49 protein-coding genes, 1 pseudogene and 1 riboswitch are annotated in these 52,706 nt (G+C 52.6%); of the genes and pseudogenes, 23 read left to right on the top strand and 27 right to left on the bottom strand.

The genetic code is table 11. The features are described from left to right. From ACKI61_RS08525 to nadA, 5 genes are all read right to left on the bottom strand, one after another. The coding region (locus ACKI61_RS08525) for a helix-hairpin-helix domain-containing protein (RefSeq protein WP_407457318.1) at positions 1–881 on the bottom strand (881 nt) is incomplete at its 3' end. Continuing rightward, a complete protein-coding gene (locus ACKI61_RS08520) occupies positions 882–2,417 on the bottom strand; it encodes a carbon starvation protein A (protein WP_407457317.1) in 1,536 nt (511 codons plus the stop codon). A gap of 53 nt (positions 2,418–2,470) precedes the next feature. Next, positions 2,471–3,712 carry a DUF6588 family protein gene (locus tag ACKI61_RS08515; RefSeq protein ID WP_407457316.1) on the bottom strand — a complete coding sequence of 414 codons (1,242 nt, stop codon included), beginning with the start codon at positions 3,710–3,712 and terminating at the stop codon, positions 2,471–2,473. Between the two features lie 32 nt (positions 3,713–3,744). Then, positions 3,745–4,413, bottom strand: a complete 669-nt coding sequence (locus ACKI61_RS08510) for an outer membrane beta-barrel protein (RefSeq protein ID WP_407457315.1) — start codon at positions 4,411–4,413, stop codon at positions 3,745–3,747. A 33-nt stretch (positions 4,414–4,446) separates the two neighbouring features. Further along, positions 4,447–5,463, bottom strand: coding sequence for a quinolinate synthase NadA (gene nadA, locus ACKI61_RS08505; RefSeq protein ID WP_407457314.1), 1,017 nt, complete (start codon positions 5,461–5,463; stop codon positions 4,447–4,449). A 39-nt stretch (positions 5,464–5,502) separates the two neighbouring features. Next, a riboswitch (cobalamin riboswitch) is annotated at positions 5,503–5,723 on the top strand. A 3-nt stretch (positions 5,724–5,726) separates the two neighbouring features. On the opposite strand from nadA, the gene ACKI61_RS08500 reads away from it, so the two are divergent. Together ACKI61_RS08500 and ACKI61_RS08495 are read left to right on the top strand one after the other, a co-directional pair. Continuing rightward, positions 5,727–7,718: a TonB-dependent receptor gene (locus ACKI61_RS08500; protein ID WP_407457313.1), complete on the top strand. Its 1,992-nt coding sequence runs from the start codon at positions 5,727–5,729 to the stop codon at positions 7,716–7,718. Positions 7,719–7,757: 39 nt separating this feature from the next. Beyond that, complete coding sequence (locus ACKI61_RS08495) at positions 7,758–8,888, top strand: hypothetical protein (RefSeq protein ID WP_407457312.1); 1,131 nt, start codon at positions 7,758–7,760, stop codon at positions 8,886–8,888. Positions 8,889–8,918: 30 nt separating this feature from the next. Here ACKI61_RS08495 and dusA read toward each other — a convergent pair whose 3' ends face one another. Together dusA and ACKI61_RS08485 are read right to left on the bottom strand one after the other, a co-directional pair. Next, positions 8,919–9,929: a tRNA dihydrouridine(20/20a) synthase DusA gene (dusA, locus tag ACKI61_RS08490; RefSeq protein WP_407457311.1), complete on the bottom strand. Its 1,011-nt coding sequence runs from the start codon at positions 9,927–9,929 to the stop codon at positions 8,919–8,921. A 114-nt stretch (positions 9,930–10,043) separates the two neighbouring features. Then, the gene (locus ACKI61_RS08485; RefSeq protein WP_407457310.1) at positions 10,044–10,868 is read right to left on the bottom strand and encodes a tetratricopeptide repeat protein; all 825 of its coding nucleotides are present in this window, start codon (positions 10,866–10,868) and stop codon (positions 10,044–10,046) included. Between the two features lie 182 nt (positions 10,869–11,050). Here ACKI61_RS08485 and ACKI61_RS08480 point away from each other — a divergent pair, with 182 nt between their 5' ends. From ACKI61_RS08480 to ACKI61_RS08455, 6 genes are all read left to right on the top strand, one after another. After that, a complete protein-coding gene (locus ACKI61_RS08480; RefSeq protein ID WP_407457309.1) occupies positions 11,051–11,572 on the top strand; it encodes a hypothetical protein in 522 nt (173 codons plus the stop codon). After that, complete coding sequence (locus tag ACKI61_RS08475; protein WP_407457308.1) at positions 11,565–12,302, top strand: hypothetical protein; 738 nt, start codon at positions 11,565–11,567, stop codon at positions 12,300–12,302. The genes ACKI61_RS08480 and ACKI61_RS08475 overlap by 8 nt, the downstream gene beginning before the upstream one ends. Next, complete coding sequence (locus tag ACKI61_RS08470) at positions 12,299–13,231, top strand: helix-turn-helix domain-containing protein (RefSeq protein ID WP_407457307.1); 933 nt, start codon at positions 12,299–12,301, stop codon at positions 13,229–13,231. The genes ACKI61_RS08475 and ACKI61_RS08470 overlap by 4 nt, the downstream gene beginning before the upstream one ends. Before the next feature lie 22 nt (positions 13,232–13,253). Beyond that, positions 13,254–14,351, top strand: coding sequence for an AI-2E family transporter (locus ACKI61_RS08465; RefSeq protein WP_407457306.1), 1,098 nt, complete (start codon positions 13,254–13,256; stop codon positions 14,349–14,351). A gap of 119 nt (positions 14,352–14,470) precedes the next feature. Continuing rightward, positions 14,471–14,770 carry an HU family DNA-binding protein gene (locus ACKI61_RS08460; protein ID WP_072976487.1) on the top strand — a complete coding sequence of 100 codons (300 nt, stop codon included), beginning with the start codon at positions 14,471–14,473 and terminating at the stop codon, positions 14,768–14,770. Between the two features lie 137 nt (positions 14,771–14,907). Continuing rightward, entirely contained in the window at positions 14,908–15,099 is a 192-nt protein-coding gene (locus ACKI61_RS08455; protein ID WP_407457305.1) for a hypothetical protein, read from the top strand. 50 nt (positions 15,100–15,149) lie between these two features. On the opposite strand, the gene ACKI61_RS08450 is transcribed toward ACKI61_RS08455, so the two are convergent. Continuing rightward, on the bottom strand, positions 15,150–15,377 hold the full coding sequence (locus ACKI61_RS08450) for a hypothetical protein (RefSeq protein ID WP_407457304.1): 228 nt from the start codon (positions 15,375–15,377) through the stop codon (positions 15,150–15,152). A gap of 45 nt (positions 15,378–15,422) precedes the next feature. Between ACKI61_RS08450 and carB the strand changes: the two genes are divergently transcribed. From carB to ACKI61_RS08435, 3 genes are all read left to right on the top strand, one after another. Beyond that, positions 15,423–18,641: a carbamoyl-phosphate synthase large subunit gene (gene carB, locus ACKI61_RS08445; RefSeq protein ID WP_407457303.1), complete on the top strand. Its 3,219-nt coding sequence runs from the start codon at positions 15,423–15,425 to the stop codon at positions 18,639–18,641. A 339-nt stretch (positions 18,642–18,980) separates the two neighbouring features. After that, positions 18,981–20,597 carry a hypothetical protein gene (locus ACKI61_RS08440; protein ID WP_407457302.1) on the top strand — a complete coding sequence of 539 codons (1,617 nt, stop codon included), beginning with the start codon at positions 18,981–18,983 and terminating at the stop codon, positions 20,595–20,597. Between the two features lie 532 nt (positions 20,598–21,129). Further along, entirely contained in the window at positions 21,130–21,276 is a 147-nt protein-coding gene (locus ACKI61_RS08435; RefSeq protein WP_407457301.1) for a hypothetical protein, read from the top strand. 284 nt (positions 21,277–21,560) lie between these two features. Here ACKI61_RS08435 and bioB read toward each other — a convergent pair whose 3' ends face one another. Next, a complete protein-coding gene (gene bioB, locus ACKI61_RS08430) occupies positions 21,561–22,532 on the bottom strand; it encodes a biotin synthase BioB (RefSeq protein WP_407457300.1) in 972 nt (323 codons plus the stop codon). A 190-nt stretch (positions 22,533–22,722) separates the two neighbouring features. Between bioB and ACKI61_RS08425 the strand changes: the two genes are divergently transcribed. Genes ACKI61_RS08425 through ACKI61_RS08415 form a run of 3 tightly spaced genes read left to right on the top strand, consistent with a single transcriptional unit; the run spans position 22,723 to position 27,018 of the window. Further along, positions 22,723–24,957, top strand: a complete 2,235-nt coding sequence (locus tag ACKI61_RS08425) for an inorganic phosphate transporter (protein ID WP_407457299.1) — start codon at positions 22,723–22,725, stop codon at positions 24,955–24,957. 16 nt (positions 24,958–24,973) lie between these two features. Then, positions 24,974–25,651: a winged helix-turn-helix domain-containing protein gene (locus tag ACKI61_RS08420; RefSeq protein ID WP_407457298.1), complete on the top strand. Its 678-nt coding sequence runs from the start codon at positions 24,974–24,976 to the stop codon at positions 25,649–25,651. Beyond that, positions 25,648–27,018: an ATP-binding protein gene (locus ACKI61_RS08415; protein WP_407457297.1), complete on the top strand. Its 1,371-nt coding sequence runs from the start codon at positions 25,648–25,650 to the stop codon at positions 27,016–27,018. The genes ACKI61_RS08420 and ACKI61_RS08415 overlap by 4 nt, the downstream gene beginning before the upstream one ends. 91 nt (positions 27,019–27,109) lie before the next feature. On the opposite strand, the gene argF is transcribed toward ACKI61_RS08415, so the two are convergent. The 3 genes from argF to ACKI61_RS08400 all read right to left on the bottom strand — a co-directional run bounded on the left by argF (position 27,110) and on the right by ACKI61_RS08400 (position 31,079). Continuing rightward, entirely contained in the window at positions 27,110–28,069 is a 960-nt protein-coding gene (argF, locus tag ACKI61_RS08410; protein WP_407457296.1) for an ornithine carbamoyltransferase, read from the bottom strand. A 370-nt stretch (positions 28,070–28,439) separates the two neighbouring features. Beyond that, positions 28,440–30,047 (bottom strand): hypothetical protein, encoded by a 1,608-nt coding sequence (locus ACKI61_RS08405; RefSeq protein ID WP_407457295.1) that lies wholly within the window; start codon positions 30,045–30,047, stop codon positions 28,440–28,442. A gap of 114 nt (positions 30,048–30,161) precedes the next feature. Next, the gene (locus ACKI61_RS08400; RefSeq protein WP_407457294.1) at positions 30,162–31,079 is read right to left on the bottom strand and encodes a DMT family transporter; all 918 of its coding nucleotides are present in this window, start codon (positions 31,077–31,079) and stop codon (positions 30,162–30,164) included. 35 nt (positions 31,080–31,114) lie between these two features. On the opposite strand from ACKI61_RS08400, the gene ACKI61_RS08395 reads away from it, so the two are divergent. Genes ACKI61_RS08395 through ACKI61_RS08385 form a run of 3 tightly spaced genes read left to right on the top strand, consistent with a single transcriptional unit; the run spans position 31,115 to position 33,933 of the window. Beyond that, the gene (locus ACKI61_RS08395; RefSeq protein ID WP_407457293.1) at positions 31,115–31,957 is read left to right on the top strand and encodes a type III pantothenate kinase; all 843 of its coding nucleotides are present in this window, start codon (positions 31,115–31,117) and stop codon (positions 31,955–31,957) included. A 20-nt stretch (positions 31,958–31,977) separates the two neighbouring features. After that, on the top strand, positions 31,978–32,919 hold the full coding sequence (locus tag ACKI61_RS08390) for a UDP-glucuronic acid decarboxylase family protein (protein WP_407457292.1): 942 nt from the start codon (positions 31,978–31,980) through the stop codon (positions 32,917–32,919). 12 nt (positions 32,920–32,931) lie between these two features. Further along, entirely contained in the window at positions 32,932–33,933 is a 1,002-nt protein-coding gene (locus ACKI61_RS08385; protein ID WP_407457291.1) for a tryptophan--tRNA ligase, read from the top strand. A gap of 150 nt (positions 33,934–34,083) precedes the next feature. On the opposite strand, the gene ACKI61_RS08380 is transcribed toward ACKI61_RS08385, so the two are convergent. The 3 genes from ACKI61_RS08380 to ACKI61_RS08370 are packed head-to-tail and all read right to left on the bottom strand — an operon-like array spanning position 34,084 to position 38,905. Beyond that, on the bottom strand, positions 34,084–35,256 hold the full coding sequence (locus ACKI61_RS08380; protein ID WP_407457290.1) for a glycoside hydrolase family 3 N-terminal domain-containing protein: 1,173 nt from the start codon (positions 35,254–35,256) through the stop codon (positions 34,084–34,086). Positions 35,257–35,264: 8 nt separating this feature from the next. After that, complete coding sequence (locus tag ACKI61_RS08375) at positions 35,265–37,769, bottom strand: DNA topoisomerase III (protein ID WP_407457289.1); 2,505 nt, start codon at positions 37,767–37,769, stop codon at positions 35,265–35,267. 2 nt (positions 37,770–37,771) lie between these two features. Next, positions 37,772–38,905, bottom strand: a complete 1,134-nt coding sequence (locus ACKI61_RS08370; RefSeq protein ID WP_407457288.1) for a glycosyltransferase — start codon at positions 38,903–38,905, stop codon at positions 37,772–37,774. A gap of 141 nt (positions 38,906–39,046) precedes the next feature. Here ACKI61_RS08370 and sstT point away from each other — a divergent pair, with 141 nt between their 5' ends. Then, the gene (gene sstT, locus ACKI61_RS08365; RefSeq protein ID WP_407457287.1) at positions 39,047–40,315 is read left to right on the top strand and encodes a serine/threonine transporter SstT; all 1,269 of its coding nucleotides are present in this window, start codon (positions 39,047–39,049) and stop codon (positions 40,313–40,315) included. Between the two features lie 29 nt (positions 40,316–40,344). Here the strand turns inward: sstT and ACKI61_RS08360 are convergent, their stop codons facing one another. Continuing rightward, complete coding sequence (locus tag ACKI61_RS08360) at positions 40,345–41,382, bottom strand: NAD-dependent epimerase/dehydratase family protein (RefSeq protein WP_407457286.1); 1,038 nt, start codon at positions 41,380–41,382, stop codon at positions 40,345–40,347. Positions 41,383–41,410: 28 nt separating this feature from the next. Between ACKI61_RS08360 and ACKI61_RS08355 the strand changes: the two genes are divergently transcribed. Then, entirely contained in the window at positions 41,411–41,962 is a 552-nt protein-coding gene (locus ACKI61_RS08355; RefSeq protein ID WP_407457285.1) for a pseudouridine synthase, read from the top strand. A 178-nt stretch (positions 41,963–42,140) separates the two neighbouring features. On the opposite strand, the gene ACKI61_RS08350 is transcribed toward ACKI61_RS08355, so the two are convergent. Further along, positions 42,141–43,643 (bottom strand): B12-binding domain-containing radical SAM protein, encoded by a 1,503-nt coding sequence (locus ACKI61_RS08350; protein WP_407457284.1) that lies wholly within the window; start codon positions 43,641–43,643, stop codon positions 42,141–42,143. 51 nt (positions 43,644–43,694) lie between these two features. Between ACKI61_RS08350 and ACKI61_RS08345 the strand changes: the two genes are divergently transcribed. Further along, entirely contained in the window at positions 43,695–44,336 is a 642-nt protein-coding gene (locus tag ACKI61_RS08345; protein WP_407457283.1) for a toxin-antitoxin system YwqK family antitoxin, read from the top strand. Here the strand turns inward: ACKI61_RS08345 and ACKI61_RS08340 are convergent, their stop codons facing one another. The 10 genes from ACKI61_RS08340 to ACKI61_RS08295 all read right to left on the bottom strand — a co-directional run bounded on the left by ACKI61_RS08340 (position 44,337) and on the right by ACKI61_RS08295 (position 50,869). Further along, positions 44,337–45,170 carry a metallophosphoesterase gene (locus tag ACKI61_RS08340; RefSeq protein ID WP_407457282.1) on the bottom strand — a complete coding sequence of 278 codons (834 nt, stop codon included), beginning with the start codon at positions 45,168–45,170 and terminating at the stop codon, positions 44,337–44,339. Between the two features lie 51 nt (positions 45,171–45,221). After that, a complete protein-coding gene (locus ACKI61_RS08335; RefSeq protein WP_407457281.1) occupies positions 45,222–45,941 on the bottom strand; it encodes a pseudouridine synthase in 720 nt (239 codons plus the stop codon). A 100-nt stretch (positions 45,942–46,041) separates the two neighbouring features. After that, entirely contained in the window at positions 46,042–46,917 is an 876-nt protein-coding gene (locus ACKI61_RS08330; protein ID WP_407457280.1) for a phosphatase, read from the bottom strand. After that, positions 46,910–47,332, bottom strand: coding sequence for a hypothetical protein (locus ACKI61_RS08325; RefSeq protein ID WP_407457279.1), 423 nt, complete (start codon positions 47,330–47,332; stop codon positions 46,910–46,912). The genes ACKI61_RS08330 and ACKI61_RS08325 overlap by 8 nt, the downstream gene beginning before the upstream one ends. 67 nt (positions 47,333–47,399) lie before the next feature. Continuing rightward, entirely contained in the window at positions 47,400–47,753 is a 354-nt protein-coding gene (locus ACKI61_RS08320; protein ID WP_407457278.1) for a hypothetical protein, read from the bottom strand. Positions 47,754–48,070: 317 nt separating this feature from the next. Continuing rightward, on the bottom strand, positions 48,071–48,820 hold the full coding sequence (gene panB / locus ACKI61_RS08315; RefSeq protein ID WP_407457277.1) for a 3-methyl-2-oxobutanoate hydroxymethyltransferase: 750 nt from the start codon (positions 48,818–48,820) through the stop codon (positions 48,071–48,073). Continuing rightward, positions 48,799–49,575 (bottom strand): DNA repair protein RecO, encoded by a 777-nt coding sequence (gene recO / locus ACKI61_RS08310; protein WP_407457276.1) that lies wholly within the window; start codon positions 49,573–49,575, stop codon positions 48,799–48,801. The genes panB and recO overlap by 22 nt, the downstream gene beginning before the upstream one ends. Positions 49,576–49,627: 52 nt before the next feature. Continuing rightward, the gene (locus ACKI61_RS08305) at positions 49,628–49,984 is read right to left on the bottom strand and encodes a histidine triad nucleotide-binding protein (RefSeq protein ID WP_407457275.1); all 357 of its coding nucleotides are present in this window, start codon (positions 49,982–49,984) and stop codon (positions 49,628–49,630) included. Positions 49,985–50,061: 77 nt separating this feature from the next. Beyond that, entirely contained in the window at positions 50,062–50,547 is a 486-nt protein-coding gene (locus ACKI61_RS08300) for a hypothetical protein (protein WP_407457274.1), read from the bottom strand. After that, positions 50,510–50,869, bottom strand: a complete 360-nt coding sequence (locus ACKI61_RS08295; protein ID WP_407457273.1) for a type IV pilin protein — start codon at positions 50,867–50,869, stop codon at positions 50,510–50,512. Before ACKI61_RS08295 ends, ACKI61_RS08300 begins: the two co-directional genes overlap by 38 nt. A 264-nt stretch (positions 50,870–51,133) precedes the next feature. Between ACKI61_RS08295 and ACKI61_RS08290 the strand changes: the two genes are divergently transcribed. The 3 genes and pseudogenes from ACKI61_RS08290 to ACKI61_RS08280 form a co-directional block, all read left to right on the top strand. Then, positions 51,134–52,066 (top strand): PD-(D/E)XK nuclease family transposase, encoded by a 933-nt coding sequence (locus tag ACKI61_RS08290; protein ID WP_407457272.1) that lies wholly within the window; start codon positions 51,134–51,136, stop codon positions 52,064–52,066. A 173-nt stretch (positions 52,067–52,239) separates the two neighbouring features. Beyond that, positions 52,240–52,467, top strand: a complete 228-nt coding sequence (locus ACKI61_RS08285; protein WP_407457271.1) for a DUF4258 domain-containing protein — start codon at positions 52,240–52,242, stop codon at positions 52,465–52,467. A gap of 2 nt (positions 52,468–52,469) precedes the next feature. Then, a pseudogene (locus tag ACKI61_RS08280) lies at positions 52,470–52,706 on the top strand (hypothetical protein); the annotation flags it as partial.

The following is a 52,706-nucleotide window of genomic DNA, read 5'->3' as shown; positions in this document are numbered from 1 at the left end:
ATGATTTCGGCGATTTTCTGCTCCGCGTTATCGAGCGGCGGGAAAAAGCAGTCTTCGCCGTGGCGCTTGATGCGGCCCGCTTCGCAAATGCGTTTGAACTGCTCCAGCAGATTCTGGATGGCGTCATCATCGGTGACGTCGATGCGCAAATTCTTGAGGGTTCGGCCGATTAAATCGTTGCTCGGCAAGTAGCAGTGACCGTCTGAAAGTGAAGCCTCTTGCAGCGAGTAAAGAATCGCCTCTTGCAGGCGCATGGGACTGTCTTTCGGGATGCCCACCTTCATCGCAATTTCGTCGGCCTTCAGGAATCCGATTCCCCAGATTTCTTCGCAGAGAATGTAGGGGTTTTCGCGGATTTTGCTGATGGTGTCCTGCCCGAATTTCATCCATAGCTTTTTCGCGACGGAGCCCGTGATGTCGTGGTTGTAGAGGAACAACAAGGTTTCGCGGCTGTGGCGGTTTTCTTGCCAACTCGCAAGGAACTGTTCAACCTTCGCGGCCGAAAGCCCCTTGATTTTCTTGACTCGGAAACGGTCCGGCTCGTAGTCCAGAATGTCGCGAAGTTCGTCGCCGAAAGTTTCGACGATGGCCTTAGCCGTCTTGGGGCCTATTCCTGGGAAAAGCCCGCTGCCGAGGTAGGCTTCCAGATTATTGCTTTGCGTTTCGACGATTTCGAAATGCTTGGCCTGGAATTGCTCACCGAATTTAGGGTGGCGTCCCCAGTCGCCTTCGAAACGCAGATTTTCGCCTACGGAAAGTTCTGGCAAGGTTCCCGTAACGACCACCACCTTCTTGGTACTGCTATCAATAAGCCGCAGCACGGTGAAGCCGTTCTGCGGACTATGAAAGGTAATGGACTTGACGGAGCCTTCGAGAACCATTTATTGAGCTTTGGGGACCTTGCCTTCGTCCAGTTCGGGGTTCCAGCGGTCAGGATCGAAACCTTCCATCTTGGTGAGCGTCTTGCCCCTAGTGCAAAGCAGGAATCCGAGAATGACGGCGTCGTGCAGGGCAATCACAAGGGCGGTCTTGTAGTCGAGACCGAAGCCCAGCGGAGCCCCCTTCAGGTTTTCGGGGCTCACCCAAAGAATATAGTCGCAAGTAATGAAGGTCATGAACATGCACGGAATGAGTGCAATCCAGAAGTTTTTCTTTTTGCTGCGCAGGTAAACCGTGGCCACGCAAAGGCTGCACACGGCCATGAGTTGGTTGCTCCAGCTGAAGTAATTCCACAGGATATTGAATCCTTCGGGGTTCAGATTGCTCCAGAAGATGATGATGGCGCAAATGGCGAACATAGGCACAGTAAGGAGCAGACGGTTGCGAATGGAGGTCTGTTCCATGCCGGTGAGTTCTGCAATCGTGAGGCGTAGGCTTCTAAGGCTCGTGTCGCCACTGGTGATAGCAAGGACAATCACGCCCACGACAACGAGAACCGAAATCGGAGCCCAGGGAATCACGGTAGAAACGAGGACGCTCAAGACCTTGACGCCCGAAGCGCCAGTCAGGAGTTCCGGCATCTGGTGGTAAATGAACATGCCGCCGGCGGCCCAAACCATACCGATCAGGCCTTCGATAATCATCATGCCGTAGAAGGTCTGACGGCCTGTTCTTTCGGTGACTTCGGTACGGGCGACAAGCGGGCTCTGCGTGCTGTGGAAACCGCTAATGATACCGCAGGCAATGGTCACGAAGAGCATCGGGATAATCGGCTGGCCAGCCGGATGCTTGTGGAAGTTGCTCATGATGTCGTTAAAGCAGAATTCGTCGAGAACGTTCAAGTTCGGGACAATGCCCACGAAAATCGCGAGAGAAGCAAGAATCAAAAGCGCACCGAAAATCGGATAGATGCGTCCGATAATCTTGTCGATGGGGAAGAAGGTGCTTGCAAAGTAGTAGGCGAAAATGCAGGCGACCGCGACCCAGAACAAGGTGGGCGACACGGCAGAGCCCGCAAGAATTGGCGTGTTAATCAAAGCGGCTGGCGTGTTGGTGAAGACGGCGCCCACCAAAATCAGGGCGATCGAAATCAGAGTCATCACGACCTTGGCTGGACCCTTGCCCAGGAACTTGCGGGAAAGTGCCGGCACATTGTAGCCGTTATTGCGCATGCTGATCATGCCGCTAAAGTAGTCGTGGACCGCTCCGCCGAGCACATTTCCGAGCGGGAGCAGAATGAACACGATGGCTCCGAACTTGATGCCAAGAATCACGCCAATCACGGGACCGATGCCTGCAATGTTCAAAAGCTGAATGAGCATGTTTTTCCAGTGGGGAAGTACCACGCGGTCAACGCCATCCGGCTTTTCTACGGCGGGAGTCTTGCGGTCGTCGGGGCCGAAGACATGTTCAACGAATTTTCCGTAAGTAAAGTATCCGCCGATAAGAATCGCGATACCGATTAGGAATGTAATCATGTGATGCCTTCTTTGTTTTAAGTTAAAAGTAGAAAGTAGACGGTAGAATGTCCTTACTCTTCGTTAAAGGAATCGTCGGTAGAAGTTTCTTCTGCAGCGGGTTCTTCGATTTCGGGAGTTGTCGGAGCTTCTTCTACGGATTCTTCCGTGGCTTCTTCGTCAGAAACGTCTTCAGGTTGATTTTCTTCTGCGGAGTTTTCGCTTGCCGGTTCTGTGACAGGTTCTGCCGCCTGGGCTTCTTCTTGCTTGGCTCCACGGACATAGCCCTTTTCCTTGGCGATTTCGTCGGGGGTCTTGTCTTCGCCGAATTGTTGCCTCAGGTAGAGAGCGTTGAGCGTGAAACTCGACTTGCCTGCGTAATCGAGACCGACAACGGGGTGGTAGGTCTTGCCCAGCTGGAAAGCGACTTCAAGCCCGAAACGGAATCCGTTGTTGCCTTTGACGGTAATGTCGGGATTGATTGTCGCGCCGTATTCTGCCGTGGGCTGTCCATATTCCTTGGCGACGCAGAGAAGGTGCCCATAAGATTTCATTTCGGCACTCTGGTACCCGAGGGACATCATGACTTCGAAAAAGTCAAAGGGCTTGTATCCGAAAACGAACGAAAAGTTGGTGGCCGAAACGTCCAGGTCCAGCTCACCTTCGTACTTGTCGGGCTGGTATCCGATGGAACTGGTATTGTAGCCGAATACGACGCTTACATCAAGGGGTTGAGCCGCGGGAGGCAGCATATATTGGAAAAAGTGTCCGAAGCTGTATTGTAGGCCGAAACCGAACAGGTTGAACTTGCGCAGTTCGCTGATGGCGGGTAAAACCATACCGCGGAATACGATTCGTGCGTGGTAGAAGCTTGCGCCCGCCTGCAGGTAGGGGTATGTAAAAATTCCGAGCCCGTTCAGGGTCTTGCTGCCGTAAAACATGGCTACCGGATCTTGACTTTCGGGGCTCATGTCGCGATGCCTTCCGAAAATGGTCGGGGTTTCGTAATCGAAGCCTACGCCTGTATAGGGATCGGTATATGTCTCTGTATAGTTTCTGTCATCGTCTCCGACAAAGATGACGGAAACGGGAAGGCCGAATTCGACAGCAAGGCTTTGGGGAACGCTTGCGCTTACATACCAGTTGCTGTTGAGAACGTTGCCAAGGTTGTCGATGATGGGCTTGACATAGCCTGGACGCGCATGGACGCTTTCGAATGCGCTCAGGGATTCATAAGTCGTGGCCCAGCCTTTATCGTCGATGGCGAAGGCACCGGAAATACTTAAAATAAGTGTTGCAATTAGAGCCTTTTTCATACGGCTCCAAATTTAGAAAAAAATTAATGTGCCTAGAACTGGTATTGTAGCGATACAGAAGTCAGAACGAAAGTCTGCCACAGGAACGGATCGAGATCGTTGTTGTCGATTCGGGAACAGTGGACGTTCTTGAACCAGTTCTCGTATACCTTGACGGCGGGGACGACGGCAAGGTGGTCGCTGAAATAGTAGTGGACATTGGCGATGAAGGCGACGGCTGAACCCATAAAGTCGGCGTCGTAGACATCCTTGCCGAAAATAGCAGCGTCCTTGACTTTGACATTGCTGTAGGAGTAGCCGGCTCCGAGCCCGATCTGGAAATCTTCAGGATAGAATATGTTGTATGTAACCTCAAGTCCGGCACGCCAGATGCGGGTGTCCATGTCGCCCTTTTCTGGGTAATCGGTCAAAGGTTGTTCTGAACTCCAGTACTGAAAACTGATGCCGAGCGAGAAAGCTCCGAGATTCACTCCCAGCATAAAGTCGGGAGTCGGAAAAAATCCGTAGTCCGGCGGGTAGATCTTTCCCTTGACCCCGGCGGAGTCGGCGCCCTTGACGGCGCGTTCGTTGAAGTCACCGTTGGAGAATACCGTACCAAAGCCCACTTGTGCATAGTAGGACTTAGGCCAGTAATATTCTTCGGCTGCAGCGAAGCCCACGAACAGGCAAAGCAACAATGCAATTATTTTCAGCTTCTTCATGACTTTTTTTCCAACCCAAATCCCGTTACAGGACTACTTGCTGGCATAGTAGAACATGGCGTCGATGCACTTCTTGGCGGCAACGCGAATGTTTTCGTCAAGTTCTACGTGCTGCGCCTTTTCCGGATGACGCAAGGTTTCCAGAATGTTTTCGAGCGAGTTCGACTTCATGTACTTGCACATGCTGCAGCTGCCGATAAAGGTCTTGTTCGGAAATTCGTACTGCATGCGAGCGTTCAGGCCGCATTCGGTGAGAAGCAGGAACGGCGTGCCTTCGGGCTGTTCCTTGATGTAGCTTACCATCTGGCCGGTGCTGCCCACGTAGTCGCTGAGGAGTGCGACGCCCGGGTGGCATTCGGGGTGGCTTACCACCTTGAGGCCCGGGTTCTGGCTGCGGAAGAAGTTGATGAGTTCGGAATCGTAGGTCTCGTGAACGTAGCAGCAGCCGCTGTGGAGCACGATTTCTTTCTTGATGCCGCGCTTCTGCATTTCGTCGATGAGGTTCTGGCCCATGAGGCCATCCGGCACGAATACGATCTTGTCGTTTTCGAGGCTAGAGACAATCTTCATCACGTTGCTGCTGGTGACGCACACGTCGCAGTTCGCCTTCACGTCGGCGGTGGTGTTGATGTAGCACACGAAGGTGTGGTCGGGGTACTTTTCGCGGAGGGCCTTGACTTCGGCGCCGGTAATGGAGTCGGCGAGGCTGCAACCCGTAAGCGGGCCCGGAATGAGCACGTCCTTGGTGGGGTTCAAAATTTTGGCGGTTTCGCCCATAAAGCGCACGGCAGAGAACACTATCGTCTTCGCGCTCACCTTGGTGGCGTCCTGACTCAGCTTGAAGCTGTCGCCGTCATAGTCGGCAACGCCCAGAATGATTTCGGGGGCCACATAACTGTGGGCGAGAATCACGGCATCGCGTTCCTTCTTGAGCTCGTTGATTTCGTTGATGAGCGGGAGCATCTGTTCGCATTTTTCCATGGAATAGGTGCAAAGCACGGCGCCCGGCTGAATGGTGCTGAGACGTTTGTAGAGTTCTTCTGCTGTCATGCCCCTAAATATAGCAAATTGTAAAAATATTTCTATATTTGTGCGCGAAAAGTTTCCTGTGCCCTGAAAAGCCCGCCGGAGCAGAAAACTGCGAAGGTCGGAGAGAATCCCGTGAAAGCCGGGAGCGGTCGCGCCGCTGTAAGGGAGGACGAAACCGGCATAAGCCAATGCGTGGAAACCGCGAGGGACTACATGTGTGAAGGAGCCGGAAGTAGATTGAGCCCCGAGCCAGAAGAACTGTGGGAAACACTTTTTGAGGAACGATGCGAACGACGTCATTCTACAAGGCCGCTATGATTGCGGTTTTTTGGTGCTATGCATGGGGAGAACCCGTGCAGAATCTCGGTGTATCCGATGTGGTTGCCGAGAGTGATGCCGTTTTGACGAAGAACGCCAGTTACACCGAAATTACTTCTGCCGCTTGGGAAGGCAAGTCGCTGTCGGCAGCAGACCTGCTTTCGACGCTCCCTGGAATCCAGTCGTACAAGCAGGGAGGCCTTGGAAGCTTTCAGACGGTGTCGGTGCGCGGCGTGGCCGCACGCAATATCATGATCTGCGTCGACGGAGTTCCCCTGAACGATGCGAGCGGTGGGGCCGTGAATCTGGGTTCCATCGACTTGAACCAGATGGAAAAGGTGGAAGTCTACAAAGGAAATGTACCGACGAAGTTCGGCGTGTCGGGCCTGGGCGGTGCCATCAACTTTGTCACGAAGAATGCGGTAAAAAAGGGTGGGCGCATCCTAGGCGCCTACGGAAGCCACAACCTGTGGGAAGGCTCCTTCCAGGTAAGTGCTCCCGTGACCGACAGCATCATGTTCGCCTCGTCCTTTGCGACACGCCATAGCGATAATGACTATGAATACCTGAACCGCAACGGAACCCAGTACAACGAAGATGACGACTACACGGCCACGCGTGAAAATGCGCAGTACACCGATGTGTCGGGCAACGTGCAGTTCCGCATGCTGCACGGGAACGGGTACTTCTCGACGCTTTCTGCGTCGGCTTCCAGGAACGAAAGCGGCAATCCTGGCAAGGAACAGCAGCAGACCAAGGTCGCGAAGTTCGTGGGTGAATCAGCGTTTATCCGCTACGGGCTCGAATCGGTTGGGTATTTCGACGACAGGCTGTTCCTTTATGGCGGCATTTCGGCTCGGCTCGACAAGAACGTCTCCAGTTCCTATTATCCGCTGGATCACCTGGGCTACACCAACACCAGGTACCTGGAGTACGGAACCGCGACCTATAAGCTGGTTCCTGAATTCTGGGCGGAATTTTCACCGGTGGAACGCCTGAAGGGGACGACCCGCTTCGCTTTCGAGTGGGAACGCGCCGAAGCCCGCGGAGACTCGAAGGACTGGGCGCTCGATCGATTGAACTTCCTTGGCTCCGGCGAACTGTACTACCAGCTTTTCAAGTATGCGGGTCTCGGTGGCGAAGGCTCAGTCCATGTGCTGAAGGACCATCTTGACGAAGGGACTTTCATCTTGCCGACGGGCGGCAGGACCCTGGAAGAGGCATCCGACCGCGACGTGACTTTTGCCGGCAGGGTCTATTCCAAGTTGGGTTCTGCGGCTTCTCCGTTGACGGGGGAAGTGTCGATTGGCCGCTTCTACCAGCAGCCCGCGCTGATGGAACTTTACGGGACGTTCCCCGGTGCGCTTTCGAATCCGAAATTGAAGCGTGAAAAGGCGACCCGTTTCGAAGCTTCGGGTATGTACATGTTTCCGGGGAAGCGCACTTCGTTCCAGGCCAACTATTTCGAGTCGCACATCGAAGACGGAATTGCGTGGATGATTGTGGTGGAGCACCTGCATGCCGAAAACATTTCCCATGCCCTGGTTCGCGGCGTGGAACTGGAGCTGAACAGCTCACCCTCGAAGCTTTTGGATGTCGTGTTGCGAGCCACCTTCCAGAAAACCGAAAACCGCTCGCATACGGACAGCTACAAGGGGAATATGCTCCCAGGCGAACCGGAACGTAGCTACTATGCCGAGGCGACGCTCCACTTGCCGCTCCATTTCGACTTTAGCTGGGCGTCGGATTGGCGCAGCGTCATGTACAGCGACCGAGCCAACAAAATGGAGCAGCCAGCCGTGGCGACCCACCGCGCCTACCTTTCCTACTCGCCGTTCGAAAAGACCCGGCTCGCTTTTTCTGTGGACAACATCACGGATCAAAAGTACCGAAATTTCTACACCCCCTTTCCGATGCCGGGGAGAGAATACAAGTTTACCATCATACAGGGGTTCTAGCCCCCGCGCGTAATAGCGTAAAGCCAGAAAAGGAAAAAAATGAATAAGATCAAAAGACAATCTCTGCTTGCCATGGCCGCTTTTGGCCTCGCCTTCGGTCTCGCAGCTTGTGGCGACGATTCCAGTTCCAGCTCAGAACCGGAAGTCGAAGTTTCCCTGACCGGTGCCGTGTTCACTTCCGACTACCAGACGGGTGAACTTCGCTGGATCGACAAGGAAGGCAAGATTTCCGAAAAGAGCCTTGAATTCTACCAGAACTCCAAGGTTATTGCCAACAAGGGCATGCTCTATGTGCTCGAAGGCATCGGTACCGATAACATTTCTCAGGTGGATCCCGAAAAGCTCGAATCAGAAACCAAGAAGGCCGTGAACTGGCAGGTCTCTCTGGACGAAGGTTCCAATCCGGCCGACATGGCGTTCGACGGTAGCGAAGCTTGGGTTGCTCTCCAGGCTGCCGACTCCCTGATCAAGATTTCGACGACGGACGGCAAGATCGTCAAGTCCATTAAGTTGAAGGGCTTTGCCTCCAAGGGCGAATCTGCTCCGTATGTGGCTGACATCGAGCTGGACGACGGCAATCTGTACGTGCTGATGCAGCGCTATTCCATGGACGCCGCCACTTGGGCTACTACTTACCCGAAGGGTCTCCTCGCAATCTACGATGCTTCTAGCGGCAAGCTGCAGGACACGATCCAGCTTGAAACCCAGAACCCGATGAACCTTCTCCTTGCCGATGGAGAACTCTATGTGGCAACCCACGGCGAATACACTGCCAACGGGACTGATGCCGATGACAAGCGTGGCATTGAAAAGGTCGATCTCGACAAGAAGAAGTCCGAACTCTACATTGCTGGCGAAGACATGAACGGCGGCATCTCCTTTGCAACGGTTGAAGACGGTGACGTGTATGCCGTGATTGACCAGGGCTACGATCCGGTGACCTATGCCGCCATTACCGAACTGAAGAAGATCAATCTTTCTTCCAAGAATGTGAAGAAGGTGAAGGATGTGGCCGACGCTTCTGGCTCCTTGGCTGTGAAGAATGGCGTGCTTTACATTGGCGACCGCACTTTTGGTGCAGAAGCCATTGTGGTTGTCGAAGAAGACAAGGCTACATCGACCAAGATGCCGAAGGGCGCTCTCGCTCCGTACAGCATCGCCTTGTTCTAATAAAATGGGCGGACTCATGTCCGCCTTTACCTAAGGTTCTGTGACCAAATCCATGGCCCTGCGGATCATTTCCGCGGGGTTATTTGTTTTGGGGGCGTTTTCGCCGAGGTATTGTCGGAACTTGCGTGCGCCGGGCTTGCCGTTGAAAAGTCCGTAAATGTGGCGCACCAGAATCGTGGCGGGAGTGCCGCGGGCAGCTTCCATTTCTACATAGGGGAGGTAGGCTTCGAGCAACGCCTTGCGGGTGGTGAATCCTGTGGATTGCTTCGCTTCGCTCGCAATGACGTCGCTCTTGTCGCCAAAAATTCTCTCGTCGGCGTCGCGCAGGAACCACGGATTTTCGTAAGCTTCGCGGCCCACCATTACGCCATCTAAATCCTGCAGCTGCTCAAGCGTCTGATCGAGCGTTTTGATGCCGCCATTGATCGAAATATTCAGCTGAGGCATTTCGGCCTTGAGGCGGTGCACAAAGTCATAGTGCAGCGGTGGAACTTCGCGGTTTTCCTTGGGACTTAGGCCCTTGAGCCATGCCTTGCGGGCGTGAACAATGAACACGTGGCAACCCGCGTCGGCGATGGTACCGATAAAGTCGCGGAAAAATTCCCAGGAGTCGAATTCGTCGACGCCGATACGGCACTTGATAGACACGGGAATGCTCACGGCGTCTTGCATGGCCTTGAAGCAATCAGCGACCAGGTTCTTGTCTTTCATGAGGCACGCGCCAAAGTTGCCATTCTGCACTCGGTCCGAAGGGCAGCCGCAATTCAGGTTGACTTCCTGAAAGCCGGATTCCTCGACCATCTTGCTGCACTTGGCTAAATCGGCGGGATTAGAGCCGCCCAGTTGCAGCACCGCGGGGTATTCGAATTCCTGATGGCGCAGGAACTGGTCCGGATCGGTATGCAGCAACGCATTGGTCGTGACCATTTCGCTGTACAACAGAATGTGCTTCGACAGTAACCGCAAGAAATACCGTTCGTGACGGTCGGTGCAGTCAAGCATCGGGGCGATAGATAATCTGCGGTTAAAGTCAAGATTCATAGAGGTCGCTTCGCTTTGAGGTGTGAGGTCGTGCTAAAGCACTGTGAGGTCGCTTTGAGTTTTTTTTGCTCATTGCTCATGCCTCAGAGAGCCGAAGGCTCGACCCCACTGCCACTAAATAAACATCATCGTGTTGAGTTTGGCGCGGTATTTCCACGTGAGTTCGTGCTTCGGCCCCAAGACTCCGAACAAAGTAAGCATCGCCTTCTTTGCAGCACCGTCGTTCCATTCCGGAGCTTCTACGTACAGATTGAGGAATGCCTGCAAGGCACTTTCAAAATCTTCGGCGCAAGCGAGCTTGCATGCTTCGTGGTACACGATTGCTTCCTTGCCCTGAACGTCCTTCTTGGCGGCTTCGGCGTGAAAGTCCAGAAGTTCCAGCAGCGATTTCGCTTCGCGGTACTGGTCGTCGGCTTCGGTAAACTTGGCAAGGACTTCCTTGGCTTTTTCGGTGTCGCCCATGCCGAGGCTTGCCTTGGCCCACAAGAGCTGCAACTTCTTGTCGTCGGGGGTCTTGGCGAGCGCTTCGTCGAGCATCGGGAGCGCCTGGTCAAAATTCTTTTGGGCAATGGCGTCTTCGAGGGCCATCTGGAAACGGGCCTCGTCGCTGATGAAGAACTTTTCGAGGCGCTTTTTGAGGTCTGCTTCGGGGAGAACGCCCTGGATAACATCTGCAATCTGGCCCTTTTCGACAATGTGAACTTCGGGCACCGAGCGCACGCGGAACGCCTGGATCAGCTGCATGTTTTCGCGTTCGTCGCAGCTCACGACGCCGAGCGTAAAGTCCATGCTGGTTGAAAGAGAGCCCAACAATTGGGAATACGGTGCGCAGTCGGGGTACTCTGCAGAAGAGAAAAGCACCGCCACGGCGCGATTTTCAGAGGCCTGAACGACCTCGGTTTCAAAATTTTCAGCGGTAATTTGAACTACTTTAGCCATACGCTAAATATAGAAAGGTATGAGCTCGGGGCGTTGCCCCTTTGAGTAATGAGGTCGGCACTGCGTGCCTTTGAGCGATTGATAGAAAATTCCTCATATTTCATACCCCAGAGCGCCATAGGCGCGACCTCAAACCCCAAAGGAAGCCGAAGGCGACCGACCTAATTACTATATTCCCCTACATGAGTACTTGTCCTTATTGCAAATCGGAGGTGGCAGAAATCAAGTTCCAGCATCTGGACTTGCGTATTTGCTCCCATTGTTTTTCCACTTTTTTCCCTTGTGACCAGACGATGGCTTTCCGTAGCGATTTGACGGACAAGTCGCGTGAACTTTGGCTCAAGGCGCTCCTTGCCAAGAATGTGCAGGATCCCATTTGCGAAGACCCTTGCTGCATTGATCACGGCGAACCTCTGGTGCAAGGAAAACTCCCGGACTACGGCTACGACGGCAAGATCACGACTTGCTGCAAGATGTTCCATTTTACGCCCTCGATGACGATTCAGCTTTTGAAACGAACTTTGGAGCATCCTTTCCAGCAGTCGTCCAAAGAGGGTAAGCATCATTTCTTCTTTATTAGAGCCCTTGACGCCTTGGTGAATAAGCTTTTGGGTGAAAAGGAACCCGCCGAAGATCCGCTGGATTTGGTGCAGTATAGCCTTCATTTGAAACCGATTCTGGAACCTGAAGATTCTAATGGCTAAGACTTATGTAATTCTCGTGGCAATTGCCGCTGTGGTGCTGGGTATCTACTTTGCCCTGCCCGATAGGCATTTTTTTGACAATGTTTTTCCGCTGCATGATGGGGCGACGGTCTTTGAATATGACGACAAGGCCGATGGAGGATCTTCTGAGGTGACCTTCGCCTTGGCGGATTCGTCGCTTTCGTTTAGCTGTATGCTGGGCGCCGATACGGCCAAGAGTGCCTGGTGTGGACTTTTGTTTGACCTCAGTCAAGGTGACAAAGCGGAGTATCGCAACTGGACTTTTATCGATTCGCTTGTGTTTGAAGTCGAGTCTCAGGGAACCAAGGAAATCCTTGTGAAGGTGTGGACGTTCGACCCAGATGTGACTGACGCGACGAAGCCTCGTACATTCCGCTTGCTGATGAAGGAACTTTCGCTCTCTGGCGGTCGCGAACGCATTTCGATCCCCTTCGAACAGTTCTACACGCCGGACTTCTGGTTCGATGATGAACATGTCGACCGCACGCTCAACCGCCGTCACCAGGAAACCGTGGCGCGCGTAGAGATTGCTCCTGGCTGGAACCAGCCGCATGGAAAAAGCTTCTCGCTCAAAATCTACTCCGTTACCGCGAAAGGCGTGAGCAACTTTGCCTTTGGCGTGGTGATGTTTGTAATGCTTGGGCTCATGATTGTGGCAATTGGCCGCACCCATTCGTTCCACAAGGATAAGCTGGAATCGGACAAATGAATTGCCTCAAAAAAATTGTGATTGCGTCCGTTGCCTTTGTGGTGCTGCTTGCGGTTTGGGTGGTCCTGTTCGTTCAATTTCGGGCGACAGAACAGGTGCTGTTCCCCGGAGGCACGTATCAGGTCTATGCGGTGTCCGACACGACGGTGGGAGGATTCTCGAATGTGGAACTGACCCAGACGGATTCGGTGATTTCGGCGCGGGTGAATATCCGGTCGGGCAAGGCCTACCCCTATGCGGGAATGGGAATCAACCTGCTCTCGGTAAACAATCGGCCTGCTTCGGGATTCTTTGACTTTTCGGATTTCGATTCGCTGGTGATTGACGTCGAAACGGAGCGGATGCTCCGCATCGGTGTGAAAATCCTGAACGATGACCCCGTCTATAGCCAGAAGAATGTGTACCAGACTTATCGTCCCATGGTGGCGCAGTCGCCTGTGGGAAAAAATGGTGCCGCAATTTCGATGCTTGACTTTAAGGTGCCCGAATGGTGGCTCGCCATGCAGGGACTCGAGAAGGATGACGGCCTACGCTACATGAACCGTGGCATGTATTTCGAAATCTGCAATGGCGAAGGCACGATGCTTGGAATTCCAGACGAGATTACCGTCCGCTCCATCAAGCTGTGGGGCGAGAACCGGAACTTCAAGGCGCTGATGATTGTTGCCCTGGTGGTGGTTCTTCTGATGTATGCCGGTGTGGTCGCCCTTGCTGTGCGCGACTCTGAAAGTTTTGCAAGACGCAGACGCGAAAGGCAGAATGACTTAAAATCACGTATGGCCCGTGCAGCTGAAATGCTGAAGACAACGGATCGTTCTGTTGCAGAAATTGCGATGGCGGTGGGCGCGAAAAATTCGACTGCTTTTGAAAAAGATTTTGTTCGTGTCTACGGAGTAAAACCCTTGTCTTACAGGAGGGAAAATGACTAGGTATTGGAGTTTAGACAGAGTCATGCGTTTTCTCAGGCTATTGCTCATAGCCTCTGTATGCATTGCGTTGGTGTATTACTTGCGGGGGGTGCTGTTTCCCTTTTTTGCCGCGTTCCTTATGGCCTACATCATGGACCCTGTGGTGAACAAGTTGCAACGGCGTGTGAAGCACCGGATTATTGCGGTGATCATTGTGTTGCTTGCGCTTGGATTGATCATTGGTGGGGGACTTCGTTTGTTCGTTCCCATGGTTGTAAGCGAAGTTCGGAATCTAGGAGTGCTCATAGCGAAGGTCTTCAACGATTCGGAATGGGCGTCTCGCATAGAGACCTTGATGCCGGGTGGCTTGTACGAGACGATTCACTCCTTGATCTCGTGGGACCAGTTGGCCGCATCCATGCAGCATCTAGACTTCTGGAGAGAAGTGCAGAATGTAGCCGGAAAGGTTTTGCCGGGGGCCTGGGGAGTTCTTTCCTACACGGGAACGGTTGTTCTGTGGTTTTCTGGCGCGGCTGTAATATTCATGTACCTGGTGTTCATCATGCTCGACATGCCGAAACTCCGCCGCGGCGTGTTTAGCCTGATTCCCGATAAATATGCAGATGGCGCCATTTCGTTTGCGAAGGAAACGGACCGCTTCATGGGAACCTATTTCCGAGCCCAGTCTCTTGTGGCGTTGACGGTGGGTGTCCTTTATGCTATAGGCTTTGGAGTCATGGGGCTTCCCATGGGGGTGGCGTTTGGTCTGTTCTCGGGTTCCCTGAACATGATCCCTTACTTGCAGCTCACGACGATTCCGTTGGCCCTCGTTTTGGCCGTGGTGCATGCCCTGAACACAGGAATGCCCTTTTGGGAAGTAGCCCTTATCATATGCTCCATATACCTGGTTGTACAGGTAATTCAGGACTTTTTCCTGGTTCCCCGTATTGTCGGAGGCTCAATGAATCTGCCGCCCGTGGGCATTCTTTTGTCACTGTCTGTGTGGGGTAAGTTGTTGGGCTTCTTAGGGTTACTTGTTGCAATCCCCTTTACTTGCCTGTGTCTGGTGTACATCCGAAAGCTTCAGCCGGATGGGCTCGAACAAGACGAGGATTTGCCCGAACCACCGCCCGAGGCCTGATTTCAAGGTCTTTCGGGAAATCGAGAAAAAAAACTTTTTTTTTTGAAAAGTTCCCCATGTGGCAAAAAAAAAGGTATAATATACGCATAACATTCTTAAACCTACTCAAGGAGTAAAAAATGAATAAGCAAGATCTCATCGAAGCCATCCTCGCCAACAAGGAAGCTGGCATTGAATCCAAGGCTGCTGCTGCTCGCGCCGTTGACGCCGTTCTCGACGGTATCACCGCTGGCATCAAGAAGGACGGTCTCGTTCAGTTGATCGGTTTCGGTACTTTCTCCGTTAAGGAACGTGCTGCTCGCGAAGGCCGCAACCCGCTCACCGGTGAAAAGATCAAGATCAAGGCTTCCAAGACTGTTTCCTTCAAGGTCGGTGCTGGCCTCAAGGAAACCGCTAAGAAGACCAAGATTAAGAAGTAATTTTGCTCTTAAAGCGATTTGCTTGCGCACTCGGAATTTTCCGGGTGCTTTTTTTTTGCCCTTGTCATTCCCGCGCAGGCAAAAATTTTATTTGCTATTTACTATCTTGTTGATTGTCAAATAATTAGGAGAGGCTTATGACTCGTAAATTCTTCGGCTTGGTCGCTGCGGCGGCATTGGTGTCTGTATTGGTGGGTTGCGGAAGCTCTAGTACGAGCTCCGAGGATGATGAATGCACGAAGCATCCGGATTCTGAGATGTGTCAGGAAGTCGACGAGGGTGAAGACGTCATCGAAGTGGATGAAGCGACCGATCCTATAGCTTTGTAGGAAATCTTTTTTACATTTTTTTGTCGCGCTCCGTTGCAAGGCGGTTTGCATTATTCTATATTTGCGCAAGTTTGAACCTTGAGCGAATTAGACAGGAAGATGAACAAAAATCTTGCAATGTCGAAGCCCCAGAGCTGCGAGACCTGCGCAATCCACTGCGCAACTGCAACGGGTTTTTCCAAGGTTGATAATTTTTCTGATTTTATTTTTGCTGGACTTTTTAGTTCAGCATTTTTTTTACCGGCATTGTCACCGCGCACTTGTTGCGCGGTCACCATTTTAACACAAGAGTTTAATAATTAAGCAATAAACGGAGATAAAAAATGAAGATTGAAGGCATCGACAAAGTCCTTATCATCGGTTCTGGCCCGATCGTGATCGGTCAGGCTTGCGAATTCGACTATTCCGGCACCCAGGCTTGCAAGGCCCTGCGCGAACAGGGTTACAAGATTGTGCTCGTGAACTCTAACCCGGCTACCATCATGACCGACCCGGTCATGGCCGATGCCACTTACATCGAACCGCTGAACGTCGCCCGCCTCACCCAGATTATCGAAAAGGAACGCCCGCAGGCACTCCTCCCGAACTTGGGCGGTCAGACCGGCTTGAACCTCGCCTCAGCACTCAGCAAGGCCGGCGTGCTGGACAAGTACGGCGTGAAGGTCATCGGTGTGAACCTCGACGCTATCGAACGCGGCGAAGACCGTGAAATCTTCAAGGAAACCATGCAGAAGCTCGGCATCGACACCCCGCGCTCCGGCATTTGCCACTCTGTGGAAGAAGCCGAAAAGATCGTGGCTGAAATCGGCTACCCGGTGGTGGTTCGCCCGGCATACACCATGGGCGGTGCAGGCGGCGGTTTCTGCTACAACGTAGAAGAACTCCGCACCATTTGCAGTAACGGTCTTGAACTCTCCATGACGCACCAGTGCCTCATCGAAGAATCTATCCTCGGTTGGGAAGAGCTGGAAGTCGAAGTCGTGCGCGATTCCAAGAACCAGATGATCGCCATCTGCTTCATCGAAAACATCGACCCGGTGGGCGTGCATACCGGCGACTCCTTCTGCGCAGCCCCGTTCCTCACCATCGACAAGAAGCTCGAAGAAGAACTGAAGGAAAAGGCCTTCAAGATTGTGGAATCCATCGGCGTGATTGGCGGTACCAACGTCCAGTTCGCTCACGACCCGAAGACCGGCCGCGTGGTGATTATCGAAATCAACCCGCGTACCTCTCGTTCCTCCGCCCTTGCTTCCAAGGCTACCGGCTTCCCGATCGCCCTCATTTCTGCAAAGCTCGCTGCAGGCCTCACCCTCGACCAGATTCCGTACTGGCGCGATGGCTCCCTCGAAAAGTACACCCCGAGCGGTGACTACGTGGTGCTCAAGTTCGCACGCTGGGCATTCGAAAAGTTCCGCGGCGTCGATGACTGCCTCGGTACCCAGATGAAGGCCGTGGGCGAAGTCATGGCTATCGGCAAGACCTACAAGGAAACCCTCCAGAAGGCTATCCGCGGTCTCGAAAACGGTCGTTCCGGCCTCGGCTTTGCGAAGGACTTCAACAAGAAGAGCAAGGAAGAACTCCTCGAAATGCTCAAGACCCCGAGCTCCGAACGCCACTTCCAGATGTACGAAGCCATCCGTAAGGGCGCAACCGACGAAGAAATCTTCGCTGCCACCTACGAAAAGGCCTACTTCGTGCAGCAGATGCGCGAACTCGTGGAACTCGAAGAAGAAATGCTCAAGACTCCGGGCCGCCTGCCTTCTGACGAACTCCTTGTCAAGGCCAAGAAGGACGGCTTCAGCGACAAGTATATCGCGAAGATTCTCGGCATCCGCGAAAAGGACGTGCGCAAGAAGCGCACCGAACTCGGCGTGGTCGAAGGCTGGTGCGCAGTGCCGGTGAGCGGCGTGAAGGACCAGTACTACTACTACAGCACCTACAACTGCAAGGACGAATCTACCGCCAGCACGAACCCGAAGAAGATCATGATTCTCGGCGGTGGCCCGAACAGAATCGGCCAGGGCATCGAATTCGACTACTGCTGCTGCCACGCTGCAATGGCCCTCCGCGAAATGGGTTACGAAACCATTATGGTGAACTGCAACCCCGAAACGGTTTCTACCGACTACGATACCAGCGACAAGCTGTACTTTGAACCGGTTTCTTTGGAAGACGTTCTGCAGATCTATCATAAGGAAAAGCCGGCCGGAGTGATCGTGCAGTTCGGTGGCCAGACTCCGCTGAACATCGCCCGCGCTTTGAGTGACGAAGGTGTCAAGATTCTCGGTACGAGCATCGACTCCATCGATATCGCCGAAGACCGCGACCTGTTCCGCAAGATGATGGACCAGCTCGGCATCCCGATGCCGGAAAGCGGCATGGCCACGAACATCGACGAAGCCCTCGCTTGCGTCAAGCAGATCGGTGGCTACCCGGTGATGATCCGCCCGAGCTTCGTGCTTGGCGGCCGCGGCATGGAAGTCATCTACGACGAAAACATGCTCCGCGAATACGTGGCGAAGGCCGTGGGCGTGACCCCGGACCGTCCGCTCCTCATCGACCGCTTCCTCCACAACGCTCTCGAATGCGAAGCCGACGCCCTCTCCGACGGTGAACACGTTTACATCCCGTCCGTGATGGAACACGTGGAACTTGCCGGTGTCCACTCCGGTGACTCCGCCTGCATCATCCCGCCGGTCACGATCACCAAGGAAAACTTGGCAACCATCAAGGATTATACCCGCAAGATTGCCGAAGCCCTCCACGTTTGCGGCCTCATGAACATGCAGTACGCTATCGAAGACGGCAAGGTGTTCGTCCTCGAAGCGAACCCGCGTGCCTCCCGCACGGTGCCTCTGGTCTCTAAGGTTTGTAACACGCAGATGGCCCGCCTCGCCACCCGCCTGATGCTTGGTGCCAAGCTCGAAGACCTCAAGCTCAAGGACAAGAAGTTCAACCACCATGGTGCCAAGGAAGCTGTGTTCCCCTTCGACAAGTTCCCGAAGGTGGACCCGGTTCTCGGCCCCGAAATGCGCTCCACCGGCGAAGTCCTCGGCCTCTCCGACGACTACGCCCTCGCTTACTACAAGAGCCAGGAAGCCGCAGGTTCCTTCCTCCCGAACGAAGGTGCCGTGCTGATTAGCCTCTCCGACAAGGTTAACTTGTCTGAACAGGCCATCGAAATCGGCAAGGAGTTCCAGAAGCTCGGTTTCAAGATTTACGCTACCGAAGGCACCGCCAAATTCTACGAGAAGGCCGGTGTCAAGTGCGAAGTGGTGAACAAGATCGCCGAAGGCCGCCCCAACGTCCTCGACATCATCCTGAACAAGCAGGTGAACCTCATCATCAACACGCCGTGGGCAAAGCGCGACGCCATCAAGGACGAAAGCGCCATCCGCAAGGCCGCCATCAAGTACAAGGTCCCCTACATCACGACCCTCGCCGGTGCTTACAACACCGTCAAGGGCATCGCCGCCGCTCGTAACGGCCATGGTGCTGTTAAATCTCTTCAGGAATATCATTCCAGTATTGAAGAGATTTAACTGAAGAGCCTGCAGGAATAGCGTGCAAGGCGAATGCCGCGACAGAGTGCTTGCACTCTGGCATGGCTGAGCCGAAGCCGCGGACGCCGTAGGCGTCAATACCACGCATCGATCGAAGAAGTGTAATAGGAGGAAGTAGACGGTAGACAGTAGGAAGTGGACGTCATTGCGAGAAGCCGCAAGGCGACGAAGCAATCCACTCCTCAAGTGTCACCCTGGAGCGTCCGTAAGGACGCGATAGGGCCCAAAAACATCAAAGACCGTAGCAGTAAATGCTGCAGTCTTTTTTCTTTCCCGCAATAATCTATTTTTCTGACATAAGTTAGGAGGTCTTTGTTTATGAAAATGTGGCGCAAGTTTAGTATCATCATATTTAATGTTGGTTTAATGATGCTTTCTGCTTGTTCGGATGACAATCCAGAAAATCCTGCCAATGAAATTGAAATCGGCGAGGAAAGTTCCTCGGATGGTTTTATCTATAGTAGCTCTGCTCATGAAATGTTTGATGAATCTAGTTCAAGTGAAAATGTATTTTCAAGTTCCATTGAACAGTCAATATCTAGCAGTTCTGTAACTTCCAGTTCTATGAACGAAAGTTCATCGTCTGTATGGTATTTAAAAGAGACTTTTAAAACCTGGTACGGAGACAATCTCGACTCTGTAGTGAAAACAGGAATCTCTGCATCGAAAGATGTTTATGTAAAGGGATCTGATTGGTTTGTTTTTGGCGATAGGGATATAGGTGGTTTTTCACAAATTGAGTTCCCGGATCCTGCTGTTGAAAACGCTCCCTATTTTTATTACAACTTGCTTCATAAATGTATAGGCTTATGTGCATCCTATGTGTTTAATCAAGAAGGTTTGAAAGAAACCCCGTTTGTGGGTTTTGGATTCTATATAGCGGACAAAGCGTCAAAAGATAGTTTGCTTGCGGCAGATGTTTCCGATTGGGGAGGGTTGTGCCTTGCATATAACTCTGGAACGGATTTAATTGTCGGACTGGAATCGCTCAATCAGGAAAACAGCGTTTTAGATAATCTGCCGTCTGTCCGTTTGCCGGCTTCCGTTGGACAGGTGGTAAATATTCCATGGGGAGATTTTTCTTCTGGAGCAGTATCTGTAGATGATGCCGTGAAAAATCTGTATGCCGTCAAATTTAAGTTCGTTGGTGAAAATGGGGATAACGGCTCTTTCAACATTCAATCCGTAGGTGCTTATGATGGAAACTGCAAGTTGAGTGTAAAAGCTTTGGATAGTATTCCAAAAGAAAAGAATAAAGTCGACGCTTTAAATGAAATCTTCAAGGAACCTGGAATTCAGCCAATAGCACCGTTTGAAACCTGGTATGGAGCAGATTCTGTTCATCGTGTAGATGCCGGCTTTGATACAGAATATGACAGTAAAGGAAAATGGACTTTTTCTGTGGCGTCTTGGAAAAGTGGAGTATATTTTTTGAATGGTGGAGATGATTGGGACATTGAGGGCGCCATTGATTTATGCGGTGGAGTTTGCACAGTCTTTTCGCCTAGGGCAGAAGACGGAAACTGCGAACGATACATTAATATGCATTTCAGCATTGCCGGATATGATATGACCAAGGGCATAAATGGAGAAGCGGATGCGTCTTCTATGAAAGGCGTTTGTGTTGTATATACCTCGGATGTTCCTGTAACTTTGAGAATAGGCCAAGCCCAGAAGGTTTGGGCTGTGCGTGATTCGCGGCTTGATCCAGAAATTCAGATTCCCGCTAAGGCGATGGCTGGCGTAGAAAGAATCCGTTGGTCGGAGTTTAAAACACCTCCAGAAACATTCCCGCCCCTTGATGGTGAATTGGCCGCAACAAGAATGGTTGACTTTGATTTTGTCGTTTATGGATGCGGGTCCGATTCGTACGAGTTCAACATCATGGCCGTTGGACCCTATGATGGTTGCGAAAAATACGAAGAAATGAAATGATTCGTTGCGTAATTGACGGAACTCATCCCAATCTTACCCCCAAAAGCCCCGAAAGGGTGCTTTTTAACCAATTTTCGTGTTAAAACGGCGAAAAATTACGGACTAAAATGCGTGGGGCGGGCTTTTAGTCCGTAACGGACCGTGTTGACTTCGGCTGCGATTTTTTTTCGTCGGTCATGTTGGGTAGCCCGTTGCAGACGCTGTTTAAAGGTTCATGGAATGAAGGTGTTCATTATGTATCTGTTGAAAATACTACAATGACACCAAACAACTATCTTGTTTTGGCTCATAATGGAAGTGTTCTAAATAAGGTAAGGATAGAAAGATTCGCTTGACAGAAATATTTGTGGCAGTTGGCGTGGCTATTATGGTGCAAAATATGTAATGTGGGATGAAACCCAAGTTGTTTATTGCACTAAATTTTGTATCGATTCCATGGCCAATGTGCAATATAAAATAGTGTGCAAAACGGGTGCAGCTACGGACGCTATACGAAACTTGCCACTTCAGTAGCTTAGTTGAGTTATCCCCTTTGGGGAGAAGTGTCAAGTACAAGGTGCCTTACATCACGACCCTCGCCGGTGCCTACAACACCGTCAAGGGCATCGCCGCCGCCCGCAACGGCCATGGTGCTGTGAAGAGCCTGCAGGAATACCACGCAAGCATCGAAGAGGTGTAATGCGAATGTCATCCTGACCCTGAACTTGTTTCAGGGGAAGGATCTAAAACAATTGAAGGTCGTAGCAATGCTACGGCCTTTTTTGATGTTTTAGGAGTACAAAAAAAAGCCGCTCTGGTGGGTCTGTCTCGTCTAGAGACTTGCGGCTCGCGATTGCTAACTGGAACGGTTGCGACGCCGGCGCTTCTTATCCACCAGAAGGGCTCAATGATTAATATACCACTTTATTTCTAAAGTGGTACGGTTTTCTTTAATTTCGATATTCCAACTTGGAATAGCCGGCGTTAGCCGATGAATCCATGCGGTTTGAATCCGAGGCCCTTTACGAGTTCGAAGTCCTTGCAGCTGTTGACGCCTGCGGTGGTGAGCATGTCGTCGGTGATGGCTGCGTTCGCGCCGCTCTTGAAGGCGCGTTTTCCGTCGTCGCCCAAGACGCCGCGGCCGCCCGCGAGGCGGATGAATGCCTTCGGGTTGATAAATCGGTAAATTGCCACGATGCGGCAGAATTCATCGTTCGTGAGTTTCGGGAGGTTCTCGTAGGGCGTGCCCGGAATGGCGTTCAGCACGTTCACCGGCGTGGACTTGACACCGAGTTTGCGGAGATCGAGGCACATGTCGATGCGGTCTTCCATCGTTTCGCCAAGGCCCATGATGCCGCCGCTGCAGATTTCAAGACCAGCGGCAAGGGCGTTTTGGAGTGCACCGATTTTGTCGTCGTAGGTGTGCGTGGTGCATACGTCGGGAAAATGCCTGCGGTAAGTTTCCAGGTTGTTGTGGAAGCGGGTGAGGCCTGCTTCTTTCAGCTTGTCGAACTGTTCCCTGTTCAAGAGCCCTGCCGAAAGGCATACGGAAAGCTTGGTTTCTTTCTTGAGGCGGCGAATGGCTTCGGAGATCTGTTCCACGTCGCGGTTCGAGAGCGTGCGGCCAGATGTCACGATGGAGTATCGCGGAATGCCTGCGGCTTCTTTCTTCTTCGCATCGGCTACGATTTCGTCGGCGCTGAGCAGCTTGTATTCGGGGGCGCCGGTGTGGTAGTAGCTACTCTGGGCGCAGTACTTGCAGTTTTCGGAGCAGCGACCGCTGCGGGCGTTCACGATGGAGCAAAAGTCAAAATCGTCGCCGTGGAATTTTTCGCGAATCTCGTTCGCGGCTTTCGTGAGTTCGTCGAGGTTTTCACCTAAAAGCTTGATTGCATCTTCGCGCGAGATTTCGTATCCTTGCAATACCTTTAACTTGAGATTTTCGATAAAAGACATGCTGCGCTCCTTGTTGCGCGCCCAAATATAGAAAAGTATCCTTGATTTGAAAGAGTTGTGAAAGGAATGTAAAGTCTGTGTAAAGTGATGTAAAGCCTTTGTAAAGTCCAGATAAAACCTTTGGAAAGTGCGATTTCTGAGTCTTGCACATCGCTCCGGGGCTTTTTACTTTAAGGTCCGTGAGGTTTTTATGACGACTTTTTATATCATTCTTGTGGCGATGTTGCTGATGCTTGCCCTGTTCGACTTGTTCGTGGGTGTCAGTAACGATGCTGTGAATTTTTTGAGTTCCGCCGTAGGAAGCAAGGCATTTAAGTATAAAACCCTGATGATCTTTGCTGCGGTAGGAGTTTTTTGTGGAGCCACCTTCAGCAGTGGCATGATGGATATTGCGCGGCATGGCATTTATATGCCCCAGTATTACACCTTCGCCGAACTCATGTGCGTGTATGCGGCGGTGATGTTTACCGATGTAATCCTCTTGGATATATTCAACTCCTACGGAATGCCCACTTCCACTACCGTTTCCATGGTCTTCGAACTGTTGGGGGCTTCGGTCGCTATAGCCAGTATCAAGATCCTGGGTGACGATTCCCTGGCTTTAGGGAACCTCATTAATACTTCCAAGGCCCTGACGGTGATTATGGGCATCTTCCTCTCGGTGGCCATCGCCTTTGTGGTGGGCCTTGCTGTGCAATATGTAACTCGCCTGATATTCTCTTTTGGCTACAAGAAAAAACTCCGTTACTTTGTAGGTATTTTCGGCAGCGTATCCCTTACCTCCATCTTCTACTTTATCCTTGTCAAGGGGCTCAAGAATATGAGTTTTGTGGGTGAAGGGTACAAGACCTTCCTCTCGGAAAACGAGATGTTCCTTATTATGGCCATGTTCGTGGGCTTTTTTGCGATATGCCATTTGCTCCATGCCGTTGGCGTGAACGTATTGAAGGTGATTATCGCTTTTGGTACCTTCTCCCTGGCACTTGCTTTTGCTGGAAATGACTTGGTGAACTTCGTAGGAGTGCCCCTGACCAGCCTCTCTTCTATGCAGCACTTGCTTAGCGATTCCGGTAATCCTCTAGATTACAATATGTCTTTCCTGTTGCAGTCGGAACCGGGACAGTGGTACCTTCTGATGATTGCGGGCCTTATCATGGTCCTTTCCTTGGTGTTTTCCAAAAAGGCGAAGAACGTGGTAAAGACGTCCGTTTCCTTGGCTGCCCAGAATTCCTCAGATGAAATTTTCGGAACTAACCCGGTAGCCCGGGCATTGGTTCGCGGATCCAATGCTGTAATCAAGTTCGTTTCTGGTCTTGTTCCAAGGAGAATTTCTAATAAACTTAATTCGCGGTTCGATACCAAGCAGATGATTTTGGAAGAAGAAGGAGCCGCCTTCGACCTGCTGCGTGCCTGCGTGAACCTGATGCTGGCTAGTTCCCTTATTGCACTTGGAACCTCTCTCAAGCTGCCCCTTTCCACCACTTATGTGACTTTCATGGTGGCCATGGGTACAAGCCTTGCGGACAGAGCCTGGAACAGGGAAACAGCGGTGTATCGCATTACGGGAGTACTCTCGGTAATCGGTGGTTGGTTCTTGACAGCCTTTGCCGCCTTTGCCAGCGCCTCGGTGGTAGCCGTGGTTCTTCATCTGGGAGGACTTCCCGTGATTTTCGCGCTGTTTGCGGTGGTCATTTTTGTCCTGGTCAGGTCAAATTTGAAATACCGTGAAAACAGGAAGGATAAGACGGAAGAACGGTTTGAGAAAATCCTTGCTGCAAGTCCCGAAAGCAAGGTGTACCCGCTAATACAGGATTACAGTCGCGGAGAATGGAGTGAAATCCTTCGGTGGTGTGCAGATTGCTACGAAAAATTGCTAGTGGGCCTTTTACGTGAAGACCTGGGAGAACTCCGGTCGGTGAACAAGAAAGTGAAAATCTTGAAGAAACACGTGCAACGGAACCGACGCCATGGAACCCTTTGTACGGAAAGGCTTGCCCAGGAAGATTTGGTGGTAAAGAACTTTTTCCTGTATCAGGCCAACGATTTTATGGGAGATGCCCTGTTCAGTCTAGAACAGATTTCGTCTCCGTGCAAGAACCATGTGGATAACGGCTTTAGCCCCGTGGATAAGGAAAAGCGGAAGAAACTTTTGCGGGTGGCCGCCCATGTGAGACAGAAAATAGAATATACGGCCGATATGGTGGAATCTATGGATTTCAGCTGCTATGACGATGTGCGCAATCAATTGCGCGAAGAAGGCTCCAAAATTTTCAGTGAACGGAAAGCGGAAATGATGAAGGCAAGTTCAGAAAATATCAGGGCGGAAATCCTTTATTTAACTATTCTTTACGAGTCCTGGGCTTTGTTGGACTCGGTAGGATCCGTGGCCAAGGCCAGCAGGAAGTTCCTAACCGTAAAGCAATGATTTTGCAGGATGCCCTATGATATATATTGTTGAAGATGATGCCGAAGTCCGGGAAATGGAAGCTTACGCTTTAAAAAGTAGCGGTTTCGAGGTATTGGCCTTTGATTGTGGCAAGGCCATGGATGAACAGGTGAAGGTCAATGTGCCGGATTTGTTTATTCTGGATATCATGCTTCCTGGAGAAGATGGCCTGAGTATCCTCAAGCGTCTGCGAAGCCAGGAAAATACAAGGGATATTCCGGTCATCATGCTTACGGCAAAGGGAACGGAACTGGACAAGGTAAAAGGTCTGGACTTGGGTGCCGATGACTATATGGCAAAGCCTTTCGGAATCCTGGAACTGATTTCCAGGGTGCGGGCGGTTCTCCGTCGTTCTGATCGGGGGGCCGAGGAATCGGAGGTATCGGAAATTTTTTCTGTCGGCAATGTGGAATTGGATGATAGGCGCCACCTGGTACGGGTAAAAGGGAATGCGGTCGACTTGACCTTTAAGGAATATGAATTGCTGAAATTGTTGATGTCTCACCCTGGAATGGTCTATTCCCGTCAGCAGATTCTGGAAAAAATATGGGGCATTGATTTTGATATGGACACGCGCACTGTGGATATGCACGTGAAAACCCTCCGGCAGAAGTTGGGGGACCAGGGGTCCATCGTACAAACCGTCAGAAACGTAGGGTATAAGGCGCTATGAAAAACAGTATCCGGTTCAGTTTGATTTACGTGGGGGTGCTCGCGGCACTCTTTGCTGTGTATTTTACTGCGCAGGTTTTTGAGAATGAAATGTCAGAACAACTGAAACGGGACCTGCGTGAAACGGCGCACCTTATCGAAGTCTCTTACGGCAAGATGGATTCGACCGATGGTGGACCCATTGCGAACTTGTCCGCCTTTTCCAGTAAAAATTTGCGTATTACCTTAGTGGGCAGTGACGGTAAGGTCATCTACGAAAGTGATGCCGAGGCCGGCAAGATGGAAAATCACCGGAACCGCCCCGAAATCATGGATGCCTATGCTAAGGGCTTCGGTGAAAATCTTCGCTATTCCGTGACCCTGAACGCCAAGGTGTATTACTTTGCGAAACGCCTTGCAGACGGGAATATCTTGCGTCTGAGCCGCCGTCAGGCGAGCCTCCACGAGTCGGTGTCCAAGACCATGCCTTACCTTATCGCACTGTTGACAGCCGTGGTCGTTGTGTCGATCCTGATAGCGATCGGCTTGAGCCGCGCCTTTGTGCGGCCGGTGCAGAGGCTTGCCGACAACTTGGGACAGCCGGAATTGATGGACGACGAGGGAATCTACAAGGAAATCGCTCCGCTCGTGAAGACAATCCGTAAACAGAACCGGGAATTGCAGCTGACTGTGGAACAGCTTTCGTTGGAAAAACTGAAAACCGCCCAGATGCGTGACGAGTTTACCGCTAACGCCTCCCATGAACTTAAAACGCCCCTCACTTCGATTTCGGGTTACGCGGAACTCATCGAAAACGGGATGGCCAAGCCTGAAGATGTAAAACTCTTTGCAGGCAAGATTCACAAGGAAGCGAACCGCTTGCTGTCTATCGCCAATGACATCATGACTCTTTCGAAACTGGATGCGCCGGGCGAATCGACGCTGGATTTAGGTGAAACGGTGAAACTGTGGCCCCTTGCCTGCAGCTGTGTAGATGAACTATCCTTCAATGCCGATAAGAAGGGGGTCCAGGTTTCGCTGAAAGGCGAAGAATCCTCCCAGGTGCAAGGAAACCGCCGACTCCTTTTTGAAATGCTGTACAACCTAGTTGACAATGCCATTCGCTATACGGAACAGGGCGGCAGCGTCCAGGTCCTTGTCAAGGAAAAAGCTCTAGTCGTAAGGGATACGGGCATCGGTATTCCCGAAGAAAATCAGCCACGCATCTTTGAACGCTTCTACCGCGTCGACAAGAGCCGCTCCAAGGCTACCGGCGGCACCGGTCTCGGCCTCGCCATCGTAAAGCATATTGCCGAAGTGCACCACGCACATATTTCCCTGAAGTCCGTTGTGGGCGAAGGTACCGAAATCAGCGTGGAATTTGGATAAAATCCGAAAACGAACATGGCTAAAGACTTTCCTTGTTGCAACAAAAAAAGCCCGGCGGTGAGGCCGGGCGAATTTCATCAAGACTTGACGCTTACTTGCTAAACGGCGTCATCACTTGCCATAGGACTGCTTTGTGAGCGTGCAGGCGGTTTTCTGCTTCTTCAAAGCTCATGTTCACGTCGAGATTGTCCATCACGGAGTCTGTGATTTCTTCACCGCGGTGAGCCGGCAGGCAGTGGCTGACCTTGCAGTGTGCCGGAGCAAGCTTCAGGAGTTCGTCGTTGATCTGGAACGGCAAGAAGTGGCTCTGCTTGGTGGCCTTTTCGCCTTCCTGGCCCATGGAGACCCACACGTCGCTATAGAGAATGTCGGCGTCCTTGACGGCTTCCTTCGGATCGTGGAATACGCGGTACTGGCAGCCGTGTTTCTTCAAGCCTTCTTGAGCTTCTTCGACCACCTTGGCGGGCTGTTCGAAACCCTTCGGGCAGGCGAGCGTGAAGTTCATGCCCACCTTGGAGGCGAGGGCGAGGAAGGAGTTGGCCACATTGTTGCCGTCACCGATAAAGGCGACGGTCTTCGGCTTACCGTCGGCATTCTTGAATCCGCCGAGGTTTTCCTTGATCATCTGGGCGAATGCGATTGCCTGGCACGGGTGGTAGTCGTCGGTGAGGGCGTTCACGACCGGCACGCTACCGTATTCGGCGAGCTGTTCCACCAGGTCCTGCTTGAAGCAGCGGACCACGATGGCGTTTACCCAGCGGCTGAGGCAACGCGCCACATCCTTGACGCTTTCGCGCTTGCCAAGGCCAATGGAATCGGGGGCGAGCAACACGGCGTGGCCGCCGAGCTGGTTCATGCCCACCTGGAAGGTGGTGATGGTGCGCAACGACGGCTTCTCGAAGAACATGGCAATGTTCTGACCATGCAGGCGGTCGGACACCTTGCCGGCGTGAACCTCGGCCTTGAGGCGGGAGGCGATTTCTACGGTTTCGAGGATTTTTTCTTCGCTCCAGTCCATGAGGCGGAGGAAGTGCTTGTTGCGATCAATCATTTTGATTCCTTTGGGCAAGCCCTATAAAAAACAAAAAAAGTAAAAAACGGAGCTTTTACACTCCGTCTTTAACAGGAAATCACAATAGAATGCTAACGGATATTAGCGAAGTTTCTTTTTGTGACGGTCACGACGACGGCGCTTCTTACGCTTGTGAGTCGCAATCTTCCTGCGCTTTCTTTTCTTTCCGCAAGGCATGTTGTTTCTCCGTTAAGGGTTAAACTTAAAAATGTGTCTCCAAATAGAGAAAATTTTAGGGGCTTTGTCAAGGGCAAGTTGCCCCCAAAACAGATAAAAATATGCAAAAAAAGCGTGTAAAAACCCCCGACTTGCGCCGGGGGTTCGGGTGTGTGTCTTTTTATAGGAAGTTTTAATTCAACGTGGGCGTCGTCCAGTCAATCCATTCAGACTTGTTCCACTTGATTTGCTCAGTGTTCTTGCTGTAATCAATTTTACCAGTCTTAGTATCCTTGCCGAATAGGAACTTGTTCATGAAATCCTTGACTTCGTCAAACTGTCCACCCGGAAGAGCGCAATGGTCGTGACCGCCTTCCTGGCTGTAGGTGTAGTTTTCCGTCGCTCCGAGAGCCTTGTAGGTTTCGAGAGACGCCTGGCCGCAGTAGTTCGACGGTACTTCGCCAAGCCACTTTTGACCTGCATTGTCAAGGATGAGGAGTGCTCGCGGAGCGACCATGCTCACGAGCATGTGCTGGTCGAACGGGAGCGTGTTTTCTTTACCTTGGTAGTTCCTGAAGGAGGAAATCATCCACCTGCCTTCGGTCGCAGCACTGCTCAAAGGCTGCACAAAATCGGTTCCCTTCTGCTTGTTGACCTGGGCACCGACGCGCCAGAGAGAGGCTCCGCCGGAACCAGATTCTTGCGGGATTGTGAGCGCAATACGTTCGTCAAACGCACCCACAGCGAGTGTGCCCTTGCCCCAACGGGAGCAGCCCGTCATAGCGAGGTGATGCACGTCGATACCGGCTTCAGGAGTCTTTTCGAGAGCGTCGATAATGCGGCTCACAGCCCAAGCCCAAGCGATGATAGTGCCCTGTCCCTGGTTGTAGAGTTGGAAGAACATACCACCGCCGTTTTCAGGAGCGACGTCGTCCGGATTGAAGGAAATCTTGGCAATATCAAGGCCATCCGTAGCCTGCCCAAGGCTTCCGCAGAAGCCCATGAACCCGCCGCCAAAACCGATGAGGGCCGGCTTCGGCTTGTCCTTGGTGCCGGCATTCTGAATGCTCACGGAGAAGCTTCCGGACTTGCCCTTGTCGGTCACCTTGATGGTGAGCTTGCCGCCGGAATAAGTCCCTTCGACCTTATCCGGATTGCGCGGCTTGGTGCCGAACATAATCTTTTCGTACATCGCGCCGATTTCTTCGCGGCGGCACTTCCATTCGTCCTTCGAGGAAATGCGCTTGCCATCGAGACCCATGAACGGGTCGGGCAGCTTCGCGTTGTTCACACTCGTCGGGATGTTGCCAATCTGGCATTCGCTGCGGTGATCTTCCACAAAGTCGCTGCCCGGTGTCGGCGGAACGACTTCTTTTTCGCTGGAACTGGAAATGTCCGAATCGGTAGCGGAAGAGCTGCTGCCCCAGTGATGGTGGTGGCTGCTCGACGATTCTGCAATCGGATTGGAGTCCGAAGACCCGAGCTGCGGCACTCCGGCATCGCTTGACGATGTGGGGGCGTTTGGATCAACGGGTTGATTCGGATCCAGCGGGTTGTTGGGATCCAGCGGGTTGTTCGGGTCAAGCGGATTGTTCGGGTCGCTTGGGTTCTGGTTTGCAGCAGAATCGGTCCCTGGATTCTGCTGGTTGGCCGCATTTGCCGAATCTGCATTAAATGCGCCATATTGGTCGATTAGACACTGCTCGGTGACACATTCTGTCGCGGCTGCATTATTTTCGTCGCCACAGGCCCAAAATCCGGCGGCTATTGCCACCGGCAAAAGAAACTTGATTTTTTTCATAATAATTAATCCAACCCCATGCGAACATAGTGAATTCTACATTCCCATGTACAAATAAAATAAATTCAAAACATGCAAAGAGTGCACTATGTAAAGTGTTTTCCGTTGTTTGCCTTAACAACACCGGGAGCATTTGATCTGTGCCGCGACGATGGCAAACATCATGATGGCACAACCGCAGAGTTCTCGTGCCGAAAGCTGTTCTTTTAGAATGGCCCAGCCCGCAAGTACGGCGAATACCGATTCAAGACTCATCGTGAGTGAAGCAATGGTGGGGCTCACCTTGTCCTGTGCGACAATCTGTAGCGTATAGGCGATGCCGCTCGAAAAGAATGCGGCAAAACATAACCCTGCGACGGCGCGCGGATTGGCAAACGCAGCGGCAACCGAGCTAAAGTCCATTTCCGGAAACTTGAGGTCAAAAATAATCATCAGCGGTGCGGTCAACACGCCGACAGTCAAGAACTGTATTGCTGAAACGCGAATGGGGTCAACGTGATTCGCGAACTTGTCGATGACAAGGATGTGAAATGAAAAGGCTAGCGCACAAAGTAACGACACTCCGTCGGAAAGTTCCAGCGAAAGACCTTCCTTGATGCAGAGCAAGTAAAGTCCGACGGTGGTCATCGCGACGCAAATCCATGTCTTTGCCGAAATGCGGTGTCCGAGAATGAGCCTTACGACTGGCACGAGCACGATGTAGCATGCTGTCAGGAATCCCGCCTTTCCGGCAGGAGTGCCAAGGAACATCCCGAGCTGTTGCAGGTTCATGGCGGTACAAAGGGCGAGCCCGTAAAGGAATCCAGCTTTCCAAAGAAGCTTGGTTTCGGCGGGGGAGCGCGGCTTGCGCGGACTTTTCCCGAAAAAATCGAGCAACTTGAAAACTAAGGCTAGGAAACCTGTGGCGATAAAACAGCGAATGCACGAAAAGGCGAACGGCCCAAAGGCGTTGCCTTCAATCTGGGCGACAAAGCCCGACCCCCAGATGAAGGCGGTTAATACCAGTAAAAGACTGTAGCCGAAACTTGCCATGCGTGCATATATAGAAATTTTCTATTTTTGGGAATGTGAAGAAAAATTTGGAAAAATCGGCGCCTAAGTCCAAGCGCGAACCTTTCAGTTTCGTGGTCGATGTGGGGAATTCCCACACGGTTTTGGGCATTTTCAAAGGCGACAAGGTGGTGGACCATTGGAGGCTTACCACCCGCAAGGAAACAACGAGCGACGAGGTGATGAACCGCATCGGCGGTCTTATCCGGTTTTCGGAAATCAAGCCCACGGCGATTACGCATGTGGGTCTTTCGACGGTGGTGCCCGCTCACGAACGCCCATGGATCAAGGCGCTGCAGACACTTTTAAAGCGCCCGGTGCAGGTAGTGAGTTCCAAGAACTGCCTCGGTTGCCCCATAGCCTACCCGAACCCGGCGTCGCTGGGTGCCGACCGCCTGTGCAACATCATTGCGCTGCGCGATCGCGGCTACAAGGACGCCATCGTGGTGGACATGGGGACGGCGACCACCTTCGACGTGATGAAAGACGGCGGCTTTGCGGGTGGTATCATTATTCCGGGTATCAGTGCGAGCTTGGATGTACTGACCGAGAAGGCGGCTCGCCTTTTGCCGGTGAGCATCGAGTGGCCGGACCATGTGATTGCGAACAACACCGACGACGCCATCCGCGCAGGTCTCCTGTACGGGTTTATGGCGGAACTTGAGACTCTTGTCGAAAAGATCAAGGCCGAGATGGGCAAGAAAAAGGTGCCTGTGTTTGCGACGGGTGGCTGGGGCCAGATGGTCATGGGGCACAGCAAGGTGATTGACACTTACGACCCGTACCTGACCTTGAACGGGGTTCGCCTTGTGGCGCTTCGTGGAAATGGTGCGGCCGAAGTCGAAGACACCGACGATTAGAATTTGACGAAAGAGGATATATGCGTTGTCTAGTTACTGGGGGAGCGGGATTCTTGGGAAGTCACCTGTGCGAGCGTCTCTTGAACGACGGCCACGAAGTGATTTGCCTTGACAACTACTTTACAGGTCGCTTGGTGAACGTCGACCACCTGCGCGACAATCGCCGCTTCGAACTCATCCGCCACGATGTGACGGAGCCGATCCTCTTGGAAGTGGACCGCATCTTTAACTTGGCGTGCCCCGCGAGCCCAATCCATTACCAGTTCAATCCGGTAAAGACCATCAAGACGAGCGTGATGGGCGCCATCAACATGCTCGGCATGGCGAAGCGTGTGAAGGCCCGTATTCTGCAGGCTTCCACCAGCGAAGTCTACGGTGACCCGGCAGTGCACCCGCAAACGGAAGACTACTGGGGAAACGTGAACCCCATCGGTATCCGCAGCTGCTACGACGAAGGCAAGCGCGTCGCCGAGACCCTGTTCATGGATTACCACCGCCAGAACAACGTGGACATCCGCATCGTTCGAATTTTTAACACCTACGGACCGCGCATGCTTATGAACGACGGCCGCGTGGTCAGCAACTTTATTGTGCAGGCGCTCAAGGGCGAAGATATCACCATTTACGGTGACGGCAGTCAGACGCGCAGCTTCTGCTACGTGGACGACCTCATCGAAGGCTTTGTCCGCATGATGAACCAGGACAAGATTATCGGACCGGTCAACATCGGAAACCCCGGCGAATTCACGATGCTTGAACTCGCGAAGGAAGTGCTTGACCTTACAGGTTCCAAGAGCAAGATTGTGTACAAGCCGCTGCCCGGTGACGACCCGAAGATGCGCCGCCCCAACATCGACCTTGCAAAGTCCGCTCTCGGCTGGGAACCGACGATTCCCTTGCGCCAGGGCCTCGAAAAGACGATTGTGTATTTTGACAAACTTTTAAAAGATTCTAATCCTTAACCCTTCAATCCTATGGCCACGAAAAAAATTTCTCTCACGGGCATCAAGCCCACCGGCACTCCTCACCTAGGTAACTATCTGGGCGCTATCCGCCCCGCTCTTGAACTTTCGAAAACCTACGATACGGTCTACTTCATTGCGGATTATCATGCTTTGACTACCGTGCAGAACGGTGCAGAGATGCGTGCGAACATCTACAAGATTGCCGCCACCTGGCTTGCGCTGGGACTCAATCCCGAAGAGGGCCTGTTCTACAAGCAGAGCGACATTCCCGAAATTTTCGAACTCAGCTGGGCTCTCAGCTGCTTTACGCCGAAGGGTTTCATGAACCGCGCCCACGCCTACAAGGCGAAGGTCGAAGCGAATAACGCCGCTGGCGAAGATCCTGATGCCAACGTGAACATGGGCCTCTACTGCTACCCGTGCCTGATGGATGCCGATATTTTGATGTTCAGTGCTGACATTGTGCCGGTCGGTAAGGACCAGAAGCAGCATGTGGAATTTGCCCGCGATATCGCCATCAAGTTCAACAAGCATTTTGGACAGGATGTGTTCACGATTCCGGAACCGGTGTTCCAAGAAACCACCGGTATCATCCCCGGTCTCGACGGTCGCAAGATGAGCAAGTCCTACGACAACGTCATCGACATCTTCCTGGAAAGCAAGGCTCTCAAAAAGAAGATTGGCAAGATCGTGACGAACTCCCAGGGCATCGAAGAACCCAAGGATCCGGACACTTGCAATGTGTTTAAGTTGTACAAACTCTTCGCGACTCCGGAACAGACCGAGGCTCTCGCTGCCCGCTACCGCGCAGGTGGCATGGGCTGGGGACACGCCAAGCAGGAACTCCAGAATGTTCTCGAAGAACACCTGGGCGCTGCCCGCGAAAAGTACTTCTACTTGCTGAACCACACCGAAGAAATCGACAAGATTCTTGCTTACGGCAAGGAGAAGGCTCGCGTTAAATCCAAGGCGATGATGGAAAAAGTCCGTGCCCTGTTGGGCACGTATTAATAAGACCGCTCGGTCTAATGCAGCGAAGTCCGTACCCTGGAGCCCTCGCTCTCGCCATCACGACTCGTTAATACGAGTCGCTTATGGCTCACGGAGTTCGCCTATAAACTTGTTTCTTGACGAATTTGATTTCGAATTTGCCGGTTTAATCTACTTGATTAGACCGGCTTTGTATTTCATCTTCAAAATTCTTGCAGATGATTCTTCAATGCGCTCGCGGTAGTATTTACTTTGTTTAGAAAGTGCTGCAAGGTAATTCACCATTTCAACGGCCTTTTGCGGGTAGGTGATCATGAACATGTCGTTCCCTGCCATGAGTGCCGTTCGCACGAGTTTCCTGAAGTCCTTGGCGGGGTAGTTCTTGCTGCGGACGCGTTCGTTGCCGCTCACCCAGGCACGCAGGCTTACGCCCCACAGGTCGTCGGTCAATATGACTGTTTCGGGAGACATGTCGCGGGCCATTTTCACAATCTTCGGTTCGAATACGGCTGGGCGGCTGGAGATGCGCACAAAGCTCACGCTGCTCATCATGGTCACGGGAATGTCGCTCGAAAGCGTCCTGAAAAATTCCACGTTCTTCGCGACTTTTGCCTTGGGTGTTGAACTCACGGCAATTTGGTGGTCGCTGTTGGTCCAGGAATCGTAACCGGGGAAATGCTTCGATACACAGGCCACGTTGCTTTCGCGCATGCCCTGCACAAAGGCTCTCACCTTGGGGGCGTTTGTGGTATCTTCGCCCCAAGAACGCTTCGATTCTTCCATAAAGGAATGCTTGCCGTGGCTGTCCTTGGCGGGGTCGAGCACCGGAGCCAAGTTCAGGTTGATGCCTACGCTGTCGAGTACGGCGCCGATCCTTTGGGCGAGCGCGCGGATGGAGTCTTCACTCATGGTGCGCATCTGTTTTGCGCTCGGCGTATGTTCCCACTTGGGTGAAATCACCGAGATGCGGTTTACGAGGCCGCCTTCCTGGTCAGCAGCCACCAGCGGCTTGATTCGCATGGAATCGTTCACGGTGCGGATGTTTTCGGTGAACTTGTCCAGGTTTTTCAGGTGATTTTTCATCACCAGGTATCCGCCGAATTCGTGCTCGAGCATGAACGATGCGGGCGTCATGTACACCATCACCATTTGTGCCGCCTTCTGCTTGATAGAGAGCGAATCCCACAGCGGCAAGAGCTCGCGGGGGAGCCCGTAAGGTGTTTCGACTTCTATCGATTCCGTGAGCGAGTTCAGCGGAACAAACCTATAATCGGGCAGAGAATCCTCCGCCTGAACAAAGGCAAAAGCCGCAAGAAAAATGGTGACTGCTCTTTTTAGGTGCATGCCGCGGGCTACTCTGCCTTCTTCTTTCCAAAGCGTCTCGGCTTGAATTCGCGGGGCGGGAAGTCGAACTTGATCTTGCCGCCTTTATCTAGATACAAGTAGGCGTCAAAGGTGCGGTGGGTCTTGTTGCTGCGGAAACCCTTCAAAAGCGTCGTCTTTTCGCCGGCGAGCATCTTCTTGATTTCTTCGAGCGGGATTTCTTTACCGAGCAAAATCTTCGGGAGCGTAATGCCGCTGGGTTCCTTCTTCAGGTAGGAATCGCTGACGTATCCGGTCATGGTTTCGTACACGGCGGCGCCATCGACCGGCGACCTGCCGACCTCGGCGCCGACTTCCACTTCTTCGGGCTTTTCGTCGAATACAAATTCAATCTTGTTTTCGTCATTGATAATCACCACAGCCGAGAATTCGGCGCCGCGCTTGCTGCGGAATCCGGTAAGCGGGCCGATTTTACGGTTGGTCAGGAGCTCGGTGATTTCTTCGGGGGTGAGCCTCTTGCCGCCAATCATCTTGCGGATGACGATTCCGTCTTCGGTGGTGTAGCGGCTCACGGTTTCAAAGACCTTCTTGCCGTTCACGGGGCTGAACGGGGCTTCGCCGGTGGTGCTTTCTTCCTTGAATCCCTTGATGTTTTTCACCATGGTGCGCGTCATGTCGACGATGCCTTCCATGAATTTTTCGCGGGTTTCCTTGCCCTTCTCGATTTGCTCCATTTTATATTCCCAGTTGCCGGTGAGTTCCGGGCTGGTGAGCGCTTCGATATCCATGGCCTTCAGCACCTTGATGAGGTCAAATGCCTTGGCGGTCGGAATCATGTCCTTGCCGTCGCGAACCACGTACTTGTCGCTGACGAGCTTTTCGATAATGGCGGCACGCGTTGCCGGCGTTCCAAGTCCGCGTTCCTTCATGGCGTCGCGGAGTTCTTCGTCTTCCACCAACTTACCGGCGCTTTCCATCATCGAAAGCAGCGTACTTTCAGTGTAGTGTGCAGGCGGCTTGGTAAAGTCTTCCTTTTCTTCGAGGGCGACCGTCTTGGCGGACTTGCCCTTGAGTGCCGGGATGTTCGATTCTTCGTCGCTGTCCTTGCCGTACACGGCCTTGAAACCCGGATCAATGAGCACCTTGCCTTCGGTAATAAAGGTTTCGCCTTCAACGGTCGTCACGCGGGTGGTGTTTTCGTACTTGGCGGGCGGGAAGAACACAGCGATGAATCGCTGGCAAATCATCGTGAAAATTTTCTGTTCGGCTTCGGTGAGTCCCGTGGGCATCACGCCGGTGGGAATAATGGCGAAGTGGTCCGAAATTTTGGAGTTGTCGAATACCTTGGGAGTCCTTACGACCCAGTTGTTCTTGAGTGCGGTCTCGGCGAATTTGGCGAGCGGGCCTTCGATCTTTCCGAGGGTAGCCCTCACGGGGGCCACATAGTCTTCGGGCAGGCAGCGGCTGTCGGTACGCGGGTAGGTGGTCGCCTTGTGGCGTTCGTACAGGGCCTGCGCAATCGAGAGGGTGGTCTTCGCGCTAAAGCCGAATCGGTTGTTCGCTTCGCGCTGTAAGGTCGTCAAGTCGTACAGCGGACCGCACTTCTGGAGCGAGGGCGCGGACGTTTCTTCGACGGTGCCGGCCTTGCCCTTGCATTTTTTCAAGATATCCTTGACTTTACTCTCGTCAAAAATCTGCTTGATTTTGTCCTTGCCGTCTTCCTTGTTGGCGGCGAACCACTTGCCTTGGTAGTGGCTACCGTCGTTGTCAAACTCGGCTTCCACGGTCCAGAACTTTTGTGGCACGAACTGCATGCGTTCTTCTTCGCGGTTCACAATGATGGCAAGCGTCGGGGTCTGCACGCGGCCACACGGGGTCACCTGGAACCCGCCCATGCTGCTGTTGTAGGCGGTAAGGCCTCGGCTTCCGTTCATGCCAATGAGCCAGTCGGCTTCGCTACGGCAAAGGGCGGCTGCCTTCAGGTTCTCCATTTCGGCGCCGTCGCGCATGTTTTCGAAAGCTTCCTTGATTGCGGCCGGGGTCATGCTCTGCATCCACAGGCGCTTGATGGTCTTGCCCGTGAACTTGCCCTTGAGCACGTACTGTAATATATAGAAGAAAATCAGTTCACCTTCGCGGCCCGCATCGCATGCGTTCACGATGGTCGTCACGTCCTTGCGCTTGATGAGTTTGCTTAAGGCGGAAAGCTGTCCGCGGGTGGCTGGTGTTGCGACTAGCGGGAATTCTTTCGGGAGCATGGGGAGCGTGCTCATTTCCCACTTCTTGTACTTTTCGTCGATATCTTTCGGGTCGGCGATTTCAACCAGGTGGCCGATGGCATGGCTCACGATGGTGGTGTCGCTTTCGTAGTGGGTCTTTTCGTTCTTGAAGTTCTTTTGGCCGAGTACGCGCACCAGGTCGAGTGCTACGCTCGGTTTTTCGGCGATAATCAGGGTCTTTCCCTCGATCGGGGCCTTTGTTGCTGCCTTCGTTGTCGTTTTCTTTGTCGTTGCTTTTTTTGTCGTAGTTGCCATCGTTATTTCCATTTAAATCGTCCGAACAGGCCGAAAAGCACGGCCAGCACGGTAAAGGGGGCGTGGATAAATTCTACAGGAATGCACCACTTGATCAGGTGCTCCTGCCTGAATATCCTGAGCCCGCGGAGTATTAAGATCAGGTCGCCGGCGCATTTTGCGACAAAGGCGATAAGTGTCGCGATAAAAATCTCGAAATTGAACGGCGAAAGCACCGCCGCGATACACTGCATGGTCAGGAACAGGAACACCATGCTGAGCACAAACACGATTTTAGGTGTATAATAGATAGTCTTCGAAGCCCAGCGCTTGCGCTGTTCCCAGAGTTCCTTCAAGGTTTCTTTGCCGTTCGTGGTCACGAAGGTGCTTTCTGCAATGCAGTAGCGCATGGCCCAGGGGCGGTCGGCAGCGAGTTTCTGCATCAAGAGGTCGTCGTCGCCGCTCTGAATCTTGATCACATTGTCGAACCCGTGCACGCTCTTGAAGAAGCTCTTGCGGTAAGCGAGGTTGTTGCCGGTACTCGTAAGCGGTAGCCTCATGGCGAGCCCAGCGGTGCCTGCCACGCGGTAAATCAGGGTTTCTACTGCCTGCATGCATATCAGCAGACTCGATTTTCCGGGAATCGTCGGAATGTAGGAGTGTCCTGCAACCAGTTCGATTCCCGGTTCGAATTCGGCGACAATCCCCGTAACCCAGGTGGGCTTTACGATGCAGTCGGCGTCGGTAAGGCAGAGGATTTCCCCTTCGCAGGCGTCAATCAGCTTCGAAAGGGCGTGCTTCTTGGGACTCACGCCTTCGGGAATATCCTTGATGGTCAGTACGTGCAGTCGCGGGTTCTTGGCGGCATACTCCGCTAAAATGGCTGGCGTATCGTCGTCACTCCTGTCGTCTGCGACCCACACATCCCACTGTCCGCGGTAGTCCTGCGCAAGCACCGAGTCCAGTGTCGCGCGGATGCCTGCCGATTCGTTGCGGGCCGAAATGAGTATGCTCACCTGCGGCGGCGGCTCCACATCGGAGTTCCCGGTGCGCACGGTGCCGAGTGCGCGGAAGAACCGCACCTCAAGGACTATATAGAATAGTCCGAACACGACCAAAAGGCCGATGACCAGGTATGTGAGCACCGTAAAAAACATTTCCGCGCAAAATTTAGTTCATCGGGACGGTTCCGAAAAAAATGAACCGATGAAAACGGCGCTTTTTTTTGCAGCACCTGCGTTTTTCTCGCAAAAAAGGCAAAATTATATTTATATTACATTCCAAAAAAGAGGTTTAAGATGAAATTGAAAACCTTGATAAAAAAATACAATAGTGCCAATTTGGTGCTTCGAATTGCCATTGCGATTATTCTAGGTGCGCTCTTGGGGTTGTTCTTTCCGACGCAAAAATGGATTAGTGAATTCGGAGTGCTGTTCGTGGGGGCGCTCAAGGCTGTGGCGCCTGTGTTGGTGTTCGTCATGATCATCTGCTCTTTGGCCACCGGTAAGTCCCGCTTGGATCGCCGCTTTGGTCGCGTGGTCAGCTTGTACTTGGTAAGTACCTTGCTTGCGTCGTTTGCAGCGTTTTTTTCAAGCCTCTTGTTCCCGCAGAATCTGGATTTGAACGTATCGGCCGATGGGTCGGTGGTTCCTGCCGATATTTATGAGATTTTGCATAATTTGTTGGTGAATGCGGTGTCGAATCCGTTTGCCGCCATTTCTGACGCTAACTATATAGGCATTCTTGTTTGGGCGGCTTTCTTGGGGCTTGCTATCAAGAAGATTGCGAGTCCGGTGACGTTTACCGTGCTGCAGGATGTGTCCAATGCGGTTTCGATGGTGGTTCGCTGGATTATCAATTTGGCCCCGTTCGGTATCATGGGTATTATGTATACCTCGGTTTCTACGAACGGAATCGGAATTTTCAAGACTTACGGTTCGCTCATTCTGGTTCTTGTGGGAACCATGCTTTTCGTGATGCTTGTTGTGGTGCCGGCTCTTGTAGGACTTGTGTTGCGCCATGACCCGTATCCGCTGGTACTCAAGTGCCTTAAGAGTAGCGCTGTGACGGCGTTCTTTACCCGTAGTTCTGCGGCTAACATTCCGGTGAACATGGCCCTTTGCAAAAAGCTGGGGCTGGATAGCGAGTTCTATTCGGTGTCGATTCCGCTGGGAGCGACCATCAATATGAGCGGCGCAGCAATCACCATTACGGTAATGACGCTTGCGACGGTGCATACGCTTGGAATTCCGGTAACGCTGACTTCGACATTGATTGTGTGCATACTTGCCACGATTGGCGCCTGCGGTACCAGCGGTGTAGCGGGCGGTTCACTCCTCTTGATTCCATTGGCTTGCGCCCCCTTTGGCATTTCGACCGATGTCGCCATGCAGGTGGTGGCCGTAGGCTTTATCATCGGTGTTGTCCAGGATAGCCTCGAAACGGCCTTGAATTCTTCGACCGACGCCATCTTTACGGCGACTGCCGAATACCGCGCCTGGCAAAAACAGGGAAAGCCCTTGCCCGAGGAATTTTTCAAGAAAGAAGAAAAAGCTGCAGAAGAATAGCGTCGTGAATAGCGCCGTGTATTGCGTCGCTATTTCAGCGGGTTCTTGTCGCTCTTGTACCACTTCATGAATTCGGCGATGCCGCTATGCAGGCTCCAGTGGGGCTTGTAGCCGCACTCGGTTTCAAGCTTCGTGGTATCGGCGTTCGTCTGGTATACATCACCCGGCTGCATCGGCAAGAATTCCTTCTTGGCGGGCTCGCCGTAGGCACTCTCGATTTCGGCGATGAAATCCATCAGCTTTACCGGGTGGCTGCAGCCGATGTTGTAAATCTTGTAGGGAACGCCGTTTGCGCATTCCGCAGCGACAGGCATGTGGTCGAGCGTGTGGATGGTGCCCTCGGCGATGTCGTCGATGTAGGTAAAATCGCGGATCATGTCGCCGTTGTTGAACACCTTGATGGGTTCGCCCCTGGAAATAGCGCGGGCGAACAGCATGGGGCTCATGTCGGGCCGTCCCCACGGCCCGTATACGGTAAAATACCGTAGACCCGCGACGGGCAGGTTGTAGAGCTTGCTGTAGCTGTGGGCCATGAGCTCGTTGCTCTTCTTGCTTGCGGCGTAAAGGCTCACCGGGCAATCCACCTTGTCGTCTTCGCTGTAGGGCACCTTGCTGTTGAGCCCGTACACGGAACTTGACGAGGCGAACACCAGGTACTTGACCTCGTTATGGCGGCAGGCTTCCAGGATGTTCAAGAAGCCGACCATATTGCTTTGCAGGTAGGCGTAGGGGTTCGTGATGGAGTAACGCACGCCCGCCTGTGCGGCGAGGTTTACCACCTTGTCAAACTTTTCTTCGGCAAAGAGCTTGTCGAGGCTCTCCTTGTCGTCGATGCTCATCTTTGCAAATCGGCAGTTGCTGTACTTGCCACTCTGTACCATGGCGCCGTAGGTAAAGTTGTCGCCAGGCTGCTCGATGCCGCCTTCGCGGAGACGCCCGTACTTCAGGCGCACATCGTAGTAGTCGTTGATGTTGTCTAGGCCCACCACCTCATCGCCGCGTTCTGCAAGCATGAACATGAGCTTGGAACCGATAAAGCCTGCTGCACCTGTAACAAGAATTTTCATGTTAAAAAAGATAGTTATTTTTGTGCCGATGTCCACGGTCATTCTCTTCAACAAACCCTTTGGCGTTTTAAGCCAGTTTACGCCCGAAGCGGGGCACCCTGCGCTCGATACCTTCGGGTTTCCGTCGGGAGTCTATGCGGCGGGGCGGCTTGACCACGACAGCGAAGGGGCGCTGCTCCTGACCGACAACGGAAAGCTCATCAAGAAGTTGCTCGACCCGAAATTCGAACACCCGCGCACTTACCTGGCGCAAGTCGACGGGCAGATTACCGAAGAGGCTGTGCGTAAGCTTGCCAAGGGCGTAGACATCAAGGGCTACCGTACCAAACCCTGCAAGGCAGAAATCGCCGCTGAACCCGACTGGATCTGGCCTCGCAATCCGCCGGTGCGGTTCCGCGCGAACATTCCCACCAGCTGGGTGCGGCTTACGCTGATCGAAGGCAAGAACCGCCAGGTGCGTCACATGACCGCCGCGGTGGGGTTTCCGACGCTCCGTTTGATTCGCGTGCAAATCGGAAACATTCCCCTAGGCGACTTGCAACCAGGGGAATGGAAAGTTATTACAGATAAAGTAATTTAAGGTCGGCGGCGATAATTGCCGCGACAATCACCGCTGCAGCAAGAAACGAAAAAAAACTCCTTGCCTCAGTAAAGGAAGGGAGTCTAGAGGGAAACCTTAGGTATTCCTTTTACGGCATTTAAGATAATCCTAGCTGCTGTAAAGGAAAGGAGTCTAGAGGGAAACCTTAGGTTTCCCTTTACATCTTATTAGTCGGGGCCTGGCGTGCCACGGGGGCAAGCTGCCCGTGCTTCCTAAACAGGTGCTTCACCAGTGTGCCGAATCCACGCATCACGCGGTAGCGCTCGCGCGGATTCTTGATAGCCATGATTCCTTGACGCAAAATGTAGCTCGGACGCAGGTAGAACTCGCGGCGGGCCTTGTCGCAGAAGTCCACAAGCGCCTGGCTGCTGAGTTCGCCGCGCTGAATCGTGGTGCGGTGGAAACCGTCCTTGTCGAGCCACTGGTTGTAATCCTTGGTCTGCAATGCGCCGCTTTCCAGGGCTTCCTTGTAGGCCTCGGTACCGGGGTACGCCATAATGGGGTAGAACTGCGCCGTGTTCGGGTTCAACTTCTTGGCGTAGTCCAGCGTCATGCGGAGTGTCTCCGGAGTGTCGCCCGGGTTACCCACCATGAAGCATCCATGCACCAAGAGTCCTGCCTTGCGGGCATTTTTGGTGAACTCGATGGCCTTGTCGGTATTCTTCACACCCTTGTGAATGTTCTCGAGGACTTCGGGGCTTGCGCTTTCGAAGCCTACGCACATCTCGCGTCCGCCCGCCTTCTTCATGAGCTTGAGCAGGTCAAGCGGCACATCGGCGCGGGCGTTGCAGCTCCAGGTGATCTTGAGGCCGCGTTCCAGGATCAGGTTGCAGATCTGCCGCACATGCTCGTGGCTTGCGGTAAACGTGTCGTCTTCGAAGAACACTTCACCCAGGTCTTCAAAATTTTCCTTGATGTACTGCAGTTCGTCCACCACGTCCTTGGGCGAGCGGCGGCGGAACTTGTGGCCGTTCAGCGTCTGCGGAATCACGCAGTAGCTGCAGTGGTTCGGGCAGCCTCGGCCACTCAAAATCACAATCAGCGGGTTCAGGTTCGCACCGTAGAAATACTTCTTGTAGCAGCTGTAAAGGTGCTTGCGGTAAACCTTCGAGACCCACGGGAGTTCGTCGAGGTTCTCGATCTTCGGGCCTTCCGGCTGAAAATCCACCTTGCCGTCTTTGCGGAAGGCTAGCCCTGCGATGCTCGAAATGTCCTTGATGTCGCCGCGCAGGTAGCGCACCAGGTTGCGGCAGGTGTAGTCCGCTTCGCCAATCACCACGAAGTCGAGGCTCGGTTCCATCTCCATGGATTCGAGCGGTTCTGCGGTGGCGTGGGTGCCCATGATGGCGACCTTCACGTTCGGAAGCGTCTGTTTGATGGCGCGGACGACCTTGAGGTCGTTCAAAATACTCGGCGTACTCGTGCTGCAAATGACGAGTGCAGGGTCAAACTTCTTGATGCCGTCCAGCGTCTGTTCAAGGTTCAGCTCCATGGCGGGGCTGTCGATCAGCTGGATTTCGTTACCATCCGCCTCGACTGTGCCGGCGGCGTAACTTAGGAACATGGGCCAATAAAGTGTAGAAGACTTGGTCACGCAGGGGCTGCGGGACTCGCGACTGAACATCGGATGAAACGGCGGATTTAAAAAAGTAATGCGCATAAGCAAACGCAAAATACATAATTCTAGGCGATAAAGCTACATTTGTAAGCAATGAAAAAGGTTTTTTCCGTGTACATTGTGCTCTGCGGACTCTGTTCGCTCGCATTTGCACAAAAATCCGTGGCGCCCAAGCCAGCGGTCGCTCCCGGTGCGCCCGTTGCCGCCTATGATACCGTTAAGAGCTTTTACGAAGACGGTTCGCCTTCGCGCGTCTATACCCTGCTGAAGGGTACCGACATTCGCGAAGGAGTTTCGATCAGCTTCCACCCGAATGGAAAAATCGCTATCGAAGCTCCGTACAAAAATGGCAAGCTCGACGGAGTCTTCAAGAGCTACTACGACAACGGAAAGCTGTGGCAGACCATCGGCTACAAAAACGGAATCGAAGAAGGTATTTCGACGACCTACTTTGAAAATGGCGCCAAGAAAAGCAAGGAAGTCTATAGGGAGGGTATTCTCGATGGACTCTCCGAAGAATGGGACGACCAGGGCAAAATGCGCCGCAAGCTGCCTTATGTAAGGGGCCAGCTGCATGGAGTCGCCAAGGTGTTCGACGACCTCGGCGGATTAAAAGAAGAAATGACCTTTGAACACGGACTGCGCCATGGTGCCTACCGCCGCTACAACCGCGGCATCAAGGTGATGGAATCGGAGTTCGAGCAGAACCGCTGCGTCAAGGGCTGCGACTTTTAGTTACATGTAGCCCGCCCATTCGGCGGCGACACTCGGCGATGCCTTGCGGATTTCCTTGGCGTGTTCGCTGTCGTCGGCAATGGCGATGTCACCGCTTGCAATTTTCGCCTTAATATCGTCGAAGGTTTTGGGCTGCTCCTTTTCGGGGAGCTTGTCGCCGGGTACAATGCAGGGGGCGTCGATCGCCGTTTTCGCCTTGTCCTTGACCGGAGAGTATTCGCGTGCGGCAGGGATTTCGTAGAACTTGTCTTCTTCGGGGCACCAGGCCATCAACTTTTTCCCGTACACGCAACCCGCGTCGAGCCCAATGAATCCGGGGCGGTTCACGAACCCCATTTTGGCCCAGTGGCCAAATACGACCGTCTTGTTCCAGTTAATTTGTTCAAACCATGGACGGTCGTTCCAGTATCTTACAGACAAAATAACTTCCCGGTCCATGTCCTCTAGTCGGGCCTTGCCGGGTTCGAGCCCGGCATGCACTAGGAGTGCATGAGGCGTGTCACGCCACAGGGGCCAGGTGCTTACCTCGGCGGCAATGGCGTGCCAAGTTTCCATCGGGAGCTTGGCGAAGCGGGCTCGTTGCTTCTCGGTCCATTCGCTTTCCGAAAGCTTCATCGCGCGTATCAGGTGTTCCTCATGGTTGCCGCGCACGGTAAGGATTCCGTTGTCCTTCACGAACTTTAGTGCCCGCAACATGTCGGGCCCCTTGTTGATGATGTCGCCCGTCTGGTACAGCGTGTCCTTGCCGCGCACAAAGCCGAATGCGTCTACAATGCGCTCGAGCTCGTCGGCACAGCCGTGCACATCACCTATATAAAGAGTTCGACTGTTCATACTAGAATGTCATGCCGGGCTTGACCCGGCATCTCCTTTCCTATAAGCGTGTTAGACATGCACCGCCTGTCGCAGTTTGTTCATTTCGTCGGCGGTGAGTTCTCGGAATTCTCCGGCGGGCAAGTCGCCCAAGGTTAGCTTGCAGTAGCTCACGCGCTTCAGGTCGCGGATCTCGTAGCCCACGGCGCGCATCATGCGGCGGATTTCTCGGTTCTTGCCTTCGATCAGCACGAGTTCGGCGAAACCCTTCTCCAGGTAGATGTCGGTCGCAAATGCAATCTCTTCTTGCTCTTCGCCTTCTTCGCGAATGTCAACGCCGTCTACCAGTTTCTGCGCGGCGTGCTCGCTCAGTGGGCGGTCTGTCCACACGTAGTAGCTGCGAGGAATTTCAAAGCTCGGGTGCGTGAGCCTGTGCAAGAGTTCGCCGTCGTCGGTAAACAGCAATAGGCCTCGGCTCTGCAAGTCGAGCCTGCCTACGTACTTCAGGCTCTGGTAGGCTGGCGGCAGGTAGTCGTACACCGTGCGGCGACCTTGCGGGTCGGTCTTGGTGCAAACGCAACCGGCCGGCTTGTGGAACATGATGGTTGTCGTCTTGCGGGGGAGCTTTGCGGGTTTCCCGTCCACCAGTACGCTGTCGGCGTTCTCGTCGACCTGGTGGCCCAAGTCCTTGACGGTTTCGCCGTTCACCTGCACGCGGCCTTCTTCAATCAAGGCGTCGGCCGCGCGGCGGCTCGCGATACCGCAAAGAGAAATGAATTTATTGATACGCATAGGAAAGTAGGCAGTAGGAAGTAGACAGTAGGCAGTGGTTAGTGATTAGGTCATCCAGGCTGATTGTCATTCCGGCCTTGTGCCGGAATCTCCTTTTTTATCAGCGAACCTCTTCATAAAGCAGTCCGAATCGTAGACCCGCGGTACTTATCTTAAATGTTTCGACGCGGAGCTTTTCCAAAAGCGACTTCAGCCAGAACAATCCGCAAATGATCACCTCGTGGCGGCCGTTTTCGAGGCCCGGGAGCATCGCGCGGAGTTCCTTGGACAGGTTCGAAATTTTTGTCGTCACGGCATCCAGGTCGCTAATCGAAAGCTCCAGACCTTCGATGGCCTTGTAGTCGAACTGCTGCTTGTTCAGGTAGACCATGGCAAGCGCCGTGCCCGTGCCGCCAATCAGGTACACCGGCTTCTTGGTCATTCCCTTGAAAGACACTTCCTTGAAGGTTTCCTTCACGAACTTCTTGTATTCCGGGCCAGGGATCGGGCCCATGGCCTTGAACATCTTGAGGGCGCCCACCGGAATCGAGAACGTGTTGTCGCCGTTGCTGAGTTCCGTGGAACCGCCACCGATGTCGATCGTCACGATACCTTCGCCGTGCCATTCCTTGACCGAGCGGTAGGTGAGCTTGCCTTCTTCTTCGCCGCTGATGATCCGCGGCTTCATCCAGAGGGCTTTTTCGACGGCAGCAATGACTTCGTCTGGGTTCTCGGCGTTGCGCATGGCTTCGGTCATCACCGCGGCCTTGAGGTTTGCGCCCAGGGCGTGAAGGTCCATGCGGAACTTCGTCATGATGGCTTCGAGTTCCTTGATTCGCTTCTCGGTAATGGCACCGTGTTCGTAGATGTCTTCGCCCAGGCGGCAGACTTCCACTTTCTGGAGCTTCGGTACCAGCACTCCCTCCTCAAACGCCGCAATCAAGAGAATGCAGCTGTGGCTCCCGATGTCGACCGTGGCAATCAGCTTGTTATCCATTCTGCGCCTCGTTGCCGTCAGTCGTCGCAGAGTCGCTACCCTCTGTCATCCCCGACTCTCCACCCTCTGTCATCCCCGACTTGTTCGGGGATCTCCCTTCCTCACTGGCGTTTAATACGCCGCTTTTAATCTTCTCAGCGAGCTTTGCCGGGTTCATCAGGAATTCCTTGGCAAATGCGATCGCCTCTTCGACCACGGATTCGGGGAATCTCCCGTTCCAGCTGGCGACCAGGTCGCCAGACTCGCTTCCGAGTTCCTTCCCTTCGCGGATTTCCTGCCCCATTTTTAGGGCGAGCAGAAGCCCAAGCTCAAAGGCGCGCGGCTCCGCCTTGCCTTCAAGGAGTTTTTGCACGCGCTCGATGCGCTGTTCGTAGGGGATATTTTCGAGTTCGGCGAGGTCTTTTTCTGAAATCATGCCCCAAAAATAGAAAACGAGCCCCGGAGTAATCCGGGGCCCGCCAACAAAGGAGAAATTTGTTGAATTACTTCTTTGCAGCCTTCTTAGCAGGAGCCTTCTTGGCAGCGGCCTTCGGAGCAGCCTTCTTAGCGGCAGCCTTCGGAGCAGCCTTCTTAGCAGCAGCCTTCGGAGCAGCCTTCTTGGCAGCGGCCTTCGGAGCAGCCTTCTTGGCAGCGGCCTTCGGAGCAGCCTTCTTAGCGGCAGCCTTCGGAGCGGCCTTCTTAGCAGCGGCCTTCGGAGCAGCCTTCTTGGCAGCGGCCTTCGGGGCAGCCTTCTTAGCGGCAGCCTTCGGAGCAGCCTTCTTGGCAGCAGCCTTCGGAGCGGTCTTCTTAGCAGCAGCCTTCGGGGCAGCCTTCTTTGTAGTCTTTGTAGTAGCCATTTTTTTCTTCCTTATGGTTATGTTGTGAATTAGCTGTGTATAAAATAACTTATTTTCACAAATAATCAACACCTTTTTCAAAAAAAATTAAAAAAAAGTTGTTTTTTTACAAAAAAAAGATTATGAAGGTGATATAATTCACTCCTCAAAAGAAATTTTAATTTGTATGTAATTCGGAAAAAGATTTTTTCGACACCCTTTTCGGCAATCGATGTCATTCAAAAAGAAAAGTTCCCGACATCGCCGGGAACCGCATAAATAAAGGCGCCGAAAAGGCCGTAACCTGATGTTTGTCAAACAGATACAGACTGCGCTGACTACTTGCCTGCCGCCTGGACGCTCTCGATGTACTTCTTGAATCCTTCGACACCCAGGCTGTACATGTCGACGAACTTCGTTGCGAAGGGTGGCAACTTGCGTTGGTGCATACCCAGGGCGTCGTGCATCACGAGCACTTGACCGTCTGTAAACTTTCCGCCGCCAATGCCGATCGTCACCGCGTTCACCATGCCGGTAATTTTGGTGCCGAGCTCTTCGGGAATGTGTTCCAGCACCATCTCAAAGCACCCTAGGCTGTCTACATACTTGGCCGCCTCGATGATTGCGGCGGCTTCTTCTTCGGTACGGCCCTTCTGCTTGAAGTTTTCGGCCGTCTGCGGCAAGAGCCCGAGGTGAGCGCAAATAGGAATGTCGTGGCTCAGCAAGTATTCGTGCACGCCAGCGGGGGTACCCTCGATTTTTACGCAAGAAGCACCCACGTCCATAAAGCGGCGAGCGTTATCGTAGGCCGTTTGCGGGTCCTTGTCGCTTAGGTAGGGCATATCGGCCACCACGTGGGTATTGGGGGCGCCGCGGCAAACCGCCGCTACAAAAATCAGCATCTCGTTCATGCCGATTTCGCGGGTACTCTTGTAGCCAAGCATGGTGTTTGCAAGGCTGTCGCCTACCAAAATCTGGTCTACGCCGGCGGCCTCTGCCATCTGGGCAAAAGCGTAGTCGTAGGCGGTAATCATCGAAACTTTTTCGCCCTTAGCTTTCTTGTTCTTTATGTCGATTGGGCTGAGCATAACTTACGAACCTCCTGTAGCCATGAAAGGGAATGGATTTCTTTCAGGAATCCGATGTGATTGCGCAGATAAGATAGCAAAGCGTTCTCCACGAAGAAGGCGCCTTTTAGATATTGTGGGGCCTCGAGGCCGTTTTTTTCGGCGAGGTAGAGCTCCCGGAGCCCCGCAAGAGTCGCTGGCTTTGCACGGGCACTCTGCACGCCTAGGCAAGATTTGCAAATCAGCGCGCCCGATTCCGGGAAAAAGTCGCCGGGAGCCTCGGTGAAAGGCCTTTCGCAGCGGCTGCACTGCGAAAGTTCCAGGTGGTAGCCCCACAGGTCGCAAATGTCCAGCAGCCACCGCGCAAAAATGCCGCTGGAACCGTCGTCGGAACCTTCTATAGAGTCGAACGCCTTGAGCGAGCCTTCCAGCAGCTGGAACTCGTCGGGGAGCGGCACGCCCTGCGGCGCATACCGCAGCACGATCTCTGCCATCACTTGCGCCTCCGCTAGGTACAAAAGCGACTGGCGCAAGCTTGCATGCCAGTCAACAATCGACGCCTCTTTAATGAACTGGAGCTCCGTATTCGGGTTCTGCCGGAACACCACCTCGGAGAGCGCCAAAGGGTCGAGCGCCCCCTTAAAGGGCGACTCCTTGCGCTTGGCTCCCTTTATGATAAAACTCACCACGCCGCACTCTTCCGTGAGCGCTTTCACGATAAAGCTCGAGTCGCTGTACGCAAACCGGTGCAGAACAATTGCTCTAGTTTTTATCATAATGCTAATGCAGCGCAAACGTCATTGCGAGCGTAGCGCGGCAATCCATTCCCTACTTGCTGGGGAACGGGGGCCAACCCATCACCTGGCCGCCAAGCACGTGCAGGTGGATGTGGAACACCGTCTGGCCCGCGTCGGCCTTGCAGTTGAACACAAAACGTGCACCCGATTCTTCGATGCCGAGGTCCTTCGCGATCAGCTGGGCGCGGTAAAGCATCTTGCCCACCAGTTCGCAGTCGGAGGGCTGCATGTCCATGATGGTTGAAATATGGCGCTTCGGCACCACCAGAAAGTGTACCGGGGCCTGCGGGGCAATGTCGTAGAAGGCGAACACGTCGTCGTCTTCGTAAATTTTCTTGGAAGGGATTTCACCCTTGATGATTTTGCAGAAAAGGCAGTTTTCACTCATAGTGACTATAAAGTAGTAAAAAGAAAGGCCGCCCGTTGTGGGGTGGGGCGACCGGTGGGGGAATGGTGTGAAGGCGTTTACTTGCAGGGTTGGGTCGAAAAGCAGGTGCCGAGCCGGGTTTTCAAAGGATTTGAGGTGCCGTCTTTAGCCAGGAATACTTCGAGTGAATGGCTGTCGGGGTTGCCGTTCGTCCATCGGATCTTCATGGAATACCTGTATTGGCCGTTGTTCCCGTATTTTGCGTTCGGGTCGCCGTTTAGTGCCCTACTGGTGAAAAGGGGCGTTTTAGGATAGGTGCGGTACCACCCATTTGACTCTTTTTTTACGTCATAATCTCCCGGATGCCCATTGAAATTATCGTTGTCCGCTCTTGCTATAACGATGTCGGCGACGGCACCGAAACCGGCGTCCCTAAATGCCTGGCTCCAGAATCCGGTGCTGGTAAGGAGCCCGCACATATTCTGGTTGTCGCTCGTCCTGGTTTTGTTTTCACCTTGGTAGTTGGCGACAAAAACATCATGGAGTTCAAGAACAAAAAAGAGAAACGCCTTCCTCTGTTGCAAGCCACTTGCTCAGATTGTCTTTGCTGTTTTGAGTGTTGCCGCATTTTGCGGATTCATCGATGCGGAAAGCATCGTCTTCGTAAAGGGCGCGGTCCAATGCGTCACGCAGGTAAAAGAATTTAAGCAGGTCCGTTCGCTCCTTCGCTTTTTCGATCATGTCGGTGCACTTCGGAATTGCGATGCCCGAAAGGATATTGACCATGACGATCACTACCATAAGCTCGATAATGGTAAAACCAGCCTTCCGGTTGTTGCGGGTGGTGCCCTCCGGCGCCTTGAGCGAACAAAAATCTGTGATTCTCTTCAAAATTTTAGTCACCATAAAACCCCTTTGCTTGAGGTCCAACAACATAAATATAAAACAAAAATTTACAGACATAGGCGTTCCGTAATAAAAAAATGACTTAAATCGTATTCCAATTTGGAATAATTCCACGGCCATATCTTGCCTTTTCCCTGTTTTTACAAACTTTTTACTGAAAACTGGTCACAGGTTTGCTTTTAAAAAGCGTGTTAAGGATAGACGGGGAAATTTTTTCCTGATCTCTTTTCGGAATGTTCCGGGAGAAAACTTAAAAGGCTATAAATGATTAGAGAAGAATTTGCCAATTTTCTTACAAGGCTTAAAACTACAAAAGAAGCTGGTCAGGACCTTGACGCAATCGTCAAGGAACACGAACACAGAAATGTCTACTTTTATAACGATGCATGCATTAAGAAGATTTTGGCGAGTGAGAAGAACATTTCGCTTACCACGGATCTTATCAATGCTGCGCTGAACCTTATCGGGGCGGATCGTGTTATGCATCCGAAACTCGAAAATCCGTTTATCCCAGGGAACTTGGGGTATAGAGGTGCGGAACCCGATCTTCTGCTGACAAATGATCGGGGCGATATGGCCCCGCGCGATCGCATTTCTATCGAAGTCCAGCATGATGCGGACACAATTTATAAGAATCGAGTCGTGCTTTACGTGTCGCGTATTATCAGCAATATGGTGAAAAAGAACGAACCTCCCATACTCGAAAATCTGAACCTTATCAGTTTTCAGTTTACCAATGCTTACCCGTGGAGCGTTTCGCGTAATTACCGCCATTCGGTACAGCTTCGTGATCAGGAACATTTGCTCTATTTTGACAAGCAGACCGTTACTCTTATTGAGGTGGACAAGTTCTTAAAGCATCCCGAAGAATTCTGCGATGACCGTAGTCGCCTTGCTCAGTGGCTCCGCGCAATTGATGCGCTTAACCGCGAGGCTGATTTCAGCGAGTTCGCGGCGGACCCTGTATTCAAAGCCTTGCAAAACGAAGTGAAATTGTGTAATTTTAGTTCGAGGTATCTTATGACAGAAGATATGAAGTCTATAGACAATGCCATGTATGAATTCAGAGGAAGAGAGCGTATTGCGAAAAATATGCTTCTTGATGGAGATTCGGTTGAAAAAATTGCCCGGATTACGGAAATTCCTCTGTATTGGGTGCTGGATCTTAAGAAAAGTATGGAGCTTGAGAAGGCTTGACCTCCTTAATCTGACCTTGACGGCCCGGCGAAAGCCGGGCTTTTCTGTTTTTACAAACTTTTTACAATAAAAGCGGCTTCTAGTGTCGCGAAAAAGCGTGTTAGTAAAGAGGGGTGAAACAATTTCACTCTAAAGCAAAATATCTTGACAATATCTAGATAGAAATATATATTATGAACATAATAATTAGCGAACACGCAAAACAGAGAATGGACGAGAGAGGTATTTCCGAAGAACAGGTAAGGGCTTTCTTTGAAACCAATGAACCAATCGCATCTTGGAGAATATCTGATCTTGACAGCTCTGTGATTTTGGTAGATACTTTGTTTGATGGACGCAAATTTAGATTGGTCTATAACGCATTCACGGATACATTGATTACGCTTTTCCCGAGGAGGTAATTATGACGAACAAGGAACTTGCTTTGGCTCTTGAGAAGGAGTACGAAGAAACAGGCGATAATGCCGGTACCGCTATGCCTCCGGCACCCTCGATGGCAGCAGCCATTGCAATTGTCAAGAAGCGCAAGACTAAAGTCGGGACAAGTTTTGATCCAGGCGTTTTGGAGGCGTTCAAAGCGAAGGCTGAACGCGTCGGCATTCCGTACCAGACGCTGCTCAATTCCGTAGTCAAACGCTAT

Origin of the sequence: Fibrobacter sp. (assembly GCF_045601785.1) — a bacterium.
Lineage (GTDB): Bacteria > Fibrobacterota > Fibrobacteria > Fibrobacterales > Fibrobacteraceae > Fibrobacter.
Note: the sequence above shows the minus strand (reverse complement) of the source record. Positions and strands in the feature narration are given on the sequence as shown.

Excerpts from the sequence above, each read along its gene's own strand:
- ACKI61_RS08480 (WP_407457309.1), top strand. The coding sequence starts at position 11,051 with ATGAGTACTTGTCCTTATTGCAAATCGGAGGTGGCAGAAATCAAGTTC.
- ACKI61_RS08465 (WP_407457306.1), top strand. The coding sequence starts at position 13,254 with ATGCGTTTTCTCAGGCTATTGCTCATAGCCTCTGTATGCATTGCGTTG.
- ACKI61_RS08350 (WP_407457284.1), bottom strand. The coding sequence starts at position 43,643 with ATGCGCATTACTTTTTTAAATCCGCCGTTTCATCCGATGTTCAGTCGC.
- sstT (WP_407457287.1), top strand. The coding sequence starts at position 39,047 with ATGAAATTGAAAACCTTGATAAAAAAATACAATAGTGCCAATTTGGTG.
- ACKI61_RS08375 (WP_407457289.1), bottom strand. The coding sequence starts at position 37,769 with ATGGCAACTACGACAAAAAAAGCAACGACAAAGAAAACGACAACGAAG.
- ACKI61_RS08400 (WP_407457294.1), bottom strand. The coding sequence starts at position 31,079 with ATGGCAAGTTTCGGCTACAGTCTTTTACTGGTATTAACCGCCTTCATC.
- dusA (WP_407457311.1), bottom strand. The coding sequence starts at position 9,929 with ATGAATCTTGACTTTAACCGCAGATTATCTATCGCCCCGATGCTTGAC.
- ACKI61_RS08320 (WP_407457278.1), bottom strand. The coding sequence starts at position 47,753 with ATGGCTACTACAAAGACTACAAAGAAGGCTGCCCCGAAGGCTGCTGCT.
- ACKI61_RS08500 (WP_407457313.1), top strand. The coding sequence starts at position 5,727 with ATGCGAACGACGTCATTCTACAAGGCCGCTATGATTGCGGTTTTTTGG.
- ACKI61_RS08380 (WP_407457290.1), bottom strand. The coding sequence starts at position 35,256 with ATGCACCTAAAAAGAGCAGTCACCATTTTTCTTGCGGCTTTTGCCTTT.
- ACKI61_RS08450 (WP_407457304.1), bottom strand. The coding sequence starts at position 15,377 with ATGGTGACCGCGCAACAAGTGCGCGGTGACAATGCCGGTAAAAAAAAT.
- ACKI61_RS08485 (WP_407457310.1), bottom strand. The coding sequence starts at position 10,868 with ATGGCTAAAGTAGTTCAAATTACCGCTGAAAATTTTGAAACCGAGGTC.
- ACKI61_RS08515 (WP_407457316.1), bottom strand. The coding sequence starts at position 3,712 with ATGAAAAAGGCTCTAATTGCAACACTTATTTTAAGTATTTCCGGTGCC.
- ACKI61_RS08440 (WP_407457302.1), top strand. The coding sequence starts at position 18,981 with ATGAAAATGTGGCGCAAGTTTAGTATCATCATATTTAATGTTGGTTTA.
- ACKI61_RS08370 (WP_407457288.1), bottom strand. The coding sequence starts at position 38,905 with ATGTTTTTTACGGTGCTCACATACCTGGTCATCGGCCTTTTGGTCGTG.
- ACKI61_RS08420 (WP_407457298.1), top strand. The coding sequence starts at position 24,974 with ATGATATATATTGTTGAAGATGATGCCGAAGTCCGGGAAATGGAAGCT.
- ACKI61_RS08285 (WP_407457271.1), top strand. The coding sequence starts at position 52,240 with ATGAACATAATAATTAGCGAACACGCAAAACAGAGAATGGACGAGAGA.
- ACKI61_RS08325 (WP_407457279.1), bottom strand. The coding sequence starts at position 47,332 with ATGATTTCAGAAAAAGACCTCGCCGAACTCGAAAATATCCCCTACGAA.
- ACKI61_RS08455 (WP_407457305.1), top strand. The coding sequence starts at position 14,908 with ATGACTCGTAAATTCTTCGGCTTGGTCGCTGCGGCGGCATTGGTGTCT.
- ACKI61_RS08510 (WP_407457315.1), bottom strand. The coding sequence starts at position 4,413 with ATGAAGAAGCTGAAAATAATTGCATTGTTGCTTTGCCTGTTCGTGGGC.
- ACKI61_RS08355 (WP_407457285.1), top strand. The coding sequence starts at position 41,411 with ATGTCCACGGTCATTCTCTTCAACAAACCCTTTGGCGTTTTAAGCCAG.
- ACKI61_RS08425 (WP_407457299.1), top strand. The coding sequence starts at position 22,723 with ATGACGACTTTTTATATCATTCTTGTGGCGATGTTGCTGATGCTTGCC.
- carB (WP_407457303.1), top strand. The coding sequence starts at position 15,423 with ATGAAGATTGAAGGCATCGACAAAGTCCTTATCATCGGTTCTGGCCCG.
- ACKI61_RS08345 (WP_407457283.1), top strand. The coding sequence starts at position 43,695 with ATGAAAAAGGTTTTTTCCGTGTACATTGTGCTCTGCGGACTCTGTTCG.
- ACKI61_RS08340 (WP_407457282.1), bottom strand. The coding sequence starts at position 45,170 with ATGAACAGTCGAACTCTTTATATAGGTGATGTGCACGGCTGTGCCGAC.
- ACKI61_RS08405 (WP_407457295.1), bottom strand. The coding sequence starts at position 30,047 with ATGAAAAAAATCAAGTTTCTTTTGCCGGTGGCAATAGCCGCCGGATTT.
- ACKI61_RS08290 (WP_407457272.1), top strand. The coding sequence starts at position 51,134 with ATGATTAGAGAAGAATTTGCCAATTTTCTTACAAGGCTTAAAACTACA.
- ACKI61_RS08460 (WP_072976487.1), top strand. The coding sequence starts at position 14,471 with ATGAATAAGCAAGATCTCATCGAAGCCATCCTCGCCAACAAGGAAGCT.
- ACKI61_RS08385 (WP_407457291.1), top strand. The coding sequence starts at position 32,932 with ATGGCCACGAAAAAAATTTCTCTCACGGGCATCAAGCCCACCGGCACT.
- ACKI61_RS08295 (WP_407457273.1), bottom strand. The coding sequence starts at position 50,869 with ATGGTGACTAAAATTTTGAAGAGAATCACAGATTTTTGTTCGCTCAAG.
- ACKI61_RS08475 (WP_407457308.1), top strand. The coding sequence starts at position 11,565 with ATGGCTAAGACTTATGTAATTCTCGTGGCAATTGCCGCTGTGGTGCTG.
- ACKI61_RS08390 (WP_407457292.1), top strand. The coding sequence starts at position 31,978 with ATGCGTTGTCTAGTTACTGGGGGAGCGGGATTCTTGGGAAGTCACCTG.
- ACKI61_RS08470 (WP_407457307.1), top strand. The coding sequence starts at position 12,299 with ATGAATTGCCTCAAAAAAATTGTGATTGCGTCCGTTGCCTTTGTGGTG.
- ACKI61_RS08520 (WP_407457317.1), bottom strand. The coding sequence starts at position 2,417 with ATGATTACATTCCTAATCGGTATCGCGATTCTTATCGGCGGATACTTT.
- recO (WP_407457276.1), bottom strand. The coding sequence starts at position 49,575 with ATGATAAAAACTAGAGCAATTGTTCTGCACCGGTTTGCGTACAGCGAC.
- ACKI61_RS08495 (WP_407457312.1), top strand. The coding sequence starts at position 7,758 with ATGAATAAGATCAAAAGACAATCTCTGCTTGCCATGGCCGCTTTTGGC.
- ACKI61_RS08335 (WP_407457281.1), bottom strand. The coding sequence starts at position 45,941 with ATGCGTATCAATAAATTCATTTCTCTTTGCGGTATCGCGAGCCGCCGC.
- bioB (WP_407457300.1), bottom strand. The coding sequence starts at position 22,532 with ATGTCTTTTATCGAAAATCTCAAGTTAAAGGTATTGCAAGGATACGAA.
- ACKI61_RS08330 (WP_407457280.1), bottom strand. The coding sequence starts at position 46,917 with ATGGATAACAAGCTGATTGCCACGGTCGACATCGGGAGCCACAGCTGC.
- ACKI61_RS08415 (WP_407457297.1), top strand. The coding sequence starts at position 25,648 with ATGAAAAACAGTATCCGGTTCAGTTTGATTTACGTGGGGGTGCTCGCG.
- ACKI61_RS08305 (WP_407457275.1), bottom strand. The coding sequence starts at position 49,984 with ATGAGTGAAAACTGCCTTTTCTGCAAAATCATCAAGGGTGAAATCCCT.
- ACKI61_RS08360 (WP_407457286.1), bottom strand. The coding sequence starts at position 41,382 with ATGAAAATTCTTGTTACAGGTGCAGCAGGCTTTATCGGTTCCAAGCTC.
- panB (WP_407457277.1), bottom strand. The coding sequence starts at position 48,820 with ATGCTCAGCCCAATCGACATAAAGAACAAGAAAGCTAAGGGCGAAAAA.
- argF (WP_407457296.1), bottom strand. The coding sequence starts at position 28,069 with ATGATTGATCGCAACAAGCACTTCCTCCGCCTCATGGACTGGAGCGAA.
- nadA (WP_407457314.1), bottom strand. The coding sequence starts at position 5,463 with ATGACAGCAGAAGAACTCTACAAACGTCTCAGCACCATTCAGCCGGGC.